General features: G+C 72.4%; 50 protein-coding genes (1 of these 50 only partly in view). 7 read left to right on the forward strand and 43 right to left on the reverse strand.

Features of this window, described 5'->3' with window-relative positions:
• Positions 1–352: 352 nt before the first annotated feature.
• The 9 genes from ACFVUY_RS37405 to ACFVUY_RS37445 all read right to left on the reverse strand — a co-directional run bounded on the left by ACFVUY_RS37405 (position 353) and on the right by ACFVUY_RS37445 (position 10,758).
• On the reverse strand, positions 353–1,876 hold the full coding sequence (locus ACFVUY_RS37405) for a CoA-acylating methylmalonate-semialdehyde dehydrogenase (RefSeq protein WP_359900672.1): 1,524 nt from the start codon (positions 1,874–1,876) through the stop codon (positions 353–355).
• Positions 1,877–2,100: 224 nt separating this feature from the next.
• A complete protein-coding gene (locus tag ACFVUY_RS37410; RefSeq protein ID WP_387736610.1) occupies positions 2,101–2,874 on the reverse strand; it encodes a nucleotidyl transferase AbiEii/AbiGii toxin family protein in 774 nt (257 codons plus the stop codon).
• 116 nt (positions 2,875–2,990) lie between these two features.
• Positions 2,991–3,422, reverse strand: a complete 432-nt coding sequence (locus ACFVUY_RS37415) for a hypothetical protein (RefSeq protein ID WP_387736611.1) — start codon at positions 3,420–3,422, stop codon at positions 2,991–2,993.
• Positions 3,423–3,556: 134 nt separating this feature from the next.
• On the reverse strand, positions 3,557–4,951 hold the full coding sequence (locus ACFVUY_RS37420) for an NAD(P)/FAD-dependent oxidoreductase (RefSeq protein ID WP_387693719.1): 1,395 nt from the start codon (positions 4,949–4,951) through the stop codon (positions 3,557–3,559).
• Positions 4,952–5,013: 62 nt separating this feature from the next.
• On the reverse strand, positions 5,014–5,817 hold the full coding sequence (locus tag ACFVUY_RS37425) for an ABC transporter permease (protein WP_359900660.1): 804 nt from the start codon (positions 5,815–5,817) through the stop codon (positions 5,014–5,016).
• Positions 5,817–6,761, reverse strand: coding sequence for an ABC transporter permease (locus ACFVUY_RS37430; RefSeq protein WP_380552081.1), 945 nt, complete (start codon positions 6,759–6,761; stop codon positions 5,817–5,819). The genes ACFVUY_RS37425 and ACFVUY_RS37430 overlap by 1 nt, the downstream gene beginning before the upstream one ends.
• Positions 6,758–7,900, reverse strand: a complete 1,143-nt coding sequence (locus tag ACFVUY_RS37435) for an ABC transporter ATP-binding protein (protein ID WP_387693718.1) — start codon at positions 7,898–7,900, stop codon at positions 6,758–6,760. The genes ACFVUY_RS37430 and ACFVUY_RS37435 overlap by 4 nt, the downstream gene beginning before the upstream one ends.
• A gap of 40 nt (positions 7,901–7,940) precedes the next feature.
• Positions 7,941–9,191: a spermidine/putrescine ABC transporter substrate-binding protein gene (locus ACFVUY_RS37440; RefSeq protein WP_387693716.1), complete on the reverse strand. Its 1,251-nt coding sequence runs from the start codon at positions 9,189–9,191 to the stop codon at positions 7,941–7,943.
• A 55-nt stretch (positions 9,192–9,246) separates the two neighbouring features.
• Positions 9,247–10,758 carry a gamma-aminobutyraldehyde dehydrogenase gene (locus ACFVUY_RS37445; protein ID WP_387736612.1) on the reverse strand — a complete coding sequence of 504 codons (1,512 nt, stop codon included), beginning with the start codon at positions 10,756–10,758 and terminating at the stop codon, positions 9,247–9,249.
• 253 nt (positions 10,759–11,011) lie between these two features.
• Here ACFVUY_RS37445 and ACFVUY_RS37450 point away from each other — a divergent pair, with 253 nt between their 5' ends.
• Positions 11,012–12,664, forward strand: coding sequence for a PucR family transcriptional regulator (locus ACFVUY_RS37450; RefSeq protein WP_387693714.1), 1,653 nt, complete (start codon positions 11,012–11,014; stop codon positions 12,662–12,664).
• Between the two features lie 39 nt (positions 12,665–12,703).
• Here the strand turns inward: ACFVUY_RS37450 and ACFVUY_RS37455 are convergent, their stop codons facing one another.
• From ACFVUY_RS37455 to ACFVUY_RS37465, 3 genes are all read right to left on the reverse strand, one after another.
• Positions 12,704–13,921: a spermidine/putrescine ABC transporter substrate-binding protein gene (locus tag ACFVUY_RS37455; protein ID WP_387693713.1), complete on the reverse strand. Its 1,218-nt coding sequence runs from the start codon at positions 13,919–13,921 to the stop codon at positions 12,704–12,706.
• Between the two features lie 67 nt (positions 13,922–13,988).
• Entirely contained in the window at positions 13,989–15,347 is a 1,359-nt protein-coding gene (locus tag ACFVUY_RS37460) for an aspartate aminotransferase family protein (RefSeq protein WP_387736613.1), read from the reverse strand.
• 186 nt (positions 15,348–15,533) lie between these two features.
• The gene (locus ACFVUY_RS37465; RefSeq protein WP_387736614.1) at positions 15,534–16,979 is read right to left on the reverse strand and encodes a gamma-aminobutyraldehyde dehydrogenase; all 1,446 of its coding nucleotides are present in this window, start codon (positions 16,977–16,979) and stop codon (positions 15,534–15,536) included.
• A gap of 298 nt (positions 16,980–17,277) precedes the next feature.
• Here ACFVUY_RS37465 and ACFVUY_RS37470 point away from each other — a divergent pair, with 298 nt between their 5' ends.
• The 4 genes from ACFVUY_RS37470 (at position 17,278) to ACFVUY_RS37485 (ending at position 21,295) form a co-directional block, all read left to right on the forward strand.
• Entirely contained in the window at positions 17,278–17,751 is a 474-nt protein-coding gene (locus ACFVUY_RS37470) for an Lrp/AsnC family transcriptional regulator (protein WP_030243538.1), read from the forward strand.
• Complete coding sequence (locus tag ACFVUY_RS37475; RefSeq protein WP_359900638.1) at positions 17,748–19,142, forward strand: aspartate aminotransferase family protein; 1,395 nt, start codon at positions 17,748–17,750, stop codon at positions 19,140–19,142. The genes ACFVUY_RS37470 and ACFVUY_RS37475 overlap by 4 nt, the downstream gene beginning before the upstream one ends.
• A gap of 235 nt (positions 19,143–19,377) precedes the next feature.
• Positions 19,378–20,133, forward strand: coding sequence for an ABC transporter ATP-binding protein (locus ACFVUY_RS37480; protein ID WP_387736615.1), 756 nt, complete (start codon positions 19,378–19,380; stop codon positions 20,131–20,133).
• Between the two features lie 10 nt (positions 20,134–20,143).
• Positions 20,144–21,295: a hypothetical protein gene (locus ACFVUY_RS37485; protein WP_387693709.1), complete on the forward strand. Its 1,152-nt coding sequence runs from the start codon at positions 20,144–20,146 to the stop codon at positions 21,293–21,295.
• Positions 21,296–21,314: 19 nt separating this feature from the next.
• Here the strand turns inward: ACFVUY_RS37485 and rlmN are convergent, their stop codons facing one another.
• From rlmN to rpsB, 6 genes are all read right to left on the reverse strand, one after another.
• Positions 21,315–22,415, reverse strand: a complete 1,101-nt coding sequence (gene rlmN, locus ACFVUY_RS37490) for a 23S rRNA (adenine(2503)-C(2))-methyltransferase RlmN (RefSeq protein ID WP_359900630.1) — start codon at positions 22,413–22,415, stop codon at positions 21,315–21,317.
• Between the two features lie 82 nt (positions 22,416–22,497).
• Positions 22,498–23,721, reverse strand: coding sequence for a phosphatidate cytidylyltransferase (locus ACFVUY_RS37495; protein WP_387736637.1), 1,224 nt, complete (start codon positions 23,719–23,721; stop codon positions 22,498–22,500).
• 281 nt (positions 23,722–24,002) lie between these two features.
• Positions 24,003–24,560 carry a ribosome recycling factor gene (frr, locus tag ACFVUY_RS37500; protein ID WP_359900627.1) on the reverse strand — a complete coding sequence of 186 codons (558 nt, stop codon included), beginning with the start codon at positions 24,558–24,560 and terminating at the stop codon, positions 24,003–24,005.
• 98 nt (positions 24,561–24,658) lie between these two features.
• Positions 24,659–25,423 carry a UMP kinase gene (pyrH, locus tag ACFVUY_RS37505; protein ID WP_329929692.1) on the reverse strand — a complete coding sequence of 255 codons (765 nt, stop codon included), beginning with the start codon at positions 25,421–25,423 and terminating at the stop codon, positions 24,659–24,661.
• 261 nt (positions 25,424–25,684) lie between these two features.
• Positions 25,685–26,524: a translation elongation factor Ts gene (gene tsf / locus ACFVUY_RS37510; RefSeq protein WP_387693683.1), complete on the reverse strand. Its 840-nt coding sequence runs from the start codon at positions 26,522–26,524 to the stop codon at positions 25,685–25,687.
• Between the two features lie 129 nt (positions 26,525–26,653).
• Positions 26,654–27,526, reverse strand: a complete 873-nt coding sequence (rpsB, locus tag ACFVUY_RS37515) for a 30S ribosomal protein S2 (protein WP_359900624.1) — start codon at positions 27,524–27,526, stop codon at positions 26,654–26,656.
• A 783-nt stretch (positions 27,527–28,309) separates the two neighbouring features.
• Here rpsB and ACFVUY_RS37520 point away from each other — a divergent pair.
• Positions 28,310–28,942 carry a peptidoglycan DD-metalloendopeptidase family protein gene (locus ACFVUY_RS37520; RefSeq protein ID WP_387736616.1) on the forward strand — a complete coding sequence of 211 codons (633 nt, stop codon included), beginning with the start codon at positions 28,310–28,312 and terminating at the stop codon, positions 28,940–28,942.
• A 79-nt stretch (positions 28,943–29,021) separates the two neighbouring features.
• Here the strand turns inward: ACFVUY_RS37520 and ACFVUY_RS37525 are convergent, their stop codons facing one another.
• From ACFVUY_RS37525 to proS, 18 genes are all read right to left on the reverse strand, one after another.
• Entirely contained in the window at positions 29,022–29,612 is a 591-nt protein-coding gene (locus tag ACFVUY_RS37525; protein WP_387736638.1) for a TetR/AcrR family transcriptional regulator, read from the reverse strand.
• A gap of 139 nt (positions 29,613–29,751) precedes the next feature.
• Positions 29,752–30,585 carry an RNA polymerase sigma factor WhiG gene (whiG, locus tag ACFVUY_RS37530; RefSeq protein WP_387693680.1) on the reverse strand — a complete coding sequence of 278 codons (834 nt, stop codon included), beginning with the start codon at positions 30,583–30,585 and terminating at the stop codon, positions 29,752–29,754.
• 548 nt (positions 30,586–31,133) lie between these two features.
• Positions 31,134–32,330 carry a DNA-processing protein DprA gene (gene dprA, locus ACFVUY_RS37535; protein ID WP_387736617.1) on the reverse strand — a complete coding sequence of 399 codons (1,197 nt, stop codon included), beginning with the start codon at positions 32,328–32,330 and terminating at the stop codon, positions 31,134–31,136.
• The gene (locus ACFVUY_RS37540) at positions 32,327–34,114 is read right to left on the reverse strand and encodes a YifB family Mg chelatase-like AAA ATPase (protein ID WP_387736618.1); all 1,788 of its coding nucleotides are present in this window, start codon (positions 34,112–34,114) and stop codon (positions 32,327–32,329) included. Before ACFVUY_RS37540 ends, dprA begins: the two co-directional genes overlap by 4 nt.
• Position 34,115: 1 nt before the next feature.
• Positions 34,116–34,619, reverse strand: a complete 504-nt coding sequence (locus tag ACFVUY_RS37545; RefSeq protein WP_387693677.1) for a YraN family protein — start codon at positions 34,617–34,619, stop codon at positions 34,116–34,118.
• Positions 34,620–34,787: 168 nt separating this feature from the next.
• Positions 34,788–35,114: a DUF2469 domain-containing protein gene (locus tag ACFVUY_RS37550; RefSeq protein ID WP_030306725.1), complete on the reverse strand. Its 327-nt coding sequence runs from the start codon at positions 35,112–35,114 to the stop codon at positions 34,788–34,790.
• Positions 35,115–35,169: 55 nt separating this feature from the next.
• A complete protein-coding gene (locus ACFVUY_RS37555) occupies positions 35,170–35,643 on the reverse strand; it encodes an NUDIX hydrolase (RefSeq protein WP_387693676.1) in 474 nt (157 codons plus the stop codon).
• 112 nt (positions 35,644–35,755) lie between these two features.
• Positions 35,756–36,508 (reverse strand): signal peptidase I, encoded by a 753-nt coding sequence (lepB, locus tag ACFVUY_RS37560; RefSeq protein ID WP_387736619.1) that lies wholly within the window; start codon positions 36,506–36,508, stop codon positions 35,756–35,758.
• Between the two features lie 160 nt (positions 36,509–36,668).
• Positions 36,669–37,673 (reverse strand): signal peptidase I, encoded by a 1,005-nt coding sequence (gene lepB / locus ACFVUY_RS37565; RefSeq protein WP_387693674.1) that lies wholly within the window; start codon positions 37,671–37,673, stop codon positions 36,669–36,671.
• A 242-nt stretch (positions 37,674–37,915) separates the two neighbouring features.
• On the reverse strand, positions 37,916–38,686 hold the full coding sequence (gene lepB, locus ACFVUY_RS37570; RefSeq protein WP_387736620.1) for a signal peptidase I: 771 nt from the start codon (positions 38,684–38,686) through the stop codon (positions 37,916–37,918).
• A 190-nt stretch (positions 38,687–38,876) separates the two neighbouring features.
• A complete protein-coding gene (gene lepB, locus ACFVUY_RS37575) occupies positions 38,877–39,872 on the reverse strand; it encodes a signal peptidase I (RefSeq protein WP_387736621.1) in 996 nt (331 codons plus the stop codon).
• Positions 39,873–39,949: 77 nt separating this feature from the next.
• On the reverse strand, positions 39,950–40,300 hold the full coding sequence (gene rplS, locus ACFVUY_RS37580) for a 50S ribosomal protein L19 (protein ID WP_030306736.1): 351 nt from the start codon (positions 40,298–40,300) through the stop codon (positions 39,950–39,952).
• A gap of 154 nt (positions 40,301–40,454) precedes the next feature.
• Positions 40,455–41,273 carry a tRNA (guanosine(37)-N1)-methyltransferase TrmD gene (gene trmD, locus ACFVUY_RS37585; protein ID WP_387693723.1) on the reverse strand — a complete coding sequence of 273 codons (819 nt, stop codon included), beginning with the start codon at positions 41,271–41,273 and terminating at the stop codon, positions 40,455–40,457.
• Positions 41,274–41,344: 71 nt separating this feature from the next.
• Entirely contained in the window at positions 41,345–41,971 is a 627-nt protein-coding gene (rimM, locus tag ACFVUY_RS37590) for a ribosome maturation factor RimM (RefSeq protein ID WP_387736622.1), read from the reverse strand.
• Between the two features lie 164 nt (positions 41,972–42,135).
• Entirely contained in the window at positions 42,136–42,375 is a 240-nt protein-coding gene (locus tag ACFVUY_RS37595) for an RNA-binding protein (protein ID WP_030056773.1), read from the reverse strand.
• Between the two features lie 2 nt (positions 42,376–42,377).
• On the reverse strand, positions 42,378–42,806 hold the full coding sequence (gene rpsP, locus ACFVUY_RS37600) for a 30S ribosomal protein S16 (RefSeq protein WP_387693669.1): 429 nt from the start codon (positions 42,804–42,806) through the stop codon (positions 42,378–42,380).
• 361 nt (positions 42,807–43,167) lie between these two features.
• Positions 43,168–43,746 carry a hypothetical protein gene (locus tag ACFVUY_RS37605; protein ID WP_049650398.1) on the reverse strand — a complete coding sequence of 193 codons (579 nt, stop codon included), beginning with the start codon at positions 43,744–43,746 and terminating at the stop codon, positions 43,168–43,170.
• Between the two features lie 580 nt (positions 43,747–44,326).
• On the reverse strand, positions 44,327–45,739 hold the full coding sequence (gene proS / locus ACFVUY_RS37610; protein ID WP_359900597.1) for a proline--tRNA ligase: 1,413 nt from the start codon (positions 45,737–45,739) through the stop codon (positions 44,327–44,329).
• A 189-nt stretch (positions 45,740–45,928) separates the two neighbouring features.
• On the opposite strand from proS, the gene ACFVUY_RS37615 reads away from it, so the two are divergent.
• Entirely contained in the window at positions 45,929–46,753 is an 825-nt protein-coding gene (locus tag ACFVUY_RS37615) for a class I SAM-dependent methyltransferase (protein WP_387736623.1), read from the forward strand.
• Positions 46,754–46,818: 65 nt separating this feature from the next.
• Here the strand turns inward: ACFVUY_RS37615 and ftsH are convergent, their stop codons facing one another.
• The 7 genes from ftsH to ACFVUY_RS37650 form a co-directional block, all read right to left on the reverse strand.
• On the reverse strand, positions 46,819–48,846 hold the full coding sequence (gene ftsH, locus ACFVUY_RS37620; RefSeq protein ID WP_387736624.1) for an ATP-dependent zinc metalloprotease FtsH: 2,028 nt from the start codon (positions 48,844–48,846) through the stop codon (positions 46,819–46,821).
• A 92-nt stretch (positions 48,847–48,938) separates the two neighbouring features.
• Positions 48,939–49,463: a GNAT family protein gene (locus ACFVUY_RS37625; RefSeq protein WP_359900590.1), complete on the reverse strand. Its 525-nt coding sequence runs from the start codon at positions 49,461–49,463 to the stop codon at positions 48,939–48,941.
• A gap of 125 nt (positions 49,464–49,588) precedes the next feature.
• Positions 49,589–51,154, reverse strand: a complete 1,566-nt coding sequence (ffh, locus tag ACFVUY_RS37630) for a signal recognition particle protein (protein WP_387736639.1) — start codon at positions 51,152–51,154, stop codon at positions 49,589–49,591.
• A gap of 196 nt (positions 51,155–51,350) precedes the next feature.
• Positions 51,351–53,855: a [protein-PII] uridylyltransferase gene (locus tag ACFVUY_RS37635; RefSeq protein ID WP_387736625.1), complete on the reverse strand. Its 2,505-nt coding sequence runs from the start codon at positions 53,853–53,855 to the stop codon at positions 51,351–51,353.
• A gap of 232 nt (positions 53,856–54,087) precedes the next feature.
• On the reverse strand, positions 54,088–54,426 hold the full coding sequence (locus tag ACFVUY_RS37640) for a P-II family nitrogen regulator (RefSeq protein WP_387736626.1): 339 nt from the start codon (positions 54,424–54,426) through the stop codon (positions 54,088–54,090).
• Complete coding sequence (locus ACFVUY_RS37645; protein WP_387736627.1) at positions 54,423–55,799, reverse strand: ammonium transporter; 1,377 nt, start codon at positions 55,797–55,799, stop codon at positions 54,423–54,425. The genes ACFVUY_RS37640 and ACFVUY_RS37645 overlap by 4 nt, the downstream gene beginning before the upstream one ends.
• 347 nt (positions 55,800–56,146) lie before the next feature.
• Positions 56,147–57,471 carry the 3' portion of a hypothetical protein gene (locus tag ACFVUY_RS37650; protein WP_380354225.1) on the reverse strand. Its footprint extends 130 nt past the window's final position, so only the last 1,325 of its 1,455 coding nucleotides appear in the window; its start codon lies off the right edge, out of view; its stop codon occupies positions 56,147–56,149.

Consider the following 57,471-nt stretch of genomic DNA (forward strand, 5'->3'; position numbering starts at 1 on the left):
CCGGTGTCTTCCGGGGCTTGACGCCCTGTCCGACGTTTCAAACTCTAGCCGATCCCCGCTCCGAAAAGCGAATCCGACCGCAACCCAATAAAACGCGCACGCCGAATAAGCACCAGGCCGAGACGCGAAAAGCGAAAACGACCGGCACGAACCGAGAAGTGGTGTTTCAAAGGATTGGCTGCCCCGGGACCGTCCGCGCAGACGCGTGTCCGGTGCTCCCAGCCAGGCAGCTCGAAGAACTGTACGCGCTTCGGCGACGGGATGCAAACGTCGTGCAAAGACCGCTGGCCGGACCCCGGGGGGAGGGGTCCGGCCGGCGGAGCTGTGCGGCTCGGCTGTTGGAGCGGGCGGCTCAGCTGTTGGTGGGGAAGCCCAGGTTGATGCCGCCGTGCGACGGGTCCAGCCAGCGCTGGGTCACGGCCTTGCCCCGGGTGAAGAACTGCACGCCGTCCGGGCCGTACGCGTGGGTGTCGCCGAACAGCGAGGCCTTCCAGCCGCCGAAGGAGTAGTAGGCGACCGGCACCGGGATCGGCACGTTGATGCCGACCATGCCGACCTCCACCTCGAACTGGAAGCGCCGGGCCGCGCCGCCGTCGTTGGTGAAGAGGGCGGTGCCGTTGCCGTACGGGTTGGCGTTGATCAGCGCCAGGCCCTCTTCGTACGAGTCGACGCGCACGACCGAGAGGACCGGGCCGAAGATCTCGTCGTTGTAGACGGACATGCCGGGCTTCACGTGGTCGAACAGCGTGGGGCCGAGCCAGAAGCCGTCGGCCGTCGGGGAGCCGTTGCGGTCCTCGGCGGTGACCGGGTGCTTGCGGCCGTCCACGGCGAGCTCGGCGCCGTCGGCGACGCCGGACTCCACGTAGGAGGTGACCTTGTCCCGGTGCTGGCCGGTGACCAGCGGGCCCATCTCGGAGTCGCCGTTGCAGCCGGGGCCGACCTTCAGGGTGGCGATCCGCTGCTTGATCTTCTCGACCAGTTCGTCGCCGATCGGGTCGACCGCGACCAGCACGGACACCGCCATGCAGCGCTCGCCGGCCGCGCCGAAGCCGGCGTTGACGGCGGCGTCGGCGGCGAGGTCGAGGTCGGCGTCCGGCAGGACCAGCATGTGGTTCTTGGCGCCGCCCAGGGCCTGCACGCGCTTGCCGTAGCGGGTGCCGGTCTCGTAGACGTAGCGGGCGATCGGGGTGGAGCCGACGAAGCTGACGGACTTGACGTCCGGGTGCTCCAGCAGGCGGTCGACGGCCACCTTGTCGCCGTGCACGACGTTGAAGACGCCGTCCGGCAGGCCGGCCTCCTTCCACAGCTCGGCGAGGAAGTTGGCGGCGGACGGGTCCTTCTCCGAGGGCTTCACCACGACGGTGTTGCCGGCCGCGATGGCGATCGGGAAGAACCACATCGGCACCATGGCCGGGAAGTTGAACGGCGAGATGATCGCGACCGGGCCGAGCGGCTGGCGGATCGAGTAGACGTCGACACCGGTCGAGGCCTGCTCGGTGAAGCCGCCCTTGATCAGCTGCGGGATGCCGCAGGCGTACTCCACGACCTCCAGGCCGCGGGCGATCTCGCCCAGCGCGTCGGAGTGCACCTTGCCGTGCTCCGCCACGATGATCGAGGCCAGCTCGTCGCGGCGGGCGTTCAGCAGCTCGCGGAAGGCGAAGAGCACCGTCGTCCGCTTCGCGATCGAGGCGTTGCGCCACTCGGTGAAGGCCGCGGCGGCGGCGGCCACCGCCTGGTCGACCTCGGCGATCCCGGCGAAGTCGACCTGGCCGGCGACCTGGCCGGTGGCCGGGTCGAAGATCTCACCCCGGCGGGGGGCCGCACCGGCGGTGGCGACCGGCTTGCCGCTGATCCAGTGAATGATGTGCTTGCTCAAGGTCCGTCTGCCTCCGAAGTCCCGGGCGGCGTCCTGCCACCGGTCCGGTCTGGCGCCGCCCGCATGGGCCGGGCGCCGGGAAATCACGGGGCTACCGCGTTCGCCTTCCAGTCTGGTGGCCGTTTCCGCCCTGCTCAACGAACAGGCTGACGGGGATCCTGGATTCAGCCTTACAGGTCGTCCGGTCGCTCGGCCGAACGGGCGGCTCCGCCGGGCCGGGAGCCTCAGAGCTCCCCGTCCTCCGGCTCCTCCAGGTACGGGTCGTGCAGGCCGTCCGCCGCTTCCCGGGTCTCCAGCAGGTCCAGCCGCAGGTCCTGGGCCCAGGCGAGCGCCCATCGTTTCCGCCCGCCGACCTCTGCGGCCGGAACGCCCCGGGCGCGGAACCGGCCGTCCGCCGCGTCGGCGAGCGTCTCCAGTCGGTCGGCCAGTGCCGTGGGCTGGAAGTCCGGGTCCAGCTCCCCTGCCAGTGCGATCAGTGCGCCCTCGCGGTAGCAACGGGTGAGGGCGTGGACGTCGATCAGGTCGCGCGGCATGCCCCGGTCCACGAGGAGCGCGGTGGTCAGCGCGGCCGCGTCCTCCAGGGCGACGACCGGCAGCACCACGGGCGGCTCGTCCGGCCCGGGCGCACCGAGGTCGAGGCGGACGGGGCGGTGGCCCAGCGGCTCCTTGCGCAGTTCCACCGAGTGCGAGCGCCCGCCGAGCGCCAGCCGGACGGTGAGCTGCTCCAGCCGCGGTGTGCCCGGCCGCTCGACGGCCTCCCCGCCCGCCGCCCGGTACGCCTCGCGCAGCGCGGCGGCCACCTCCGGCAGGTCGGCGCCGCCGGTGGCCAGGGTCAGCCCGTCCTGCGGGCAGGCCGCGACGCCGTGGGCGCGCAGCGCGTGCCCGCCGGCCAGCGCGAGGCCGTACCGGTCGCAGACGGGTGCGGCCGCGGCGGCCAGGCGCAGCTGGGCGGGGCCCGGGCGGAGGGACGCGTCGACGGCGTGCGGGACGGTGGTCACGCCTCCAGTCTGACGCGGCCGACCGCGCGGCGCGCCACCACCGCCGGGCGCCCCCGCGCACCGCGGGGCGCCGGGGCTCCTCCGGGTGCGCCACCACAGCCGGGCCCCCGGAGGGCTCACCAGCCGCTGAGCCTCGCCGCCGCCTCGTGCAGGGCGAGCTCCAGCAGCATCGGGTCGTTGAGCCGCCCGGAGCCGTCGGGCGGGACCAGCCAGCGCACGCCCCGGCTGCTGCGCCCGGGGTGCGGCACGACGATCCAGGTGCCCTCCCCCGCACCGCGCACACCGGTGCCGATCCAGCGGGCCGCCGTGCCGACGGGCACCAGGAAGCTGACCTGCTCGCCCCCGAAGTCGGTGAGGACCGGGCCGCGGGTGCGCGGGTCCGTGATCTCCAGGGCCGGGTGCCCGAGCCGCCCGGGGACGGAGAGGACGTCCCAGCGTCGGCCGGCCGGCAGCAGCACCAGGCCCAGCCCGGTGCGCTCCCACTGCTCCCGGAAGGACTCCGGGTCCGGTGCCGCCTGGGCGAGCCAGTGCAGTCCGGTGGTCTCCATGTCGTGTCCCCGCTTCTTGCCGTTCGTACTGTTCGGAGACGGCGGGAGGAACGGGACCCGCCGTCACCAAGGAGAGGCGGACGGCGGGTCCCGATTACACGACTATGGGGTGCCCGGTTGGCGGCGGTCGCACTTCAGCTGTCGAAGCCGAGCCCCAGCCGGTCGAGGGTGCGCAGCCAGAGGTTGCGGTGGCCGCCGGTGCGGTCCGCCCGCTCCAGCGACCGGGTGGTGAGTTCGATCCCGGCCCAGCGCACCGGCTCGGGCGGGAACGGCAGCGGCTTGCTGCGCACCATGTCCAGGGAGGTGCGCTCGGTGCGCTCGCCGGCGAGCAGGTCGAGCATCACCTCGGCGCCGAAGCGGGTCGCGCCGACGCCGAGCCCGGTGTAGCCGACCGCGTACGCGACCTTGCCGCGGTACCCGGTGTCGAAGAACGCCGAGAACCGGCTGCAGGTGTCGATGGCGCCGCCCCAGGCGTTGGTGAAGCGCAGGCCCTCCAGCTGCGGGAAGCAGCGGAAGAAGTTGTTGGCCAGGGTGCGGAAGGTCTCCGGCCGCTGGTCGTACTCGTGCCGGACGTGGCCGCCGAAGTGGTAGACCGCGTCGTAGCCGCCCCAGAGGATCCGGTTGTCGGCGGAGAGCCGGAAGTAGTGGAACTTGTTGGCGCTGTCGCCGAGGCCCTGCCGCCCGCGCCAGCCGATCGAGGCGAGCTGCTCGTCGTCGAGCGGCTCGGTCATCAGGGCGTAGTCGTACACCGGGACGATGTACGGGCGGACCCGCTTGAGCAGCGACGGGAAGACGTTGGTGCCGAGGGCGACCTTGCGGGCGAAGACCCGGCCGTACGGGGTGCGGACGGCCATGCCGCTGCCGTGCTCCCGCAGGTCGGTGGCCCGGGTGTGCTCGAAGATCCGCACGCCCTGGCCCAGGCAGGCGTCCTTGAGGCCCCAGGCGAGCTTGGCGGGGTGGACCATCGCCACGCCCTCCTTGTCCCAGAGGCCGCCGAGGAAGGTCGGCGAGTTCACCTCGGCGCGCAGCTGGTCGGCGTCCAGGACGGTGATGTCGAAGCCGTACCGGGCGACCGCCTCGGCGATCTCGTGGAGCTCCTCGACCTGGTGGGGCTGGGTGGCGACGTCGATCTCGCCGGTGCGCTCCCATTCGGCGTCGATGCCGTAGCGCTTGAGGGTGGCCTCGATGCCGTCGAGGTTGGCGGCACCGAGGCGTTCCAGCTGGGCCAGTTCGGACGGCCAGCGGTCCAGGCCGTTGCCGAAGCCGTGGGTGAGGCTGGCCGCGCAGAATCCGCCGTTGCGCCCGGACGCGGCCCACCCGACCTCGTTGCCCTCGACCAGTACGACGTCCAGCGAGGGGTCGCGTTCCTTGGCGATGAGGGCGGTCCACAGGCCGGAGTAGCCGCCGCCGACGACCAGCAGGTCGCAGGTGGTGTCGCCGACCAGGGCGGGCAGCGCCGCCGGCCGGCCGGGATCCTCCAGCCAGAAGGGGGTGGGCCTGGCGTCACTGAGTGCGCGGGCGGAATCCATGCATTATCAGCCACTTTCTACGAATAGATGACGTATGACGTGCCACCGCTGCCGACCGTACGTCAGGCGGTGGCCTTCCGGCGGTTGCCCAGCCACTGGCCGACGACGGTCAGCACCACGGCGGCGAGGAACATCGCGGTGCCGATGACGTTCACCTGCACCGGGATGCCGCGCTGCGAGGCGCCCCAGACGAACATCGGGAAGGTGACCGTGGTCGGCCCCGAGTTGAACTGGGTGATGATGAAGTCGTCGAAGGAGAGCGCGAAGCTGAGCAGCGCGCCCGCCGCGATGCCGGGCGCCGCCAGCGGCAGGGTGACCCGCAGGAAGGTCTGGGTGGGGGTCGCGTAGAGGTCCTGGGCGGCCTGTTCGAGCCTCGGGTCCATGCTCATCACGCGCGCCTTGACCGCCGTCACCACGAAGCTGAGGCAGAACATGATGTGCGCGATGAGGATGGTGGTGAAGCCGAACGGGATGCGCATGTTGAGGAAGAGCGTCCCGAGCGAGGCGGCCATGACCACCTCGGGCATGGCCATCGGCAGGAAGATCATCGCGGTGGTGGCCGAGCGGCCGCGGAAGCGGTAGCGGGCCAGGGCGAAGGCGACCATGGTGCCGAGCACGGTGGCGCCGATGGTGGCGAGCACCGCGATCTGCAGGCTGAGCGAGAGCGACTGGCACATGTCGGCCACGCCGCAGGGGTTGGTCCAGGCGTCGGTGGAGAACTCGTTCCACTCGTAGTTGAACTTGCCCACCGGCTTGTTGAACGAGAAGGCGAGCACGACCAGGTTGGGCAGCACCAGGTAGGCGAGGGCCAGCAGGCCGGCCAGCACCACCAGGCGGGCGCGGATCCATGTGAATATCCGGGACATCAGACCAGATCCTCCGTCCCGGCCTTGCGCATGTAGACCGTCACCATGCCCAGGATCAGGGCCATCAGGATGAAGCTCAGCGCGGCCGCCGTGGGGTAGTCGAGCACGTTCAGGAACTGCTTCTGGATGCCGTTGCCGACCATCTGCTCGCTCGGCGAGCCCAGCAGCTGGGCGTTGATGTAGTCGCCGGAGGCCGGGATGAAGGTCAGCAGGGTGCCCGCGACCACGCCCGGCAGCGAGATCGGGAAGGTGACCTTGCGGAAGGTGGTGAACGGCCGGGCGTAGAGGTCGCCGGCCGCCTCGTGCAGGCGCGGGTCGATCCGCTCCAGCGAGGTGTACAGCGGCAGGATCATGAACGGCAGGAAGTTGTAGGTCAGGCCGCAGACCACCGCGAGCGGCGTGGCCAGCACCCGGTCGCCGTCGGTGAGGCCGAGCAGGTTGGTGACGTCCAGGACGTGCAGCGCGTTCAGCGCGCCGACCACCGGGCCGCCGTCGGACAGGATGGTCTTCCAGGCCAGCGTGCGGATCAGGAAGCTGGTGAAGAACGGCGCGATGACCAGGATCAGGATGACGTTGCGCCAGCGCTTGCTCGCCTTGAAGGCGATCGTGTACGCGAGCGGGTAGCCGACGGCCAGGCAGAGCACGGTAGCGACGGCGGCGTAGGAGAACGAGCGCAGGAAGTGCCACTTGTACTCGACCAGGGCGTCCCAGTAGGTCGAGAAGTGCCAGGTGACCTTGAAGCCCTCTTCGAGGGAGCCGGTCTGCAGCGAGGTCGACCCCTGGTAGAGCATCGGGACGGCGAAGAAGATCACCAGCCAGGCGATGCCGGGCAGCAGCAGCCAGTACGGGGTGAGCTTGCGCTTCGGCCGGCGCTCCGCCGGTTGCGGGGAGCCGCCGTCGGGGGGTATCGCCCGGGACGGCGCGGCCGGGGTGGTGGCGGTCATGCGGCCTCCTCCCCGGTGCCCGCGTCGATCGCCTGTGCGGCGTCCAGGGCGAAGGAGTGCGCCGGGTTCCAGTGCAGCTGGACGGCGGCGCCGGGGACGATGCGGGCGTCGCGCTCCATGTTCTGCTCGAAGACGGTGACCTCCTGGCCGCCGTCGGTGCGCACCACGTACTGGGTGGAGACGCCGATGAAGCTGGAGTCGAGCACCGTGCCGGTCAGCCGGTTGCGGCCGTCGGCGACCTGCTCGGAGGCGTGGGTGATGGTGATCTTCTCCGGGCGCACGCCCAGGTGGACGCGCTTGGCGTCGGTGGTGCAGCGCGCCTTCGGCACGGCGAGGCGGGCTCCGGCCGCGCTGAGCAGCAGGTCACCGCCCTCGGTGCCGGTGACCTCGGCGGGCAGCAGGTTGGACTGGCCGAGGAAGTTGGCCACGAAGGTGGTGGCGGGGTTCTCGTACAGCTCGGCGGGGGCGCCCAGCTGCTCGACCCGGCCGCCGTTCATCACCGCGATGGTGTCGGCCATGGTCATGGCCTCCTCCTGGTCGTGGGTGACGTGCACGAAGGTGATGCCGACCTCGGTCTGGATCCGCTTGAGCTCCAGCTGCATCTGGCGGCGGAGCTTGAGGTCGAGCGCGCCGAGCGGCTCGTCCAGGAGCAGCACCTGCGGGTGGTTGATCAGCGCGCGGGCGACCGCGACGCGCTGCTGCTGGCCGCCGGAGAGCTGGTGCGGCTTGCGCCGGGCGTACTGGCCGAGCTCGACCAGCTCCAGCATGTCGTCGACCTGCTTCCTGACGTCCTTCCTGCCGCGCCGGCGCAGGCCGAAGGCGACGTTCTCGAAGATGTCCAGGTGCGGGAAGAGCGCGTAGCTCTGGAAGACGGTGTTCACCGGCCGCTTGTACGGGGGCAGGGCGGTGACGTCCTGGCCGCCGATCAGGACGGTGCCGCTGGTGGGCTCCTCCAGGCCGGCGATCATGCGCAGGGTGGTGGTCTTGCCGCAGCCGGAGGCGCCGAGCAGGGCGAAGAAGGAGCCCTGGGGGACGGTCAGGTCGAGCGGGTGGACGGCGGTGAAGGAGCCGTAGGTCTTGCCGATTCCGGTGAGCCGGACGTCGCCGCCGACGGCCGCGTCGCGCTGCTGGTCTGTCATGGGGTGGTGTCTTCCTGGGATTCTCTGCCGGGAGGTGGGGTCAGGCGCCGATGAGCTTCGAGAACTTCTGCTCGAAGTCGCTCTCCTCGCTCTCGGAGAGCGTGCGGAACACGTGCGCCTTGACCGCCATCTCGGGGGTGGGTACGACCAGCGGGTTGGCCGCGGTGTCCGGGGCGATGCCGGCGAGCTCGTCCTTCATCCCGGTGACGGCGGAGACGAAGCCGATGCCCGCGACCAGCTGCGCCGCGATCTTCGGCTGATAGTAGAAGTCGATCAGCTTCTCCGCGTTCGCCTTGTGCCGGGCCTTCGCCGGAACCAGCATGTTGTCGGTCGAGGCGATGTAGCCCTTCTCCGGGATGACGAACCCGATGTCCGGGTTGTCGGCCTGCAGCTGGATCAGGTCGCCGCCCCAGGCGATGCAGGCCGCGATGTCGCCGGCGGAGAGCTCCTGGCCGTAGTCGTTGCCGGTGAAGCGGCGGATCTGCTTGCTGTCGACGGCCTTCTGCAGCCGGGCGACCGCGCCGTCGTAGTCGTCGGCGGTGAACCTCGCGGTGTCCTTGCCCTGGTCCAGCAGGACCATCCCGATGCTGTCGCGCATCTCGGACAGGAAGGTCACCCGGCCCTTGAGGTCGGGGTCGTCCAGCAGCTGGGAGACGCTGGTGACCTCCTTGCCCCTGGTCGCCTTCCGGTTGTACGCGACGACGGTCTGGATGCCGGCCCACGGGTAGGAGTAGAGCCGCCCCGGGTCCCAGTCGGGGGCGCGGAAGCGCGCCTCGATGTTGGTGATCGCGGTGGTGACGTTCGCCGGGTTGAGCTTCTGCGCCCAGCCGAGCCGGATCAGCCGGGCCGCCATCCAGTCGGTGAGCACCATCAGGTCGCGGCCGGTGTCCTGGCCCGAGGCGAGCTGCGGCTTGACCTTGCCGAAGAACTCGACGTTGTCGTTGACGTCCTCGTTGTACTTGACCTTGATCCCGGTGGCCTCGGTGAAGGCGTCCAGGGTGCCGTGCTTCTCCTTGTCCTTCTCGTCCGTGTCCACGTACAGCGGCCAGTTGGAGAAGGCGACCTCCTTCTGCGACCCCGAGAGGTCCTCGGCGGCGTTCGCGGTCGAGTCGCCGGTCGCCCGGGGGGCCGCCGGGATGCCGCAGGCCGCCAGGGTGCCCGCCCCGGCGGTCAGCGCGGCGGCGCGCAGCAGGGTGCGGCGGCCGAGCGCGGCCCGGCCGCTGGTCAGACTGCGTTCCCAGGCCCTGCGGACCGGTTCGGGCAGACCGTCGGTGAGCTCGTTGAACGCCATGGAACGGGCCTCCTGGGGGAGATGGGGTGTGGGGGGCACCCGCTTGGGCCGGGGGTTATCTGTCTCCGAAGACGGTGCGGTGCCAGTCCTTGCGGGCCACCGCGGTGGTGTCGAACATGACGTGCTTCACCTGGGTGTACTCGTCCAGCGAGTACTGGGACATGTCCTTGCCGTAGCCGGACGCCTTGTAGCCGCCGTGCGGCATCTCGCTGATGATCGGGATGTGGTCGTTGACCCAGACGCAGCCGGCCGCGATCTCCCGGGTGGCGCGCAGCGAGCGGTGCACGTTGCTCGTCCAGGCGGAGGCGGCCAGCCCGTACGGGGTGTCATTGGCCAGCCGCAGGCCCTCGTCGTCGCCGTCGAAGGGCAGCACGACCAGCACCGGGCCGAAGACCTCGCCCTGCACGACCTCGCTGTCCTGGGCCGCGCCGGTGATCAGGGTGGGCGGGTAGTACGCGCCCCGGGTGAGGTCGTGGCCGTCGTGGCCCCGCTCCGGGACCCGGCCGCCGGTGACCACGGTGGCGTACGAGCGGGCGCGCTCCACGAAGCCGGCCACCCGGTCCCGGTGAGCGAACGAGACCAGCGGGCCGAGGTCGGTGCGCGGGTTCAGCGGGTCACCGATCCGGATCGCCGCGAACAGCTCGGCCACCCCGGCCGTGAAGGCGTCGTACAGCGGGCGCTGGACGTAGGCGCGGGTGGCCGCCGTGCAGTCCTGGCCGGCGTTGATCAGCGAGGCCGCGACCGCTCCGTGCACCGCGGCGTCCAGGTCCGCGTCGTCGAAGACCACGAACGGGGCCTTGCCGCCGAGCTCCAGGTGGGTGCGCTTGACGCTCGCGGTGGCGATCTCGGCGACCCTCCTGCCGACGCCGGTGGAGCCGGTGAAGGAGACCATCGCGACGTCCGGGTGCCCGACCAGGTGCTCGCCCGCGGTGCGCCCGGCGCCGGTGACCACGTTGACCACGCCGTCCGGGATGCCCGCCTCGGTGCAGGCCCGGGCGAACATCAGCGAGGTCAGCGGGGTCAGCTCGGCCGGCTTGAGCACGATGGTGTTGCCCGCGGCGATCGCCGGGAGGATCTTCCAGGCGGCCATCTGCAGCGGGTAGTTCCACGGCGAGATCGAGCCGACCACGCCGACCGCCTCGCGCCGCACGTAGGAGGTGTGGTCGCCGGAGTACTCACCGGCCGCCTTGCCCTCCAGGTTGCGGGCGGCGCCGGCGAAGAAGGCGGCGTTGTCGACGGTGCCGGGCACGTCGAACTCGGTGGCCAGCTTGACCGGCTTGCCGGTCTGCGCCGTCTCCACCCGGGCCAGGTCGTCGGCCGCCCCGGCCAGGACGGCGGCCAGCCGGGTGAGCGCCTCGGAGCGCGCGCCCGGGGTGGCCGAGGACCAGCCGGGCAGGGCGGCCCTGGCGGCGGCGACCGCGGTGTCCACGTCCTTGGCGGTGGCCAGCGCGACCTGCTCGACCACGCTGCCGTCGGCGGGGTTGACGACCTGGAAGGGGTCTCCGCTCCCCCGGGTCAGGCGGCCCGCGATGTACTGCGCGCCCGGGCCGAAGTCGGTCAGGTCCATCTGGTTCCTCCAAGTGCCGTGGTTCGACCGCTGCGGGGTCACGCGTCCGCGGTGGGGGTCTGCGGTCCCGCTGACCTTGCCTGCTGCGGGGTTGGGGTGACAAGGGTCACTTCGACAACCTCGGCACGAAGGGCCTTACAGGGTGCAAGGGTGCGGGCAGGGCAACACCTCGTCGGGGGGATGGATGATTTACCTGACACTCTGATCACCCGGAGCCCCCGCTCCGGCCCCCCACCGGCCCCGGAGGCCCGCGATGCTCCCCACCGTCGCCCGAGTCCTCGACCTGGACGTGATGCGGCGCGGCCTGCCCCAGGTGGTGGCCGGCGCCGACCACCTGGAGCGGCCGGTCCGCTGGGTCCACGTCAGCGAGCTGCCCGACGTCGCCGGGATGCTCCGCGGCGGCGAGCTGGTGCTGACCACCGGCATCGCCCTGCCCGAGGACCGCGAGGGCCTGGCCCGCTACGTGCGCGAACTGGACGAGGTCGGGGTGGCCGGCCTGGTCGTCGAGTTCGGGCGGCGCTACTTCGACTCGCTCCCCCGCGCCCTGGTCAACGCCGCCGAACAGCGCGGCCTGCCACTGATCACGCTCCGCCGCGAGCTGCGCTTCGTCGCCGTCACCGAGGCCGTGCACGCCCTGGTGGTCAACGCCCAGCTGGAGCAGCTGAGGATCTCCGAGTCCGTCCACCAGGTCTTCAACGAGCTCGTGGTGGAGGGCGCCGAAGCGCCCGAGGTGATCCGCCAGGTGGCCCGGATGGCCGGCGCCCCGGTCGTCCTGGAGAACCTGGCCCACCAGGTGCTCGCCCACGACACCGCCGGGCGCCCGGAGGCCGAGGTGCTGGAGGACTGGGAGCGCCGCTCGCGTGGGGTCCGCCCCGCCGGACGCACCGGCCACGACCCGCGCAGCGGCTGGCTGGTCACCGCCGTCGGCGCCCGCGGCCAGGACTGGGGCCGGCTGGTGCTGGTGCAGGAGCCCGGCCCGCTGCCCGAGGGCGAGGCCCACCCGCACGCCATGCTGCTGGAGCGCGGCGCCTCCGCGCTGGCACTCAACCGGCTGGTGGTGCGCGACCGGGAGAGCCTGGAACGGCAGACCCATCGCACCCTGCTGTCCGGCATCCTCACCCACGCCCTGACCGTCTCCGAGGCGGCGCTGCGCGCCCAGGCCCTCGGCGTTCCGCTGGAGGGCCGCCGGCTGGTCGGCGTGGTGCTGCGGCAGCGGCGCGGACCGATCCCGGCCGCGCTGGAGGCCCAGGCCCGGCTGCGCGACTTCACCGAGCTGGCCGCCGGCGCAGTCCGGGCCTGCCGGCTGACCGCCCTGGTCGGCGCGCTGGACGACGAGGCCGTCGGCCTGCTGGTCGCGCTCGGCACCCAGCAGGACGAGCACGCCGCGCTGGACGCCCTGTCGGCCGCGCTGCGCCGGATGTCCGCCGAGGCCGGACGGGACGGCGGCGACCCGGCGGGCCCGGTGGTCGCCGTCGGCTCCTCGGTCGGCTCGGTGCGCGACGCCCGGCGCACCCTGCTGGAAGCCACCCAGGTCGCCGACGCCGCCCTGCACGACGCGCCCGGCGGCCGCAGCTCCTCCTACTACCGGCTGCCGGACGTCCGGCTGCGCGGCCTGCTCCACCTGCTGCGCGACGACGCCCGGCTGCAGACGTACGTGGAGCGGGAGCTGGGCCCGCTACTGGCCCACGACGCCGAGCACAACGGCCAGTTGGTGCAGATGCTGCGGATCTACCTGGAGCAGGGCCGCAACAAGTCGGCCGCGGCGGACGCGGCGCACCTGTCCCGGCCGTCCTTCTACGACCGGCTGCACAAGGTCGAGCGGATCCTCGGCGTCGACCTCGACCAGGTGGAGTCCTGCCTCTCCCTGCACGTGGCGCTGCTCGCGCTGGACGCCGTCCGGCGCTGAGCGGGGCGCGCGCCCCGGGGCGGCGCCGGGCCCCGCGCGTCACACCCCGGTGATGCGCCCCCAGACCTTGTGCAGCTCGGGCCGCTCGGCCGAGGTGACGTCGCGCATGGTGTGCAGCCGGGCCCGCATCTCCTCGGTCGGGAACACCAGCGGGTTCTCGGCGAGTTCCGCCTTCTCCTTGTCGCCGCTGGCCGCCAGCACCTCGCGGGCGGCCGGCACCGGGCAGATGTACTGGACGAACGCGGCGAGTTCGGCCGCCACCTCGGGCTGGTAGTAGTAGTCGATCAGCAGCTCGGCGTTGCGCTTGTGGGCGGCCCGGTTGGGGATCATCAGGCTCTCCGCCCACAGCTCGCCGCCCTCCTCCGGCACCACGAACTCGATGTCCGGGTTCTCGGCGGTCAGCTGGACGGCGTCGCCGGAGTAGGCCTGGCAGGCGAGCGCCGCACCCGAGGCGAGGTCGCTGGTGTAGTCGTTGCCGGTGAAGCGCCGGACGTGGCCGCTGTCGACCACCTTCTGCACCAGGTCCATCGCCTTGCGCGCGTCGTCGTCGCCGAACTTCGCGATGTCCGCGCCCTGGGAGAGCATCAGCAGCCCGAGTGCCTCGTCCAGCCCGGCGAACAGCGTGACCCGGCCCTTGAGGTCGGGCGCCCACAGGTCGGCGGTGGACCTGATCTCCCGGCCGAGCGCCTTGCGGTTGTAGGCGATGCCGGTGATCCCGGACTGCCAGGGCACGCTGCGCCTGCGCCCGGGGTCGAAGGCCGGGTCGGCGAGCTGCGGGTCCAGGTTGGCCGTGACGTTGGGCAGGTTGGCCCGGTCCATCGCCTGCACCCAGCCCAGCGAGACGTACCGCCCGGCCATCCAGTCGCTGATCACCATCAGGTCCCGGCCGGGGGCGGCGCCCTGGGTGAGCACCGGGCTGATCTTGCCGAAGAACTCGTCGTTGTCGTTGATGTCCTCGGTGTAGCCGACCTCGATCCCGGTCCTCTCGACGAAGGCGTCCAGGGTCGGGCGCCCGCCCGCGTCGTCGGTGTCGATGTACTGGGTCCAGTTGGAGAAGGCGAGCCGCTTGTCGCTCTCCGAGCGGTCCGGTGCCGAGCGGCGGTCCTCGGCCACGTACGCGGACGGGATGCCGCAGCCGGTCAGGGTGCCGGCGCCGAGCAGCGCGGCCCCGCCGAGCACGGAACGCCGGCGGATGCGTGCCGGCCCCTGCGGGCGGTCGGCGACGGAGCGACGGGTCGGGGTGGTGCTGCTGGACATGAGCGGCCTTCCGGAGCGTGGGACGGCCCCGGGCACACGGGTGCTCGGGGCCGTCCTGGTAGGTACGTCAGACAGTGTGCGCGTCGGTGAGCGTCAGCACCTCGTCCAGCACCGCGAGGCCGGTCTTGGCCTCCTCCTCGGTGACGGTGCACGGCGGGACGACGTGGAAGCGGTTCATGTTGACGAACGGCCAGAGCCCGCGCTGCTTGCAGGCGGCGGCCAGCTCGGCCATCGGCGCGTTGCCGGCGCCGGCCGCGTTGTAGGGCACCAGCGGCTCGCGGGTCTCCCGGTCCTTCACCAGGTCGAGCGCCCAGAACACGCCGAGGCCGCGGACCTCGCCGATCGACGGGTGCCGCTCGGCCAGCTCGCGCAGGCCGGGGCCGAGCACGTTCTCGCCGATGTGCCTGGCGTTCTCGACGATGCCCTCCTCCGCCATCGTGTTGATGGTCGCCACCGCCGAGGCGCAGGCCAGCGGGTGGCCGGAATAGGTGAGCCCGCCGGGGAAGGCCCGCTCGGCGAAGGTGGCCGCGATCTCGGCGCTGATCGCCACGCCGCCCAGCGGCACGTAGCCCGAGTTGACGCCCTTGGCGAAGGTGAGCAGGTCCGGGGTGACGCCCCAGTGGTCGGCGGCGAACCACTCGCCGGTGCGGCCGAAGCCGGCCATCACCTCGTCCAGGATGAACACGATCCCGTAGCGGTCGCAGATCTCCCGCACCCCGGCCAGGTAGCCCGCCGGCGGGACCAGGACGCCCGCGGTGCCGACCACGGTCTCCAGGATGACCGCCGCGACGGTGCCGGGCCCCTCGAACGCGATCACCTGCTCCAGGTGCTCCAGCGCGCGCTCGCACTCCTGCGCCTCGTTCTCGGCGTGGAAGTTGGAGCGGTACGGGTACGGCCCCCAGAAGTGCACCACGCCGGAGACGCCGCCCTCGTTGGGCCAGCGCCGCGGGTCGCCGGTGAGGGCGATCGCGTTGGCGGTGGCGCCGTGGTACGAGCGGTAGGTGGACAGCACCTTCTGCCGGCCGGTGTGCAGCCGGGCCAGCCGGATGGCGTTCTCGTTGGCCTCGGCGCCGCCGTTGGTGAAGAAGATCTTGTCCAGGTCACCGGGGGTGCGCTCGGCGATCAGCCGGGCGGCCTCGCTGCGCGACTCGACCGCGAAGCCGGGGGCGATGGTGCAGAGCTTCGCCGCCTGCTCCTGGATCGCGGCGACCACCCTCGGGTGCTGGTGACCGATGTTGGTGTTGACCAGCTGCGAGGAGAAGTCGAGGTAGCGGTTGCCGTCGTAGTCCCAGAAGTACGAGCCCTCGGCGCCGGCCACCGCGAGGGGGTCGATCAGTGCCTGGGCGGACCACGAGTGGAAGACGTGCGCGCGGTCGGCCGCCTTGACGGCCTGGCCGGCGGCTGAGTCAGCGGTGGGAATGCTCATGCCGGTAAGGCTAGGGCGGCCCGTCCCCGAAGGGCAGTTCCATCGTGTCAGCCGGTCACGCCAACCGCCGACAGGATGCAAAGACACAGGGCCCGGGTCGAGAAGACCCGGGCCCATGGTCGGTTCAGCCGACTATTGGCGATCAGATCAGATCGCGGTCATACAGCACCGACCGTCACGACCCGCTCAGATCGCGGTCATGACGTGCTTCACGCGGGTGTAGTCCTCGAAGCCGTACGCCGACAGGTCCTTGCCGTAGCCGGACTTCTTGAAGCCACCGTGCGGCATCTCGGCGACCAGCGGGATGTGGGTGTTGATCCAGACGCAGCCGAAGTCGAGACGGCGCGACATCCGCATGGCGCGGGCGTGGTCCTTGGTCCACACCGAGGAGGCCAGCGCGAACTCGACGCCGTTGGCGTACGCGACGGCCTGGTCCTCGTCGGTGAACTTCTGCACGGTGATGACCGGGCCGAAGACCTCGTTCTGGATGATCTCGTCGTCCTGGCTCAGGCCGGAGACGACGGTCGGGGCGTAGAAGTAGCCCTTGTCGCCGACCCGGTGGCCACCGGCCTCGACCTTGGCGTGGGCGGGCAGCCGCTCGATGAAGCCGGAGACCTGCTTCAGCTGGTTGGCGTTGTTCAGCGGGCCGTACAGCACGTCCTCGTCGTCCACGCCGCCGGTCTTGGTCTCGGCCGCGGCCTTGGCCAGCGCCTCGACGAAGGCGTCGTGGATCGACTCGTGCACCAGCACGCGGGTGGCGGCGGTACAGTCCTGGCCGGCGTTGAAGTAGCCCGCGACCGAGATGCCCTCGACGGCCTCGGCGATGTCGGCGTCCTCGAAGACCACGACCGGGGCCTTGCCGCCCAGCTCCAGGTGGACGCGCTTGACGTCCTTGGAGGCGGACTCGGCGACCGAGATGCCGGCGCGCACCGAGCCGGTGATGGAGGCCATCGCCGGGGTCTTGTGCTCGACCATCAGCCTGCCGGTCTCGCGGTCGCCGCAGATGACGTTGAAGATGCCGGCCGGCAGCTCCAGCTCCTTGAGCACGCCGCCGATGATCTCGGCCAGCAGCACGGTGGAGGCCGGGGTGGTGTCGGAGGGCTTCAGCACGACGGTGTTGCCCGCGGCGATGGCCGGGGCGAACTTCCAGACGGCCATCATCATCGGGTAGTTCCACGGCGCGACCTGGGCGCAGACGCCGACCGGCTCGCGGCGGATGATCGAGGTCATCCCGTCCATGTACTCACCCGCGGCCTTGCCCTCCAGCATGCGGGCGGCGCCGGCGAAGAACCGGATCTGGTCCACCATCGGGCCGATCTCCTCGGAGAGGGTCAGCGCGCGGGGCTTGCCGGTGTTGCGCACCTCGGTGTCGACGATCTCGTCGGCGCGGGCCTCGACCGCGTCGGCGATCTTGAGCAGCAGCTTCTGGCGGGTGCTGGGGGTGGCGTCGCGCCAGATCGGGAACGCGGCGTCGGCGGAGGCCATGGCGGCGTCGACGTCAGCGGCACCGGACAGCGGCGACGTCGCGTACACCTCGCCGGTGGTCGGGTCGACGATGTCGAGCGTGCGGCCGTCGGCCGCGTCGACGAACTCACCGTTGATGTAGTTGCGCAGCGCGCGAAGGTCGCTCACGGATCTCTCCTCGGTCTGGGCCTGCGGCATTGCAGATTCCGGCGCAATGGTACGTCGGCGGATCCGGCGTACGAAGGGTTCCGAGTGGCCGCGACCGGAGCGGCGCGGTCCACTGGTGGCGGTACGCGCAGCGGCCCTCGGGGTCGCGCGCGTACCGTGCCAGGGTAGCCGCACGACTGCCGGTATCGACAGGGCGAGCTCGCTTCAGCGATGAAATCCGCATGCGTTTTCCAAGATCACGACGAAATCAGCAGCTTCCACGCTTGCGAACACGGGAACGATCAGGCACAGTGGCCGCGTGGCCAACCGCGACCGGAACGCCAGCGTTCCCCTCGACGCCGCCTCCAAGGCGATCATCGAGCAACTCCAGGAGGACGGGCGCCGCCCGTACGCCGCCATCGGCAAGGCCGTCGGCCTGTCCGAGGCGGCCGTGCGGCAGCGCGTCCAGAAGCTGCTCGACCAGGGCGTGATGCAGATCGTCGCCGTCACGGACCCGCTCACCGTCGGCTTCACCCGCCAGGCGATGGTCGGAATCCGGGTCGAGGGCGACATCGAGCCCGTCGCCGACGCGTTGGCCGCCCTCGACGAGGTCGACTACGTCGTCTGCACCGCAGGCTCGTTCGACCTCCTGGCCGAACTGGTCTGCGAGGACGACGAGCACCTGCTCGAACTGATCAACAAGCGCATCCGCGCCCTTCCCGGCGTGCGGAGCACCGAGAGCTTCGTTTACCTGAAGCTCCGGAAACAGACCTACACCTGGGGCACCCGATGACAGCCGACCCGGCGCAGAAGGACCTTTCCAAGACCGCCTACGACCACCTGTGGATGCACTTCACCCGCATGTCGTCGTACGAGAACTCCCCCGTGCCGACGATCGTCAAGGGCGAGGGCACCTACGTCTGGGACGACAAGGGACGCAAGTACCTCGACGGCCTCGCCGGCCTGTTCGTCGTCCAGGCCGGCCACGGCCGTGAGGAGCTCGCCGAGGCCGCCGCCAAGCAGGCCAAGGAGCTCGCCTTCTTCCCGGTGTGGAGCTACGCCCACCCGAAGGCCGTCGAGCTGGCCGAGCGCCTGGCCAACTACGCCCCGGGCGACCTGAACAAGGTCTTCTTCTCCACCGGTGGCGGCGAGGCCGTCGAGACCGCCTGGAAGCTCGCCAAGCAGTACTTCAAGCTGACCGGCAAGCCGACCAAGTACAAGGTCATCTCGCGCGCCGTCGCCTACCACGGCACCCCGCAGGGCGCCCTGTCCATCACCGGCCTGCCGGGCCTGAAGGCCCCGTTCGAGCCGCTGGTGCCGGGCACCCACAAGGCCCCGAACACCAACATCTACCGCGCCCCGGCCTTCCTCGAGGGCCCCGACGGCACGGTCGACCCCGAGGCCTACGGCCGCTGGTGCGCCGACGAGATCGAGGTGGCCATCCTCAACGAGGGCGCCGAGACCGTCGCCGCCGTCTTCGTCGAGCCGGTGCAGAACGCCGGTGGCTGCTTCCCGCCGCCGCCCGGGTACTTCCAGCGCCTGCGCGAGATCTGCGACCGCCACGACGTGCTGCTGGTCTCGGACGAGGTCATCTGCGCCTTCGGCCGCCTGGGCACCATGTTCGGCGCCGACAAGTTCGGCTACCAGCCCGACATGATCACCTGCGCCAAGGGCATGACCTCGGGCTACTCCCCGATCGGCGCCACGATCATCTCGGACCGCCTCGCCGAGCCGTTCTACAAGGGTGACAACACCTTCCTGCACGGCTACACCTTCGGTGGTCACCCGGTCTCCTCCGCGGTGGCGCTGGCCAACCTCGACATCTTCGAGCGCGAGGGCCTGAACCAGCGCGTCCTCGACAACGAGGCCGCCTTCCTGGGCACCCTGAACAAGCTGCGCGACCTGCCGATCGTCGGCGACGTCCGCGGCAACGGGTACTTCTACGGCATCGAGCTCGTCAAGGACAAGGTCACCAAGGAGTCGTTCAACGACGACGAGGTGGAGCGCGTGCTCTACGGCTTCCTGTCGAAGGCCCTCTTCGACAACGGCCTGTACTGCCGCGCCGACGACCGTGGCGACCCGGTCATCCAGCTGGCCCCGCCGCTGATCTCCGACCAGTCGACCTTCGACGAGATCGAGCAGATCCTGCGGACCAGCCTCACCGACGCGTGGGCGAAGATCTGATCCCCTGAGCCTTCTTCCCCACCCTCCGCCGAAGGGCGGCCCCGCTCCCCGCGGGGCCGCCCTTCGGCGTGCCCGGCCCGGTTTCCCACCCCCGGAACATCACAGTCGTACGACCAAACATGCCTGAATGCGGGTGATTTGCCCGTGATGGACCAGAGCGCCGCCACCGCGACCAGCCCCCGTCGTTCTAATCTGACGACTGTCATATCCCTGCGGCCACCCAGGATGGATCCTCATGTCAGCGGCACCGCCTGACAACGACGTGCTGTGGGCCCGAGGGATCGTCAAGTCCCATGACGGCACCCCCGCCCTGCGCGGCATCTCGATCGGCGTCCGCGAGGGCGAGGTGCTCGCCGTCACCGGCCCGCGCGGCTCCGGCAAGAGCACCCTGCTCGGCTGCCTCTCCGCGCAGCTCCCGGTCGACGAGGGGGAGGTCTGGTTCAACAGCGCCCCCGTGCACACCCTCGCCCGGGCCGGCCGCGAACGGCTGCGCCGCGACCGCTTCGGCTTCGTCGGCTCCGAGCCCCACCTGGTGCCCGAACTGACCGCCCGGGAGAACGTCGCGCTGCCGCTGCTGCTCGCCGGGGCCGGCAACAAGGCCGCCTACACCGCCGCCGACGAGTGGCTGGAACGCCTCGACGTCGGCGACTGCGCCCGGCTGCGGCCCGAGCGCCTGCTCCAGAGCCAGCGCCAGCGGGTCGCCGTCGCCCGCGCCCTGGCCCCGCTGCCGCCCGTCGTCTTCGCCGACGACCCCACCGCCCCGCTGCACCGCGAGGCCGCCGACCAGGTCATGCGGATACTGACCAGCGCGGCCCGGTCCCACCAGCTCACCCTCGTCCTGGCCACCCACGACCCCGAGCCCGTCCGGTTCGCGGACCGCGCCGTCGCCCTCGTCGACGGACGGCTCACCGCCCCCGCCGCGCCCGTCCCCCGCGGCATCACCGCCCCCGGGGCCGCCGGAGCGCCCGCCGTCACGGCCACCCGCCGCTGAAAGGGTCGACGTGTTCTATCTCCGTCTGGCCCGGGGCTACCGGGTGCCCGACCTCGGCCGCTGGCTGCTCACCGCAGCGGCCGCCGCCGTGGTCGCCGCCTTCCTGCTGCGCTCCCTCGGCCGGGCGATGAGCGAGCAGACCGGCGGCGCCGACCCGCTGGTCCGGCTGCTCTGGTGCCTGCCCCCGCTCGCCGCCCTCGCCTGGTTCGCGGCCGTCGCCGCCCGCGCGGTGCCCGCCCGCCGGCCCGAGCGGATCGCCGGCCTCACCGCCGCCGGGGCCGGCTCCCGCCGCATCCGGACGCTGATCGCCGGCGAGGTCGCACTCGCCTGCACCCTCGGCAGCGTGCTGACCCTGCTGCTCTTCCTGGTGCTGCGCAACGACGTCGCCGGACCCGCGCTCGCCGCCGACCTCGGCATGGGCGTGCCGCTGCCGCCCGCCGCGCCCCTCGCCCTGCTCGCCCTGGTCCCGCTCACCGCCGCCGGCGCCGCCGCCTGCGCGGTCTCCGTCACCGACACCCTGCCCGGCGGCCGTACCCCCGCCCCGACCGGCTTCGGCGTCTGGCGGATCGCCCTGGCGACCGGGCTGGGCGTGATCGGCGCCGCGCTCGAACTCATCGCCCTGCGGCCCGGAGCCGCCGTCGACGGCCGTCCGATCCACCTGCCCGCCGGGCTCGGCTCCACCAGCACCGCCGCCCTCTTCGGCTGGGCCGCCAGCGCGCTCGGCCTCGCGCTGCTCACCGGCCCGCTGCTGGCCTGGGCCGGACGGCTGCTCGCCGTCGGGCGGCCCACCCCGCTGCGGCTGCTGGCCGGGCGCGGCCTCACCGCCCAAGCCCGCCGGCTCGGCGCGCCGCTGGCCGTGCTCACCCTCGCCGTCGCGCTGGTGCTGACCACCGTCCGCTACTGGATCGGCACGCCCGACAGCGCCGACGCGCTGCCCGCCGTCGAGGCCTGCCTGGTCCTCGGCTGCGCCGCCGCCGCGGTGGTCAACCGGCTCGCCGAGGTCCGCACCGACCGACGCGGGGTCACCCACGCGCTGCTGCGCCTCGGCACCTCGCCCCGACTGCTGTTCGGCGCGGTCGCGCTGCGCACCCTCGCGGTGGGCAGCACGCTGCTGCTGACCGGCGGGGCGACCGCCGCACTGGCGGCCGCCGGACTCCGCTAGCGGTCTCCCGGAACGGGCCTCAGCCCGCCGCGGCGAGCTGGCCGCAGGCGCCGTCGATCTCCTGGCCACGGGTGTCGCGGACGGTCGTCGGCACGCCGTGCGACTGGAGGCGGCGGACGAACTCGCGCTCGTCCTCCGGCCGGGAGGCCGTCCACTTGGACCCGGGGGTCGGGTTCAGCGGGATCAGGTTGACGTGCACCCGGCGGTTCTTGATCAGCCGGCCGAGCAGGTCCGCCCGCCAGGCCTGGTCGTTGATGTCCTTGATCAGCGCGTACTCGATGGAGATCCGGCGGCCGGACTTCTCCGCGTAGTTCCACGCCGCGTCCAGCACCTCGGCGACCTTCCAGCGGGTGTTCACCGGCACCAGCTCGTCGCGCAGCTCGTCGTCCGGGGCGTGCAGCGACAGCGCCAGACGGCAGCTGAGGCCCTCGTCGGCGAACCGGTGCATCGCCGGGACGAGACCGACGGTGGAGACCGTGATGCCCCGCTGGGACAGGCCGAAGCCGTCCGGCGCCGGGTCGGTCAGCCGGCGGATCGAGGCCAGCACCCGGTTGTAGTTGGCCAGCGGCTCGCCCATGCCCATGAAGACCACGTTGGACAGCCGCGCCTCGCCGCCCGGGATCTCCCCGGTCTTGAGCGCGCGCATCCCGGCGGCGATCTGCTCGACGATCTCGGCGGTGGACAGGTTGCGGGTCAGACCGGCCTGGCCGGTGGCGCAGAACGGGCAGTTCATGCCGCAGCCGGCCTGCGAACTGATGCACATGGTGACCCGGTCCGGGTAGCGCATCAGCACGGACTCCACGAGCGTGCCGTCGAAGAGCTTCCAGAGCGTCTTGCGGGTGGCGTCGTCGTCGCAGGAGACGTGCCGGACCACCGACATCAGCTCGGGCAGCAGGCTCCCGGTGAGCTTCTCCCGGCTGGCGGCGGGGATGTCCGTCCAGCTCGCCGGGTCGTTCGACATCCGGCCGAAGTAGTGGTTGGAGAGCTGCTTGGCGCGGAACGGCTGCTCGCCCAGCTCGGCGACGGCCTCCTTGCGCTCGGCGGGGCTCAGGTCGGCGAGGTGTCGCGGGGGCTTTGCGCCGCGCGGCGCGACAAAGGTGAGTTCTCCGGGCTTAGGCATGGTTGTTCCAGTGTCGCAGACGCGCGAGGGCCCCGGACGCCAGGCGTCCGGGGCCCTCCCTGGTACGTCTCGTACGCGCCGGTCAGCTGCCGACGAACGCGGCCAGCAGCAGCCAGACCACCGGGGCGGTCGGCAGGAGCGAGTCCAGCCGGTCCATGATGCCGCCGTGGCCGGGCAGCAGCGTGCCCATGTCCTTGATCCCGAGGTCCCGCTTGATCATCGACTCGCCCAGGTCGCCCAGGGTCGCGGTGACCGCCGCGCAGCCGCCCAGGATCAGGCCCTGCCACCAGCTGCCGCCGTCGATCATCAGCTGCATCAGCAGGGCGCCCGCCAGCATCGACAGCGCGATGCCGCCGGCCAGGCCCTCGCGGGTCTTGCCCGGGCTGATCGTCGGGGCCAGCTTGGTCTTCCCGAACTTGTAGCCCACCGCGTACGCGCCGGTGTCGCTGCAGATCGTCACGATCAGGAAGAGCACGATCCGCTGGGGGCCGTCGTCGGCCGCCAGCATCATCGCCACGAAGGTGGCCAGGAACGGCACGTAGAAGGCCGTGAACACGCCTGCCGTTATGTCCCGCAGGTAGTCCTCCGGCGGCTCGGCCATCCGCCAGACCATCACCGCCAGCCCGGTCAGCGCCAGCGCGGCGGCCGCCCACTGGATGCCGGACCAGTAACCGGTGGCGACCATGGCGACGCCGCCCACGACCAGCGGGATCAGCGGCGCCTTGATCTGCTTGCGCTCGGAGAGACGGCTGGTCAGCTCCCAGACGCCGACCGCGACCGCGGCCATCACGACGACCAGGAACAGCGCCTTCACCACGAACAGCGAGGCGACGATCACCGCGCCCAGACCGACGCCCACGCCTATGGCGGCCTGGAGGTTACGGCCACCGCGCTGCTTGGGCGGCTGCGGCTGCGGGGCGGACTGGGCGGCCACGGGTGTCTCCTGCCCTGGGTGGGACGACGGCACGAAGTGGGGCTGCCCGACCGCCGAGTGGTTCGCCGGCGGCGCGGGATGCACCGGTGCCCCCGGGTGCGGCGGGGTGCCGCGGCCGGGGGCGGGAGGGACGTCGTCGGATATCGCGCGCAGCACGACCGTCTCCGTCACGCCCGGCGGCGCCGGCTCGGGCCGGTCCTCCCGGAACAGCGGGCCGTTCAGCCGGCCGGACTCCCTGCCCTGCCCCTCGGCGGGCCCGGCCGGGCCACCGGTGGCGGGCCGGCCGTGGGCCGGGGACCGACCGTGGACGGCGGACCGGCCGCGGGCGGGCGCGCCGGGCGGCGGACCGGCCTCGGCCGGCACGGGAGGCATGACCTGAGTCTCCTCCGCGTCGCCGCCCCAGTACACCGGAGGCTGCTGCGACTGATCCGAACGGAGGCCCGGCGCCCCGTGGGCGACGCCCGGCGCGCCCGGGGGCACGGCGTGGCCGCCCGGGTGGCCGGGGTGTCCCTGGGCCGGCGCCGGCTGCGCGCCGTACCCCGGCACCGGATGGGCCGGGGTACGGGCGGCCTGCGGGTGCGGCGCCGGGTGGTGGGGCTGGAACTGCTGGTCGGACGGGCCCCAGTAGCCGGGGGCGTCAGGGGCGTCGTTCATCAGACCTCGAGCAGCTCGGCTTCCTTGTGCTTCAGCAGCTCGTCGACCTGGGCCACGTACTTGGCCGTGGTGTCGTCGAGCTCCTTCTCGGCGCGGCGGCCGTCGTCCTCGCCGACCTCGCCGTCCTTCACCAGCTTGTCGATGGCGTCCTTGGCCTTGCGGCGCACCGCGCGGATCGACACCTTGGCGTCCTCGCCCTTGGTGCGGGCGATCTTGATGAACTCCCGGCGGCGCTCCTCGGTCAGCTCGGGCAGCACCACGCGGATGATCGAACCGTCGTTGGACGGGTTGACGCCCAGGTCGGAGTCGCGGATCGCCTGCTCGATGGCCTTCAGCGCGGTCTTGTCGAACGGCGAGACGACCGCCATCCGCGGCTCCGGCACCGAGAAGGAGGCCAGCTGGTTGATCGGCGTCACGGCGCCGTAGTACTCCGCGACGATCTTGGCGAACATCGCCGGGTGCGCACGGCCGGTGCGGATGGCCGCGAGGTCGTCCTTGGCGACGCCGACGGCCTTCTCCATCTTCTCCTCGGCCTCGAGGAGGGTCTCTTCGATCACTGTGGTCTCCCTGTCCGGTTCATCTGCTGTTGTCCCGACCGGTGTCGGCGCGGTGGCCGGTCCCGGCGTCGGCGCCGTCCAGTACGGCTGGTTGCTGCTCAGGCCCGGACAGAATCCTGGCTGATGAGTGTGCCGATCTTCTCACTCTTCACCGCGCGCGCGATATTGCCCTCCGCCAGCAGTTCGAAGACCAGCATCGGAAGGTTGTTGTCCTTGCACAGCGTGATCGCGGTGAGGTCGGCGACCTTGAGGTCGCGCGCGATGACCTCGGAGTACTCCAGCGCGTCGAACTTGACCGCGTCCGGGTTCGTCCGCGGGTCGGAGTCGTAGACGCCGTCCACGCCGTTCTTGCCCATCAGCAGGACGTCGGCGTGGATCTCCAGGGCGCGCTGGACGGCCGTGGTGTCGGTGGAGAAGTACGGCATGCCCATACCGGCGCCGAAGATCACCACACGGCCCTTCTCCAGGTGCCGGACGGCCCGCAGCGGCAGGTACGGCTCGGCGACCTGGCCCATGGTGATGGCGGTCTGGACCCGGGTCTCGATGCCCTCCTTGACCAGGAAGTCCTGCAGCGCCAGGCAGTTCATGACGGTGCCGAGCATGCCCATGTAGTCGGAGCGGGCCCGGTCCATGCCGCGGACCTGGAGCTCGGCGCCCCGGAAGAAGTTGCCGCCGCCGATGACCACCGCGACCTCGGTACCGGCACGGACGACGGTGGCGATCTCCCGGGCGATCGCGTGCACGACGTCCGGGTCGACGCCGAGCCCGCCGCCACCGGCGAAGGCTTCACCGGACAGCTTGAGCAGCACCCGGCGGCGCGAGCCGTCCCTGGGGTCCTGCGCGGTCTCCTGCGTCTCCTGCATGGACTTCTCCTTTTTGCACCTACTGGTCACAGGCGCGGGTGTGCGGATGCCCCGCCTGCGCGTACACGAGAGGAGGCCACTGCCGCGGGAACCGGTTCGGTGTCCTGCACGGCAATGGCCTCCTCGTCGTTCATGGTGCCGACGCGAGCCCGCCCGTTGGGGATAGGCGCGGGGTGAGCCCGTTCGGCGTTCCTCCCGCCCCGATCAGCGGGCGGGGGCGGTTCCCAGCGTAAAGGGGCCGGGGACCAGGTGGAACGTGGCTCAGGCGCCGACGCGGAAACGCGCGAAGCGCTTGAGGGCGACGCCGTTCTCCTCGAGAACCTTGGCGACGGTCTTCTTGTTGTCCTTCGCGAAGGCCTGCTCCAGGACGGAGAACTCCTTCACGAAGCCGGTGACGCGACCCTCGACGATCTTCGGCAGGGCGGCCTCCGGCTTGCCCTCCTCGCGAGCGGTGGCCTCGGCGACGCGGCGCTCGTTCTCGATGTCCTCGGCCGGGATGTCCTCGCGGGACAGGTACTTCGGGGCGAAGGCGGCGATGTGCTGCGCGACGTCCTTGGCGACCTCGGCGTTCTCCTTGTCCAGCTCGACCAGGACGCCGACGGCCGGCGGCAGGTCGGGGCTGGTCTTGTGCAGGTAGACCGCGACGAAGCCGTCACCGTCGAACTGGGCGAAGCGGCGGAAGACGATCTTCTCGCCCAGGGTCGCGTTGGCCTCGTCCACGAACTGCTGGACGGTCTTGCCGGCCTCGATCTCGGAGGCCAGGGCGGCGTCCAGGTCGGCCGGGGCGGTCTTGGCGACGTGGGCGGCGATGGCGTCGGCGACCTTGACGAAGTTGTCACCCTTGGCGACGAAGTCGGTCTCGCAGTTCAGCTCGACCAGGACGCCGGACTTCTTGTCCTCGGCGATCAGCGCGGCGACGGCGCCGTTGGAGGCGTCGCGGCCCTCGCGCTTGGCGACGCCCTTCTGGCCCTTGATGCGCAGGAGCTCGACGGCCTTCTCGACGTTGCCCTCGGCCTCGTCCAGGGCCTTCTTGCAGTCCATCATGCCGGCGCCGGTGAGCTCACGGAGCTTCTTGACGTCCGCGGCGGTGAAGTTCGCCATGGTGTGAATCTCTTCTCGCGTCTCGCGTGTCTGCGTGGAGTAGCGCCGGGACCGATGGTCCGGTCCCGGCGCGGGAGAGAGGGGCACCCGCCGGCTTCGTACCGGCGGGTGCCCCTCACCCTTGGTACGTCAGGCCTGCTCGGCCGGCGCCTCGGCCGCGGGGGCCTCCTCGGCGGGCGCCTCGGCGGCGGGGGCCTCGGCGGCGGCAGGGGCCTCCTCGGCCTTCTTCTCGCCCTCGATGAGGTCCTTCTCCCAGGCGGCCAGCGGCTGGTCGGCACCCGGCTCGGCCTTGGCGTCGCCCTTGGCGACACCGGCGCGGGACTTGAGGCCCTCGGCCACGGCGTCGGCGATCACGCGGGTCAGCAGGGTGACGGAGCGGATCGCGTCGTCGTTGCCCGGGATCTTGTAGTCGACCTCGTCCGGGTCACAGTTGGTGTCGAGGATGGCGACGACCGGGATGTTGAGCTTCCGGGCCTCGCCGACCGCGATGTGCTCCTTCTTGGTGTCCACGATCCAGACGGCGCTGGGAACGCGCTGCATGTCGCGGATACCGCCGAGGGTCTTCTCCAGCTTGTCGTGCTCGCGCTGGAGGACCAGGAGCTCCTTCTTGGTCAGGCCGGAACCGGCCACGTCCGAGAAGTCCAGCTCGCCGAGCTCCTTCAGGCGCTGGAGGCGCTTGTAGACGGTCGAGAAGTTGGTCAGCATGCCGCCGAGCCAGCGCTGGTTCACGTAGGGCATGCCCACGCGGGTGGCCTGCTCGGCGATGGCCTCCTGGGCCTGCTTCTTCGTGCCGACGAAGAGGACGCTGCCGCCGTGGGCAACGGTCTCCTTGATGAACTCGAAGGCGCGGTCGATGTAGTTCAGCGACTGCAGGAGGTCGATGATGTAGATGCCGTTGCGCTCGGTGATGATGAAGCGCTTCATCTTCGGGTTCCAGCGGCGGGTCTGGTGACCGAAGTGGACGCCGCTCTCCAGCAGCTCCCGCATCGTGACGACGGCCATTGCCGTGCTCCTTGGTGTTACGGCCCGGCGGCGGCACTGCCTCGCAGCGATAGCCCACAGCCGGGTCAGGCTCGGTTTGTCCGTGGCGGCCAGGTGACAGCCACGCCTGACGCCCCGAACGTGCCGAGCCGCTTGAACCCTCCCGGCCCGGGGGCCGGTCGAGCTCGGCGGACCGAGCGGCACTCGCACCTGGCGGGGCTGCGGACGAACCGCGTCCGACCGCCGGTGGCGGGGCGTGCGAAGTCGACCCGGCGGACCGGGTCGCGTGTGAAGTGTACGGGAAGCCCCGAGGCGCGAGCGACTCCACGAGTGGCCGGGGGCCCGCCGAAGACCTGGGGGGAGCCCGGAGAACGGCCGGGGTGGGCGGGTTTCGGCGGGGGTGCGGTGGGGGTCCGGTGGGAGTGCGGCGAGGGTGCGGCGAGGGTTCGGCGAGCTCGGTGCGGGACCGGGCCGGGGTCCACGGGCCGCTGCGGGAGCGGAGCCGGGGGTGGGCGTGCGGCAGGGCGCGGGGGTGGGGTGCGAGCGGGGGGCGGGAGTGCGAGCGGGGAGTGCGAGCGGGGGCGGGCGCGAGCGGGAGCGATGGCGGGTGCGGGCTCGGGGTGTGGGTGCGGGCTCGGGTCCGGCGGCGGCCGGCACGCGGTCCGTCGGCGGCGGGCCGCTTCTACACCGGATGGTGGCGTTCGTACACCCGTCAGGGGGATGGCGGTCGGGCGTGAGGACGGTTTGTCCACAGGAATCCGAATGTGGGTGGCACTGGGGCGACCGGGCGGCGAGCCTGCGGGCATGACTGGTCGCGGGTGGTTCGGCGGGGTGTCCGTGGTGGTGAAGGTGATGACGGTGGTTCTCGTGCTCGCGCTCGCGCTCGGGCCGGCGGGGGCTTCCGGCGCCGTCGGCGCCTCGGGGGCTTCGGGCGCCGTCGGGGCGTCGGGACGCACGGGTGCGGCCGACCTCCCGGGCTCGGGTGGCGGGGCCGGGTGGGGTGGAGCGCGCGCCTGGCCGGTGGGCGGGCCGGGCGGGGTGCTGGGCCGCTTCGAGCCGCCGGCGAAGGTCTGGGCCGCCGGGCACCGGGGCGTGGACCTCGCCGCCGAGCCGGGGGTGGAGGTCCGGACGGCGGCTCCCGGAGTGGTCGCCTTCTCCGGGCTGGTGGCAGGGCGGCCGGTGGTGACCGTCGCCCATCCCGGTTCGGGCTCTCCCCCGCTGCGGACCACCTACCTGCCCGTCACCGGCACTGTCCCGGTCGGCACCCCGGTGGCCGCCGGACAGCCGATCGGGCTGCTCGCTCCGGACGGGCGCCACTGCGCCGGGCGGGACTGCCTGCACTGGGGGCTGCTGCGCGGAAGCCGCTACTTGGACCCGTTGGCCCTGTTCGGCGCGGGCACGGCGCGACTGCTGCCATTGGGAGGCACGGACGGGTAGGACCGGGGCCGAGGTCAGGCTCGGGACCGGGACCGGGACCGGGACCGGGCCAGGTTCAGGTTCAGGTTCTGGTTCTGGTTCAGGTTCCGGGGTGGACGAGTCCGTGCAGCACCATCGCGACGGCGGCGTCGGCGATCTCCTCGGGGCTCTCGGTCGCACAGCCGGTGCGGCCTCCGGCCGTGGCCTGCTCGGCCCTGCGGGTCGCCGCCTCCACGACGCCCTGGACCAGGGCCGCGGCGAGCCGGGGCTGCGCGTGGCCGAGGTCCTCCAGCGTCCGGCCGACCAGACCGGCCAGCCTGCCGTGCGCGGCCCTGATCCGCTCGCGCGCGGCCTCGTCGAGCTCCAGTGCCGAGATCGCCACCACCGCCCGGTGCCGGGGGTCGGCGGCCAGCGCCAGCTGGCCGCGGACGTAGGCCTCGATCCGCTCGACGGCGGTGTCGCAGCTCTCCATCCCGGCCTCGATCTCGGCCGCCCAGAGCGGGAGGTCCACCTCGCAGAGCGCCTCGACCACGGCGGCGCGGGAGCGGAAGTACTCGTAGACCGAGGAGCGCGCCAGCCCGGTGCGCATCGCGAGTGCGGGGAAGGTCAGGGCCTCCATGCCACCCTCGGTGAGCAGGATGCGGGCAGCATCGAGAAGCGCTGCGCGCTGGAGCTGGCGATGCTCGGCCACCGTGGCCGCTCGGATCTTCGGCACGCTCCCACTCTACGGAGCCATACCTCCGGCCGGTACGGCGCCGCGCATCGGGAAGATGCCCGGGCCCCACGAGCGGCTTCCGGCGGCCAGGTGTCGACGCCCGGGCGCCGATGCCCTATCGGATGTCCGACAGCTTGGCCCGCAGCTGGAGGACGGACTTGGTGTGGATCTGGCTCACCCGGCTCTCCGTCACCCCCAGCACCTGTCCGATCTCGGCGAGGGTGAGGCCCTCGTAGTAGTAGAGCGTCACCACGGTCTTCTCCCGCTCGGGGAGGGTGTTGACCGCCTGGGCCAGCAGCCTGCGCAGTTCGCGGTCCTCGGCCACCTCTACCGGGTTGTCCGCGCCGTGGTCCTCCAGGGTGTCCATCAGGCTCAGCCGGTCGCCGCCCTCCCCCACCGGGTGCAGCAGTTCGTCCAGCGCCACCACGTTGGCCAGCGACAGCTGGCTGAAGATGGCGTGCAGGTCCTCGATCGCGATGCCCATCTCGGCCGCGACCTCCGGCTCGTGCGGCGTCCGGCGCAGCCGGGCCTCCAGCGTGGCGTACGTCCGCTCGACCGCCTTCGCCTTCTGCCGTACCGAGCGCGGGATCCAGTCCAGGGCACGCAGTTCGTCGATGATCGCGCCGCGGATGCGGCTGATCGCATAGGTCTCGAACTTGATGGCACGGCCGATGTCGAACTTCTCGATCGCGTCGATCAGCCCGAAGACCCCCGAGGAGACGAAGTCCGCCTGTTCCACGTTGGAGGGCAGACCGACCCCGACCCGCCCCGCCACGTACTTGACGAGCGGTGAGTAGTGCAGGATCAGCTGCTCGCGCAGCCGCTGGTCCCCGCTCTCCTTGTAGGAGCGCCAGAGTTCCTCGAGCGCGGTGCGGCCCTGGGCCGCGGCCTCCCGGGCGCCCTGCCCCTGGCCTCCGTCCGCCGCCCTCTCCCGGCGGGGCGGCGACACCGGCGAGGCGCAGGCCGGGGAGACGGCGCTCCCGCCCGACGCACTGCCGGGCGACCGGGGCGCACTGGCCACTCCCGCGCCGGGGGGCACCCCGGCGGGCGCGCCGGCGGAGCCTGCCGCGTCCGCGCCCTGGAGCGGCTCGGCACCCCGGGCCGCGTCCGTAGGCTGGGGCGCCACCGCCGGCCGCCCGCCCTGGCGCGACAGGCCTCCCATCGTCCCCGCCGACCTGGCCGGGAAGTCGGGTACGGGGCGCCTCTCGCTCCGCGGCCCTCCCGAGGACCGAGCGCCACCGGTCACTCTGTGTCCGGGAATGTGTGTGGGCATGCGTTGGTCTGCGCCGTTCTGCCGAGTCATGTGCTGATAGGGAAGGCATGTGGAGCGTAGCGTGACCAACTCACTGCAAAGCGCTACCGCCACCCGGTCGTCCCCCGATCCGGTGGCGTTCGCACACCGGATCCGGGCGACGAACAGGAGAACCGGATCGGCAGGTCAGCAGGGCGGCTCCGACGTGCGTTCCCTCGACGCGAGCGCGTTCTCCGTGCCGGCGATCACCTCCTGCGCACCACGCGCCAGTGCGCGCCGTGCCGCTCCACGTAGCCGAGCGAGCCCAACTCGTAGAGCCGTTGAAGAACTTCGTCCGGCGGGAGACCGGACTGCCGGGCCAGTCGCTCGACCGGGGCGCCCTCCGGCGTCGCCGGTACGGCTTCCAGCACCCGGGCGACCGCCGGCTCCAGCAGGTCGCGCGGGAGCACTGGACCGCTGCGCTGCGGTGCCAGATCGTCCCCGATCGCCCCGATCAGCTCGGTGATCTCGGCCGCGTCGGTGACCAGAACGGCGGCGCCGCTGCGGATCAGGGCGTGCACCCCGGCGGAGAAGGCCGAGGTCACCGGGCCCGCGACGCCCATGGTGTGACGGTTGAGGTCCCGCGCCCGTCTGGCCGTACTCAGGGCGCCGCTGCGCACCGCCGCCTCGACCACCACCGTTCCCCGGGTGAGCGCCGCGATGACCCTGTTGCGCAGGACGAAGCGGAAGCGGTTCGGGTGCTCCCCGGGCGGGAGTTCACTGACCAGCAGACCCTGGACGCCGATCCGCCGGATCAGCTCGGCGTTGCCCTTGGGATAGGCCACGTCGACGCCGCAGGCGAGCACCGCGGCGGTCATTCCGCCGACCGCGAGTGCCCCGCGGTGTGCGGCCGCGTCGATCCCGTAGGCCGCTCCGGAGACCACCATCCAGCCGCGCTCGGCCAGTTGGGCCGACAGCTCCCCCGCGACGTGGGCGCCGTAGGCGGTGCAGGCGCGGGAGCCCACCAGCGCGACCGAGCGGAGCGCGAGCAGCCGCAGCGAGCCGGTACCCGCCACCCAGAGCCCGACCGGACGTCCGTCACCCAGGTCGTCGAGTTGGCTGGGCCACTCGGTGTCCCCCGGAATGATGAACCGTCCACCGACGTCCCGTACCCGTTTCAGGTCCATCTCCGGGTTCAGGCCCGGGAGCCGCGCCTGGTACCCGGCCAGTCGGGTGGCGTCCAGTCCGGGATGGTCGGGCACCGTCCCGTCCCGGATCGCCTTGACCACGTCGACGGCGGAGAGTTGGCCGAGCCACCGGCCGACCACCGCGTCCCCCGGTTCGCTGAGCCGGCCGATCAGCACCCGGGCGAGGCGCTCGGGCTCGGGCCCGTCGTTGGTTGCGGCACCGGCACCGGCCTCGGCCGCGCCGGGAATTCGAGGTTGCCTCAGCAGCTGGTTCATGCCTCACCCTTCTGGTTCCGCGAACGGTCGTCGAGCGCCCCGGGCGCCCCGGGCGTCTTGGGTGTCCTGGGCGTCCTGGGCGTCGCGGGCGTCTTGGGTGTCCTGGGCGTCCTGGGCGTCGCGGACCAGCCGTCCTCCGGACTGGCGCGCTGCGCCGGGATTCCGCCGAGCCGGCCGAGGACCCGCTCGGCCAGCGGGAGTCCGTGCTCCACCCCGGTGCGCAGGACCAGCGCGGTGCGCACGTCCCGCTGGTCCGGCCGGTCGCGTCCGGCGAGGTCGGCGACCGTCCACGCCACCCGGAGCACCCGGTCCAGGCCCCGGGCGGTCAGCTGCCCCCGCTCCAATTGCCGCGCGGCGTCGTTGAGCGCGCCGGGCCCGAGCTGCCAGCGGGTGCGCAGTTCGTGGCCTGGCACCTCCGCGTTGGTCCGCCACGGGGTGTCCGCCAACCTGGCCGCCGCCCGCTCACGCGCGGCCAGCACTCTGGCCGCGACGGTCTCGGTGGTCTCCGCCGTGGTGTCCCGCTCCATGAGCTCGACCCTGGTCACCGGGGCCACCTGGACCTGGAGGTCGACCCGGTCCAGCAGCGGCCCGGAGAGCCGCCCCTGATAGCGGCTGACCATGGCCGGGGTGCACTCGCAGCCCTCGCCCCGCCGCGAGTACCGGCCGCACGGACAGGGGTTGGCCGCCAGGCAGAGCAGGAAGCGGGCCGGGAGCCGCAACGAGCCGGCCGAGCGGGCGATCACCACCTCGCCCGCTTCCAGCGGCTGGCGCAGCGCGTCGAGTACCCGGACCGGGAACTCCGGCGCCTCGTCCAGGAAGAGCACGCCCCGGTGGGCCAGCGAGACCGCTCCCGGTCTCGGCAGACCGCTGCCGCCGCCGACGATGGCCGGCATCGTCGTGGAGTGGTGCGGAGCGCAGTAGGGCGCGGTGTCGATCAGTGGGCGCCCGGCCGGGAGCAGCCCGGCCACCGAGTGGACGGCGGTGACCTCCAGTGCCTCCTTCTGGGTCAGCGGCGGGAGCAGCGAGGGCAGCCGCTCCGCCAGCATCGTCTTGCCCGCCCCCGGTGGGCCCTTCAAGTAGAGGTGGTGGCCTCCGGCGGCGGCGATCTCCAGGGCCCGCCGGGCCTCGTACTGGCCGGCCACATCGGCCATGTCGAGCCGGGACGCCCGGTCGTCGGGCAGGCCCCGCACCCCCGCGCTGGGCAGCATCAGACCGGCCATCAGCGGATCCGGCCGGCCGCCGATCGGGTCGGGCGGCTCCTCCGGCGCCTCCGCGCCGGTCAGGGTGGCGACGAGCTGGCGCAGGCTGCGGACGCCGATCACCGTCACCCCGGGAACGAGCGAGGCCTCGGGCGCGGTCTGTTCGGCGACCACGACCCGCTCGTACCCAGCGTCGGCGGCGGCCAGCACCGACGGCAGCACCCCCCTGACCGGCCGCACCCGGCCGTCCAGCCCCAGCTCGCCGATGATCAGCAGGTCGGCGATGGCGGCGGGGTCGAGCCGTTCCGCGGCGGCCAGCACGGCGCAGGCGACCGCGAGGTCGAAGCCGCTGCCGCTCTTGGGCACCGAGGCGGGGCTGAGGCCGACCGTCAGCTTGCGCTGCGGCCAGGCCTCGCCGCTGTTCACGACTGCGGCACGGACCCGGTCGCGGGCCTCGGTGAGCGCCTTGTCGGGCAGGCCGACCAGGGTGAACGCCGCCACCCCGGGCTCCAGATCGGCCTGGACCTCGACGATCACTCCGTCGACGCCTACCAGCGCGACGGAACAGGTACGGGCGAAGGCCATCTCAGACCACCCCCCGCAGGTGGTCGACCAGGGCCGCACCCCGCGCCCGGTTGACCACCGCGACCAGGTCGATCCGCACTCCGCCCGGTGGGGCGGGCGGCCATTGCGGATCGGTGGGCCCCGGGTCGTAGCCGGGCCCGGCCAACTCCGCGAAGTGACCGGGCCAGCGCTCGGCCATCCAGCGCTCGGCCAGGCGCTGCAGTCGGGCCGCCTTGGCCCGGTCGATGGCCTCGGTGGGCTGCTGGAACCCCCGCTCGGAGCGGGTCTTCACCTCGCAGACCGCCACGGTGTCGCCGTCGAGGGCGACGATGTCCAGCTCGCCCTCGACGCAACGCCAGTTGCGGTCCAGGATGCGGAGCCCGGCCTCGGTGAGGCGGCGGGCGGCGACCCGCTCCCCGTAGCGGCCGAGCCCGTTCTTGGTGCTGCGCTCCGGGATCGCCCGCGGGGCCTTCCCGGCTGCGGCCGTGTCCGGTACGGCCTGGTCCTGCACGACGGTGTGCTGCATGGTGACCACCTCCGCCGAGGAGGCTGCACCAAGGCGCGCGCCGAGGCCCGGGAATTCCCTGTCCCTGTGGATAACCCGGGCCTGTGGACAACTTTTGTCACCCGCAGGAGTGAGAAGCCCCGTTCCTCCCGAAATCGGCTGGACAACGCGGGACGGAGTCGTTCAACGTCAGTTCCCGAAGCCGGGCTCGTCCGAGGGCAGCTCCAGGTCGCTCTTCGCGAGTTCCTCGATGTTCACGTCCTTGAAGGTCAGCACCCGGACCTTGCGGACGAACCGGGCCGGCCGGTACATGTCCCAGACCCACGCATCCGCCATCGACACCTCGAAGAACACCTCGCCCTGGACCGAGTGCACCTGCAGCTCGTAGTCGTTGGTGAGGTAGAACCGTCGCTCGGTCTCGATCACGTACTTGAACAGGCCGACGACGTCCCGGTACTCCCGGTAGAGCTTGAGCTCCATCTCGGTCTCGTACTTCTCGAGATCTTCGGCACTCATCCAGGCGTCCCCTCAACTTGTCACGTCCACCCATTGTGGACCACCGCACCCACGGTCAGAGCCGTACCGGATCCACCGGCGGGCCCTCGGCCAGCAGCCGCTCCAGGAAGTCCGCCAGACCGGGCGGATAGACCGTCTCGGCGGTCCCCCTCAGTTCCTCGACCGTCCACCAGCGCGCCGCGAGCAACTGGGCGTGCTCGTCGGCGCCCATGCCCGAGTGGTCCAGCCCCGTCTCCGTGGTCCGGGCCAGGTGGAACCACTGCTCCTGCTCGTAGCGCTGTCCCTGAAAGGAGAACGACACCGTGCCGTACGCCACCAAGGGCCCCAGGTCCACACCCCGCAAGCCGGTCTCCTCGGCGAGCTCCCGCTCGGCGGCCTCGCGCACGTCCTCCCCCGGCTCCAAGCCGCCTCCGGGCGTGAACCACCACGTCTCGCCCGGGGTGGCCGGATCGGCCCCCAGGAAGAGGAGGATGCGGTCCAGCCCGTCCAGCAGCAGGATCCGAGCCGCCCTGCGGCGCCGTGCTGTCATGGCAGCGCTCCACGCTCCTTCCGTCCGCATCGGTGGCGCTACCGATCCTGCCACCCGACGTGGTCGTCCGGGGCGATGTTCGGCAGAGCGGCCCGCCGGGCGACGGTCCCGCTCAGGCGCCGCGCCCCCGGAGCCGGCGGGCCAGACCCGCCACCCCACCCACCACCGAGGTCACGAGGATCAGCGCCGCGCCCGCAACGGCGGCGGCGGCGAGGGGGCCCAGCGGCCCCGGCTTCGAGGCCTTCGGGCCCGCGAAGCCGTCGAAGTCCGTGACCCGGTCGAGCAGGCCCATGCGGCCGAAGGGCAGCACCGTGGCCTCGACCCTGGCCTCGACGGCCTCGGCCGGGACGGTCCCGTCGTCGACCTCCAGGTGGGTGCGGGAGTCGAGCGAGCCCATCCGGTTGTCGCCGAGCAGGAACAGCCGGCCCTGCGGCACCGTCACGCTGAACGAAGCGCCCTGGCGGCCCTGCGTCGCGAGGTAGGGCTCGTCCACCGGCTGCCCGTTGACCGTCAGCCGGTAATCGGCCCCGGTGGTGGCGACGGTGTCCCCGCCGACCGCGACCACCCGCTTGACCATGAGCTCACCGCCCCAGGCCTGGTCCCGGAAGACCACCACGTCGCCCCGCCCGATGTCGCCGCCGCCGACCTTGCGGGCGAGCACGGTGTCGCCGGCGCGCAGGGTCGGGTGCATCGAGGCGGTGGGGATCTTGTACGGCCGGTAGTCGATCGCGATCAGGGTGAAGCCGCCGACCATCAGCACCAGCCCCAGCGCCAGGACGACGCCCTGGAGCACCGCGGCGGCCCCGCGGCGCCCACGGGCGGGTACCGGAGGTCGGTCGACCGTCTGCTCCACGACACTGCTCATCGACACCGTCCACCTCTGGCCGACCGGAGAACACCACTGGCACGCCGGAGGCACGGGCGGAAAAGCCGACGGGCCGTGGCACGTCCGAGCAGATTACTCGTCAGTACCACGGCCCGCGCAAGAGCCGGGGCCAACCCGGCGGAACACGATCCGGTGGAGTTCAGGACTCCTTGCGGCGCTCCGCCCGACCCCGCACCCGACGGACCAGCGGGAGCAGGGCGACGGCCCCCACCGCACCGGCCACGGGGGGCGCCATCGGCGCGGCCGCCGCCAGACCCTTCTGGTCGAAGGTGTCCGGCACCGGCAGCGTGGACCAGTGGCTGATCGGCCAGGCCACCACGAACGCGCGCCCGATCACGTTGTCCACCGGGACGGTGCCGCCACCCGGCTGGTCCATGTGGAAACGGGAGTCCAGCGAGTTGGCGCGGTGGTCGCCCATCACCCAGATCCGGTCCTTGGGCACCTTGACCGGGCCGAAGGGGTGGTCACCGCAGGGGGTGTTGCCCTGGTAGACGTACGGCTCGTTGAGGGCGACGCCGTTGACCTTGACCGGCCCCTCACCCTCGCACTCGACGGTGTCCCCGCCGACCGCGATGACCCGCTTGATCAGGTCCTTCTCGTTGGCGGAGGGCATCAGACCGACGAAGCTGAGCACGTCCTGCACGCCCCGGAGGAAGGCGTTGCTGCTCTGCTGGGTCGGCTCGTCGTTCAGCCAGCCGCCCGGGTCGTGGAACACCACGACCTCACCGCGCTCGGGCTCGGCCCCGAACCACGGGGTCAGCTTGTCCACCAGGACGCGGTCGCCGACCTGCAGCGTGTTCTGCATCGATTCCGACGGAATGGAGAACGCCTGGACGAAGAACGTCTTGATCACCAGCGCGAGGATCAGCGCGATGCCGACCAGGATCGGCAGTTCCTTCCAGAACGAGCGCGGCTTGCGCGGCTTGGAGGGGGCCTCCGACTCCGATCCGTCCGCGGGCTCGGCCCCCGCGTGCGAGGAGTCCGGGGAGTCCTCCGAACCGGCACCCTGCCCGTCAGCGGTCTGCGCCGCGGCATCCTCGACCGAGGCCGAGGAGGCCGCGGACTCGGCGGACCGGTCCGCCCGACGACCTGGGCCCTCGGGCTCTCCGGCGCCTGATCGGGCGCCGATCACCAAATCCCCCACAACGTCTCCTCCCTGCTGTGCGGACGCCCGCGCGCCCGCGCTCAGAGTGCCGCACAGCGGGCACCACGCTCACCACGACCATGAACGCCTCAGGGCTGCCCACCGCGGACTCCCCCGACACCAGCACGGCCTCGGCACACGGCCGGAACCACTCCCGGCCGCACCTGCACTTCTCTATCACTCCCAGGCATCCGGCTCGCGGTCCCACACGCGAGGCCCGTCCGGTCGACGGCCGGCGCTGCTCACTCCGGAGGCCGCCCCGACCTGCGCGCGACGAACGGAAGGATGCCCAACACACCCATAACGAGGGGGGGTTCCACAGGAACCGGCCCAACGCCCACCGACTCCGCGGCAGTTCCGCCGGCCTGCGGCATCCGGGCGAGAGAGGAGAGTGAACCTGGCGCATCGAGTTGATGGAACCGGTCCAGCGGCCAAGCGATCACGAACGCGCGGCCGACCACGTCGGTCAACGGGACCGTTCCCTGGCCCGGATTGCCCATGTGGAAACGGGAGTCGGCGGAGACGTCCCGGTGGTCGCCCATGACCCACAACCGTCCCCGTGGCACCTGCACCTTGAAGGTCTGCCGGGACGGCGGGTTGCCGGGCGCGAGGTAGGACTCCTCCACCGGACGACCGTTGACGCTGAGGCGCCCCTGTGCGTCGCAGCACTCGACGGTGTCCCCGCCGACGCCGATCACCCGCTTGATCAGGTCCTGCTCGTTGTCGGAGGGCAGCAGTCCGACGAAGGTCAGCACCTGTTTGGCCCCGCCCAGCACCGGGCCGTCGTCGGACGGCTTCCGGTCGCGCTCCAGCCAGCCGCCCGGGTCCTTGAACACCACGATGTCGCCGCGCTGCGGCTCACTGCCGAACCAGGGGGTCAGCTTGTCGACCAGTACCCGGTCCCCGATCCGGATGGTCTGCTCCATCGAGCCCGAGGGGATCACGAACACCTGGATCAGGAAGGTCTTCATCACGAGCGCCACCAGCAGGGCCACCAGGACGATCAGCGGCACCTCGCGCACCAGCGAGCGCTTGCGCCGACCGGCCGCCTTGCGGGCACTGCGACGGCGCTCGGCCCGGCCGCGTGTCGGCGGGGCCCCGGTCGGCCCCGAGCCGGCCCCGCCGTCCTGCCCCGGTCCCGGTCCCGGTCCCGGTCCCGCGGTCGCCGCTCCCCCGGCGGCCGGACGGTCGGCGAGCCGTCCCCTACCCCTGGTCCCCATGACCACCCGTCCCCGCAGTCGGGGCGAAGGCCGCGGGCCGCTCCAGGCCGGTCCAGCGCGAGAACGGGTAGACCACCCAGTCCGCCCTGCCGATCACCTTCGCCTCGGGCACGAAGCCGCCGCCGGGCTCGCCGAGGTGGTCGCGGGAGTCCCGGGAGGCGCTGCGGTGGTCACCCATCACCCACAGCTTGCCGGCGGGCACGACGATGTCGAAGGCCACGCTCGACGGGTCGTCGCCCGGGGACAGGTAGGAGGTCTCGTCGATCGGCACGCCGTTGACGGTGATCGGCGCGCCCGGGCCGGTGCTGGTCACCCGGTCCCCGCCGACGCCGATCACGCGCTTGACGTAGACGGTGTTCCCGGCCGGGGCCAGACCGAGGTCCTGGGCGAACGAGCGCAGGCCGTCCCAGAAGCCGGGCGGCTTCGCCGTCTCCCGGAGGAAGGAGCCCGTCCCGTCGAAGACCACGACGTCGCCCCGGCTGGGGTGGCCGCCGAAGGCGTAGGCGAGCTGGTTCGCGACCAGCCGGTCGCCCGGGCGCAGGGTCTCCTCCATCGACCCGGAGGGCACCGAGAACGGACGCGCGACGAAGGCGTTCACCAGCAGCAGGGCCGTCAGGCAGATCCCGGCCACCAGCAGCAGGTCGCGCGAACGCGAGTGCCCCGGCTCCTCGTCCTGCTCCGGGCCGTCGTCTCCGCTGCCGCCCGTCCGCTCCCCGACGCCTTCAGGGCCCTCGGCCTGCTCCGGTACCTCAGTGCGCTCCGGTACCTCGGCGTGCTCCGGCCCGCCGGTGGCCGTCGGCCCGTCGGTGGCCACCGGGCCCGCGACAGCCTCCGGGCCGTCGACACCATCCACCGCGGCACCCCCGTCGTCGGCCCCGGCGGAACCGCTCCCGGAAACGACCGCGGACCGCGACAGCGAGTCCGCACCGGTGGGTGCGGGACTGCCGTCGCGGTCCGCGGGTGGTTCGTGCGTGCTCATCGGGGGGTGAGCTTACCTTGCGGCTGTTCGCCCCCCTCGGAGCGTTCCGATCCCCGGCGAGGCCGGGGGCCGGTGGATCAGCGGTCGCGCTTCTCCTTGATCTTCGCGGCCTTGCCGCGGAGGTCACGCAGGTAGTACAGCTTGGCGCGGCGAACCGCACCGCGGGTCACGACCTCGATCTTCTCGACGACCGGGGTGTGCACCGGGAAGGTGCGCTCCACGCCGACGTTGAAGCTGACCTTGCGGACGGTGAAGGTCTCACCGATACCGGCGCCGTGGCGGCGGATGACGACGCCCTGGAAGACCTGGACACGGGAGCGGTTGCCCTCGATGACCCGGACGTGAACCTTCAGGGTGTCACCGGCGCGGAAGGCCGGAATGTCGCTACGCAGCGAGGCCGCGTCGACAGCAGCGAGCTTGTTGCTCATGTTGCTCTCCATCGCAGGCGCCACGGGCCGCCCACGGAAAATCGTCACAATGGGGTTTGCTGCGGGCCGCATCGGCTGACGACGATCCCCCCGTGGCGAGGGCGCCGGTCCACGTGCCCCCTACGGAAGGGAACCAGCGACAGACAACAGCCGCCTATTCTTCCACATCAGCGGCCACGGACCGAAATCGGCCGAGTCGCTCGTCCCAGGCCAGGCCGAGGACGCTCAGCGCCTCCCGCTCCTTCTTGTCGAAGGCTCCGTACTGCCAGCGCTCGACCAGGTCGGGCCGGTTCGCCAGGGTCCGGGCGAAGGCCTGCTCGCGGCGCCAGCGGGCGATCCTGCCGTGGTTGCCGCTGAGCAGCACGTCCGGCACCGTCCGGCCGCGCCACTCGGCGGGCTTGGTGTAGACCGGGCCCTCCAGCAGATCGGCCATCGCGCCCGGCGCGAAGGAGTCGTCGCGGTGGGACTCGGCGTTGCCGAGCACCCCCGGCAGCAGCCGGGCGATCGCCTCGACCATCACCAGCACGGCGACCTCGCCGCCGGCCAGCACGTAGTCGCCGATCGAGGCCTCGACCACCGGCATCCGGGTAGCCGCTTCCTCGATCACCCGGCGGTCGATGCCCTCGTACCGGGCGGGAGTGAAGGCCAGCCACGGGCGCCCGGCCAGTTCCTGGGCGAGCTCCTGGGTGAACGGTCGCCCGCTCGGCGTCGGGACGATCAGGGTGGGCACCTGCCCCTCGGGGCCGCCGGCGATCACCGCGTCCAGCGCCTCGCCCCACGGCTCGGGCTTCATCACCATGCCGGGGCCGCCGCCGTACGGGCTGTCGTCGACCGTGCGGTGCACGTCGTGGGTCCACGCGCGCAGGTCGTGGACGTGCACGTCCAGCTGGCCGCGGGCGCGGGCCTTGCCGACCAGCGAGACGTCCAGCGGCTCCAGGTACTCGGGGAAGATCGTGACGACGTCGATCCGCATGCCGCTCCGCGCGCCGCCGGACCCGGCATCGTCCGCCGCCGGAACGTCCGCCCCGGTGTTCTCCTCCGCGGTCACTGCGACTCCTCCGAGCCCTCGGCGCCGTCGACACCCTCAGCGCTCTCAGCGCTCTCAGCGCCCTCGGCGGTCTCAGCGCCCTCGGCCGAGGAGGTCCCCGCGACGTCGGCCTGCTCCGGGTCGATCAGCCCGGCCGGCGGGGTGATCACGGCGCGCTGGTTCTCCAGATCGATGGTCGGCACGATCTGGCTGACGAAGGGCACCAGCACCTCCGTCCCGTCGGCCTTCTTGACCGTGAGCAGGTCCTGGTAGGGCAGGTGGAGGACCTCGGTCAGCTCGCCGACCAGGGTGCCGTCCAGCAGCACCACGTCCAGGCCGATCAGCTGGTGGTCGTAGTACTCCTCCGGGTCCTCGGGGGTCTCCTCCGGGTCGACCTCGGAGATGAGCACGGTGCCGCGGAGGGCCTCGGCCGCGTTGCGGTCCTTGACGCCGGCGAAGCGCAGCAGCAGCCGGCCGCTGTGCACCCGGCCCGACTCGACGGTCAGCGGCCCGACCGACGCGGGGTCGGTGAGCACGACGGCACCGGGACCGAGCCGGAGTTCCGGCTCGTCGGTGCGGACCTCGACACTGACGTCCCCCCTGATGCCGTGGGCACGGCCGATCCTGCCGACGACGAGCTGCACGGTGATCGTTCTCCTGGAGTTCCTGAGCCGAAACGAAAAGCGACGGCGACGGGCTGCGAAGCGATGATGCGAGGGAAATGCGGAGGGAAATGCGAAAAGGCCGACCGGGACGACATGCGTCCCGGTCGGCCTCACAAGCCCTGACGGCTGAACGAGCAGCAGCGTCAGCGAATGTTGTCCACGTCGACCAGGTCGACCCGGACGTTGCGACCGCCGAGGGCGCCGACCACGGTGCGCAGAGCGCGCGCCGTACGGCCGCCCCGGCCGATCACCTTGCCGAGGTCATCGGGGTGCACTCGCACCTCGATGGTGTTACCCCGACGCAGGTTGCGCGAGCGCACCTGCACCTCGTCGGGGTGCTCGACGATGCCCTTCACCAGGTGGTCGAGGGCGTCCTCGATCACGATCAGGCCTCGGCGGTGACGTCGGCCTCGGCCTCGGCCTTGTCCGACTTCTTGGCCTTCGGGGTGATGGCGACACCGGTGGTGGCGTCCTCGAAGCCGGCAACGGCCTTCGCGAACAGGTGCGAGAAGTCCTCGACCTTCGGCTCGGCGACCAGCAGCGGCGCCGGAGCCGGCAGGCCCTTGAACTTCTGCCAGTCGCCGGTCAGCTTCAGGATGGCGAGCACCGGCTCGGTCGGCTGGGCGCCGACGGACAGCCAGTACTGGGCGCGGTCGCTGTCGACCTCGATCTTCGAGGGGTTGTAGGTCGGCTGGTAGATGCCGATCTCCTCGATCGCGCGGCCGTCACGCTTGGTGCGGGCGTCGGCGACGACGATGCGGTAGTGCGGGGAGCGAATCTTGCCGAGACGCTTGAGCTTGATCTTGACTGCCACGGGAGTGGATTCTCCTGGTGTTGACGTGGGTGAGCGGGCTCGCCATCGCGTGGGGTTGCGCGGCGGACCGTTCAAGGGACACGCCAGCCGTAGGAGAGAGGGGTCCTGCTCGGCTGCCGAGTACTCAGCTGTCCATTCTGCCACATCGGCGAGAACCGCCTGCACGCGGGACCGGGCACCCGGTCAGGGCTCGACCGGGAGCCCCCGCTCCCGGTCCAACCCGAAGACGTCACCGCTGTCCTGCTGTACCGCTCATTCGGTACCGCTCGCTCTGCCTGCTCAGGGCCACCCAGGGCCGCTCAGTGCCGCTCATTCCGGCCGGACCGCTGCCCGCACAGCAGCCCGCCGGGACGTCGAACGACTAAGCGATCTTGAACGGCTGCTGGCACGCGCCGCAGACGATGGACGCCTGCGCGAGCACCGACGGAACGACCCGGACGTTGCGCCCGCAGCCGCAGACCGCCTTGACCCGCACGCCGCCCCCGGAGGAGCCGTGCCGGGCCGCCGGGCCGCGGAAGGCGCGCGTCGCGCCGTCGCCGGCCACCGCCTCCTGGTGCGCCCCGAGGGCACGGTCCAGGCGCTCGATGGTCTCGGCGTACCGCTCCTGCGTCTCCTTGAGCATGGTCACCTGGGAGAAGCCGCTGCTCGCGTGCGGCTCGACCGGGTGCGCCAGGCCCAGCTCGGAAGCGAGCATCAGGAAGCGCCGGTTGTGGTAGCGGCCGGCCCGCGAGGTGTCCCGGATGTCCCGGGCCGCGGCCAGACCGTGGGCGGCCTCGTGCAGGAGTCGCTCGAAACCGAGCCGTGTCCCGCAGGCCGAGGAGGACTCGCCGATCAGCGCCTCGGGCGAGGCGAGGTCGGGGAGGTCCTGGTGGTAGGCCTGGATGTCACTCCAGGCGGCGGCCAGTTCGGCCGCGAGAACGAGGGGCTGTGTCGTGCTCACGCTAGACCAACGATGGAGCGCGAGCCGATGTTCCGCATGTTCTCGTTCCCGGGGAATTCACAGGGAACTCCCAGGAATGCAAGGCCGCGCGCGAATTGCGCGTTCCGGATCTGACGCAAGACCAACCCCCTGCCGGTTTCGGCCCGTCGCGAGGTCGGCGGGCCTGCTGAATTTCCGTCCGGGGAGCGGGCTGTCGCCACCCAGGACGTACGGCCCGTGGGTCTGCCGGATTGACAGGGCCACGGGCCGTACACCGTACCGCTATTCCGTTAATACCGGGAGTTGACCGGCCAGTAGGGATGTCCACCGCGGGGACGCACCGGAGGAGTTACCGGATTCTTACCCTTCCGCATTCCGGGCAAATGTCGCCGCTGTCGGTCATTACCAGCGGGCGACGGACGTCCGGCGGACATCAACAGGACATCCACCGAACACCGAACACCCGTCGGGGCGCACCCGTGACGGCCGCACGCCCCGGAACGGACGCACACCCGGGACGGGCGCGCCCCCGGAGCGGCCCCGGACCCGGACCCGGGACAAGCGGGACCCAGGACGGACGACGGCACGCCCCGGACGGACGTCAGTACGCCCGGGCGACGATCGCGATGTTGCCCTCCTGGTCGTCCGCCGCCGGCACCGAGCCGTCGGCCGCGACGATGCAGCGCACCGTGACACCCTGCTCGGCCAGCTTGGCCTCGCCCTCCGCGCCGAGCTCGGCCCAGGAGATCCGGCCCCAGCCGGTCGCGGCGGCCTCGATGGCCTCGTCGATGGTCTTGACGTCGACCGTGCGGGACTCGCGGCGCTCGCGGGACTGGCGCAGCAGCAGCGCCTGGTCCTCCTCCAGCACGCCCGGGACCAGCGCGACGAGGGAGTCGATGGAGACCGGCTCCTTGCCGCCCGGGATGCGGCGGGCCAGCATCGCGGTGCCGTTCTCCAGGTCGCGCGGGCCGACCTCGATGCGCAGCGGAACGCCCTTGAGCTCCCAGTCGACGGCGCGGCGGCCGAACGGGGTGTCGGTGCGGTCGTCGACCACGACCCGGATGCCGGCGGCCTCCAGCTGGGCGCCGATCTCGCGGACCTTGGCGATGACCGCGTCGTCGCCCTTGATGGCGAGCACGACGGCCTGGACGGCGGCCAGGCGCGGGGGCACCCGCAGGCCGTTGTCGTCGCCGTGGGACATGATCAGGCCGCCGACCATGCGGGTCGAGACGCCCCAGGAGGTCTGCCAGACGTGCTCGCGCTCGGCGCCCTGCAGCTGGTAGGTGGTGTTGAACGCCTTGGCGAAGTTCTGGCCCAGCTCGTGGCTGGTGCCCATCTGCAGGGCCTTGCCGTCGCCCATCATGCCCTCGAGGGTGAGGGTGTTGATGGCGCCGGCGAAGCGCTCCTTGGCGGTCTTGCGGCCGAGCACGACGTCGATGCCGAGCACGTTGGTCATGAAGTCGCCGTAGACCTGGGTGTGGATCATCGACGCGTAGGCGCGGGCGTCCTCGTAGGTGGCGTGGGCGGTGTGGCCCTCCTGCCAGAGGAACTCGGTGGTGCGCAGGAAGACGCGCGGGCGCAGCTCCCAACGGACCACGTTGGCCCACTGGTTGATCAGCAGGGGCAGGTCCCGGTGGCTCTGCACCCACTTCGAGAAGTACTCGTTGATGATCGTCTCGGAGGTCGGCCGGACGACGACCGGCTCCTCCAGCTGCTTGCCGCCGCCGTGGGTGACCACCGCGAGTTCGGGGGCGAAGCCCTCGACGTGCTCGGCTTCCTTGGTCAGGTAGGACTGCGGGATGAACATCGGGAAGTAGGCGTTCTGCGCGCCGGCCTTCTTGATCCGCGCGTCCATCTCCTGCTGCATCCGCTCCCACAGGCCGTAGCCGTACGGTCGGATGACCATGGTGCCGCGCACCGGACCGTTGTCGGCCAGCTCGGCCTTGTTGATGAGGTCCTGGTACCAGCGCGGGAAGTCTTCCGCCTGAGGGGTGAGAACGGGTGCCTTAGCCATGGGGCGAATGGTACGGGGCCCGGGGCCCCGGTTTCGAATCGGTATCACCGGACGGGGGCGCACCACCGCGACACGCGCGCACCACCCTGCACCCCTCTGGACGCCGGGCCCGACCCGCTGTTCGCTGGTGTGGGGCGGGACTTTGGGGGAGCCGTAGCAGCACACCGAAGGACCGGATGGGAGGCCGCCGTGGCTTCAGCTCGGACGACCGGCACGACCGCACGACCGACGGGCGCACGCCCGCACCACCCGCGGACCGGGGCCGCCCGCCCCGCGCGGGCGCGCGACTGGGCGGAGATCCAGGAACGCATGCTGGTGCCGCTCTACGAGGCGGTCTACGACCGGCTGGAGGTCGGCCCTGCGAGCAGTGTGCTGGGCCTGGGCTGCCGGTCCGGACTGGCCCTGCTGCTCGCCGCCGGGCGGGGTGCCCAGGTCGCCGGGCAGGAGCCGCGGGAGGAGCTGCGCGAGCTGGCCCACGACCGTCGGCTGCGGGTGTGCGCGGGGGCTCGGACAGCGTCCGCCGTCCCCCGCTCGGCCCATTCGCTGGTGACGGTTTTCGAGCAGCTGCCCGGTGCCGCCGGGTCCGGCCCGGTGGTCGCCGAGGCCGCCCGGCTCACTCTCCCGGGCGGGCACGTGGTGCTGGCCGCCTGGGGCCCGCCGGAGCGCTGCGAGAGCGCCGCGGTGCTGGACGTGGCCCGGCGGATGGCGGGCCGGACCACCGCGCGGGACCCGTTCGAGCTCAGCGCGCCGGGCGCCCTGGAGGACCTGCTCGCCCCGGCCGGCCTGCGCCCGGCCGGCAGCGGCCGGGTGAGCTGCCCGTTCGCATACGCCGACCTCGACAGCGCCGTTCGCGGCCTGCTCTCCACCGGTCTGTTCGATCCGGCCGAGGAGTTCTCCGGCGCCTCGCTGGTGGCCAAGGAGCTGGAGGAGGCGCTCCAGCCGCATCTGCGCGCGGACGGCACGGTGCGGATGGAGAACCTGTTCCGCTACCTGGTCGCCGAGCGGCCGCGCTAGCAGGGACGGGGAGACGAAAAACCGGGGGCGCTCGCCACTCTGGCGCACGCCCCCGGCATCGGGCGTCACGCCCGGTCGATCGACTTCCCGTCGGAACCCTCGGAACCGTCGGAACCCCCGGGACCTCCGGAGCCTTCGGAACCCCCGGAAGACCCCGCCGAGCCCGCCGAGCCCGCCGAGCCCTCCGAGGCCGCCTCCCGCGGCACCCCCGCCGCCCGGTACGCCGCCTCCTCGTCCAGCGTCTCCGCCTCCAGCAGCGCCGCCGCCAGCGCGTCCAGCCGGTGCCGCTGCTCGTTCAGGATCCGCACCGCGTCGCCGTAGCACTCGGAGACGATCCGCCGGGCCTCCTCGTCCACCGCGTCCAGGGTGGTCGGCGCGGCGGAGAGCCCGTACGCGCCCTGCGGGTCGGAGGGCACCGCGGTGAGCCGCCCGACCCGCTCGCTCATCCCCCAGCGCCCGGCCATCCCGCGGGCGATGTTGGTGACCTGCTCCAGGTCGCTCTCCGCGCCGGTGGTGATCACCCCGTAGACCACCTGCTCGGCCGCCATGCCGCCGAGCGCGCCGATGATCCGGCCGCGCAGGTAGGGCTCGGTGTACGAGTAGCGGTCGTTCTCCGGGGTGGAGAGGGTGACGCCGAGCGCCCGGCCGCGCGGCACGATGGTGATCTTGCGGACCGGGTCCGCGCCGGGCTGGAGCATGCCCAGCAGCGCGTGCCCGCTCTCGTGGTACGCCGTCCGCTCGCGCTCCTCCTGCGGCATCACCAGCGGCCGCACCGCACCGAGCTGGACCTTCTCCAGGGCGTCCGAGAGGTCCCGCTCGTTGACGGCGTCCTGCTCGCGCTTGACGGCCAGCAGCGCTGCCTCGTTGACCAGGTTGGCGAGTTCGGCGCCGGTCATCCCCGGCGTGACCTTGGCCAGCTGGTTGAGGTCGGTGCCGCCGGCCAGCGGGACGCTGCGGCTGTGGATGCGCAGGATCGCGGCACGGCCCTCCCGGTCGGGCGGGCTGACGGTGATCCGCCGGTCGAAGCGGCCGGGGCGCAGCAGCGCCGGGTCGAGCACGTCCGCCCGGTTGGTCGCGGCGATCACGATGACGCCCTCGGAGCCGGTGAAGCCGTCCATCTCGGTGAGGATCTGGTTGAGGGTCTGCTCGCGCTCGTCGTGCCCGCCCATGCCGCCGCCGGCGCCGCGCTGGCGGCCGATGGTGTCGATCTCGTCGATGAAGATGATCGCGGGGGCGACCTTGCGGGCCTCGGCGAACAGCTCGCGGACCCGGCTGGCGCCGACGCCGACGATCATCTCGATGAACTCGGAGGCGGAGGCGGAGAAGAACGGCACGTTCGCCTCGCCGGCCACGGCCCGGGCCAGCAGGGTCTTGCCGGTTCCGGGCGGGCCGCTCAGCAGCACGCCGCGCGGCATCTTGGCACCGAGCCGGCGGTACCGCTCGGGGTTCTTCAAGTAGTCGACGACCTCGGTGAGTTCGGCCTCGACCTCGTCGATGCCGGCCACGTCGGCGAAGGTGGTGCGCTTGCCCTCCTCGGCCATGACCGGCTTGGGCGGGGCCTTGCGGCCGAGCGGTCCGCCACCGAGTCCGCCGGCCATCCGGCGGGCGAGCAGCACCCAGATGAAGATCAGCAGCAGCATCGGGGCGAGCGAGAGCAGCAGGTTGGTGAGGAAGCTGCGCTGCTGGACGGGCGAGGTGGCGGTGACCTCGACGCCCTGCTGCTGCAGGGTGGCCCAGAGGTTGTCGCCCGCGAAGGAGGGCCGCTGGGTGTCGAACTCGGTGTAGTCGCCCTTGCCGCCGTCCGGCTTGGGCTGGGCGCTCTTGAGGGTGCCCTCGATCGCGTCGCCCTTGGCGTAGATCTTGGTGATGTTGCCCTTGTTCAGCTGGTTGTTGAACTCGGTGTACGAGATCGTGGTGGCGCCGGCGGGGCCGAAGAAGGACAGCAGCAGGTCCGAGATCAGGAACACCACGAGGGCGGTGAGGGCGAGGCCCACCCAGCCGCCGGGCATCCGGCGCTTGGGCGGCGGGGGCGGGGCACCCTCCGAACGCCAGGGCTGTTCGGGGGTCTGACGTGGCGGCACGGGTTCGGTCACCCATCGGACAATACGGACAGCTGCTCGGACGAGCCAATCGCAACGCCGCGCCCGGACCGCCGTACGCCCGCGCCACCCCCTCCCACCAGCGGCTATGCCGTTGCGCCCGGCCACTCCTCGGCGGTCAGGGCGAACCGCTCGTGGTCGCGCCAGTCGCCCTGGAGGAACAGCATCCGCGGGGAGAAGCCCTCGTGCCGGAAGCCCAGCCGCTTGGCCATCGCGACCGAGCGCTCGTTGTCCGGCTGGACGTTGATCTCCAGCCGGTGCAGCCCCAGCCCGTCGGCCGACTGCGGGGCGAAGCAGCGGTCCACGACCAGCCGCATGCCCTCGGTCATCCGGCCGGTGCCGTTGAACGGGAGGTAGGAGTCGTAGCCCAGCGTGGCGTTGCAGAAGCGGCTCATCACGATGTTGGCGACGTTCACCTTGCCGACCAGTCCGCCGGTCTCCCGGTCGAGGATCAGGAAGGTGCGCAGCCCGGAGCCCTGGCGCTTCAGCAGGTCGGGCAGTCCGTCCGGCTCGACCGGGTTCCACCGTCCGATGTGCTCGGCAGACCGCCGGACCGCCTCGGCGTACGCGGCCGTGTCGTCGGCCCTCGGGGCCCTGATCATCACTCGCATGCCCCCATCATCGGACACGCGATCGGCCCGCCGCCCGGAAACACCGGGCGACGGGCCGACCAGAATCGATCAGGACCGACCGCCGTTGATCAACGGATGACCGAAGGCGGCGGCACGTCCAAGGACTACAGCATGTCCTTGAACTCCTTGGGCAGCTCGAAGTCGGCCGGACCCTTGCCCGCGCCGAGACCGAACGCGCCGCCGTCCGCCGGACCCTGGCCGACGCCCGGACCGAGCGCGCGGCGCTCGGCGGCCGCGGCCTCGTCCTGCGCCCGCTTCAGCGGGTTGCCGCTCTTGCGCTTGCCCTTGGCCTGCGGGGCCTTCTTGGCGGACTTCTTCCCGCCGCCGCCCATGCCGGGGATCCCCGGCATGCCGGGCATGCCCTTGCCGGAGGCCATCGCGGACATCATCTTGCGGGCGTCGAAGAACCGCTCGACCAGGTTCTTCACCTCGCCGACCTGGACGCCCGAGCCCTTGGCGATGCGGGCCCGGCGGGAGCCGTTGATCAGCTCCGGCTCGGCGCGCTCGGCCGGGGTCATCGACTTGATGATCGCGCCGACCCGGTTGACGTCCTTGTCGTCGATGTTGTTGATCTGGTCCCGGATCTGGCCCATGCCGGGCAGCATGCCGAGCAGCTTGGAGATCGAGCCCATCTTCTGGACCTGCTCCAGCTGGGACAGGAAGTCGTCCAGGGTGAACTGCTTCGGGCCGCCGCGCAGCTTGGCGGCGATCTTCTCCGCCTCGGCCTGCGAGAAGGTCTGCTCGGCCTTCTCGATCAGCGAGAGGACGTCACCCATGCCGAGGATGCGCGAGGCCATCCGGTCCGGGTGGAAGGCGTCGAAGTCGTCGACCTTCTCGCCGTTGGAGGCGAACATGATCTGCCGGCCGGTGACGTGCGCGACGGACAGGGCGGCACCGCCGCGGGCGTCGCCGTCGAGCTTGGAGAGCACCACACCGGTGAAGTCGACGCCGTCGAGGAAGGCCTGGGCGGTGGTGACCGCGTCCTGGCCGATCATCGCGTCGACGACGAACAGGACCTCGTCCGGGTTCACCGCGGCACGGATGTCGGCGGCCTGCCGCATCAGCTCGGCGTCGATGCCCAGGCGGCCGGCGGTGTCGACGACGACGACGTCGTACTGCTTCTGCTTGGCGTACTCGATCGAGTCCTTGGCCACCTGCACCGGGTCGCCGACGCCGTTGCCCGGCTGCGGGCCGTAGAAGGCCACGCCGGCGCGCTCGGCGACCACCTGGAGCTGGTTGACCGCGTTGGGGCGCTGGAGGTCGCAGGCGACCAGCAGCGGGGTGTGCTTCTGCGTCTTCAGCCAGTGGCCGAGCTTGCCCGCGAGGGTGGTCTTACCGGCGCCCTGGAGACCGGCCAGCATGATCACCGTCGGGCCGCTCTTGGCGAACCTCACCCGGCGGGTCTCGCCACCGAGGATCGCGATGAGCTCCTCGTTGACGATCTTGATGATCTGCTGCGCCGGGTTCAGCGCGCCGGAGACCTCGGCGCCGAGGGCCCGCTCCTTGACCTGCTTGATGAAGGCCCGGACGACCGGCAGCGCGACGTCCGCCTCCAGCAGCGCGATGCGGATCTCGCGGGCGGTGGCGTCGATGTCCGCCTCGCTCAGGCGGCCCTTGCCCCGGAGGTTCTTGAACGTCGCTGCGAGGCGATCGGAAAGGGTGTCGAACACGTCGTCGCGGGTCCTCTGCGGCATCGGTATCAGTACGGTCGTCGCCCCCCAGGGTATCCGGCCGCCCCGGGTGAGGTCTCCACCCCCGGTCGGAACTCCTGCTCGTACCCGTGGCCGCACCCCTGCCCGCGCCCTTCCGCGAGCCCGGTCGGCCCGGCCCCGACCGGCCCCGACCAGCCCCGACCGGGCCCGGCGCTCAGCCCAGCGCGGCCCGGACCGCCGCCGCCACCTCGCCGGCCCGCCCGGCGGTCAGCGGCCGCCCCGCCTCGTCGGTCAGGTAGAACGAGTCGACGGCCTCCGCGCCCAGCGTGGACACGTGCGCGGTGCGCACCCGCACGCCCGCCGCGTCCAGCGCCCGGCCGATCCGGTGCAGCAGCCCGGGGGCGTCGTGGGCGCGGACCTCCAGCACGGTCGCGGTCGCCGAGGCCACCGCCGGCGCCACCGCGACCAGCGGCGGCGGGGTGGGGATGCCCCGGCGGCGCGGGGCGGCGGCGTCCCGCTCGGCGAGGCGGCGGGCGACGTCCAGCGAGCCGTCCAGTGCCCGGCGCAGGTCGGCCCGCAGCCGGGCCGCCTCCGGCAGCTCTCCGTACTCGGCCGCCACCCGCCAGGACAGCACCAGCACCGGCCCGGCGCCCACCGGGTCCAGCTCGCGCAGCCCGGCCGAACGGACGGCCAGCCGGTGCAGCGCGAGCACCCCGGCGGCGGTGCCGAGCAGTCCGGGACGGTCCGGGACCGCCAGGTTCAGCTCGACGCCCATCGGCTCGGCGCCCGGCTCCGCCCCCTCCGAGCGGGCCCGCAGCGACAGCGCCGGCTGCCCGGTCCGGGCGGCCTCGACCGCCAGCCGCTCCTGCTCGGCGGTCGGCGCCGCCTCGACCGGCGGGACTCCCGCCCCGGCCAGCCGGTCCGCCACCCGGGCCACCAGCCCGTCCACCAGCGAGGCCCGCCAGCCGCTCCACGCGGCCGGCCCGGTGGCCAGCGCGTCCGCCTCGGTGAGCGCGTGCAGCAGCTCCAGCTCCGGCAGGGTGGTGACCGCCTTGGTGATCGCCTCGACGGTGGCCGGGTCGTCCGGATCGCGCCGGGTCGCGGTGTCCACCAGGGTCAGGTGGTGGCGGACCAGTACCGCCAGGGTCTCGGTGTCCTCGGGGCCGAAGCCCATCCGGGCGCCGAGGTCGCGGACGATCACCTCGCCGGCCGCGCTGTGGTCCCCCGGCCAGCCCTTGCCGATGTCGTGCAGCAGCGCGGCGACCAGCAGCAGGTCCGGCCGGGCCACCCGGCGGGTCATCGCGGCGGCCCGCACCGCCGTCTCCACCAGATGCCGGTCCACCGTCCAGCGGTGCACCGCGTTGCGCTGCGGACGGCAGCGCACCCGCTCCCAGTCCGGCAGCAGCCGGCGGACCAGCCCCTGCGCCTCCAGCGCCTCCCACACCGGGACGGCCGACTCCCCCGCGCCCAGCAGGGTGACCAGCTGCTCGCGCGCCTCGTCCGGCCAGGGCACCGGCAGCGGGCGGCACTCGGCGGCCAGCCTGCGCACCGTGGCGTCCGAGACGGTCAGCCCGTTCTGCGCGGCGGCGGCCGCGGCGCGCAGCGGCAGCACCGGGTCGGCGGCGGGGCGGGCGCCCCGGGCGAGCACCGCCTCGCCGTCCTGCTCGACCACGCCCTCGGCGAGCGGCCGCCGCTCGACCGCGCCCCGGGCCGCCGCTCCGGTGCCGCGTCCGGAGCCGACGAACGGGATGCCCGGCCGGCGCGACCGCCGGCCCCGGCCGCCGCGGGCCGCGAGCACCCGGTCCACCGCCCGCCAGGTGACGTCGCCGGCGTACGCGATGGTGCGGGCGGCCTCGTAGACCTGGCGCAGCAGGGTGTCGGCGTCCAGCACGCCGAGCCGCTCGGCGACCTGGTCCTGGTCCTGGAGGCTGAGCCGTTCGGTGGCCCGGCCGGTGACCAGGTGCAGGGCGTCGCGTACGTCGGCCAGCCGCTGTGCGGCGGCGTCCAGGCCTTCCCGGGGGGCGTCGGCCAGCCAGGTGGCGGCGATCGCGTCCAGCGCCACGACGTCGCGCAGGCCGCCGCGGGCCTCCTTGAGGTCGGGCTCCAGCAGGAAGGACAGCTCACCGTGCCGTTCGGCCCGCTCGCGGCCCAGCTCTCGCAGCTCCGGCAGGCGCGCGGGGGCGCTCGCGCGCCAGTCGGTGAGCACCGCGGCGCGCAGGGCGTCGGTGAGCGCCCGGTCCCCGGCGAGGTGACGGGCGTCCAGCAGGCCGAGCTGGACCTTGAGGTCGGCGGCGGCGACCGAGCGGGCCTGGGCGACGGTGCGCACGGCGTGGTCGAGCCTGGCTCCCGAGTCCCAGACCGGGTACCAGATCCGCTCGGGCAGCTCCCGGGGGATCGGGCCGTCGTGCAGCAGCAGGACGTCCAGGTCGCTGCGCGGGGACAGCTCGCCCCGCCCGTACCCGCCGACCGCGACCAGGGCGACGCGGGGCGGGGCGCCGGCGGCCGCGAGCAGGCCGGCCAGCCAGTCGTCGGCGAGCCGGGCGAGCGCCCGGCGGCGGGGGCGGCCGCCGGGGCCGGGGCCGGCCAGCAGCGCGGCCCGGGCAGCGGCCCTGCCCGCGAGGTCGAAGGGGTCGGCGGGGTCGCGGGCGTCGCGGGCGGCACAGGGGTCGCCCGGGGCGACGGGGCCGGAGGGCTCGGAGGGGTTGGTCTCGGAGGTCATGCGCGTGGTCCCGTCCGTCGTGCTGCTGAGCCGTCGTGCTGGTGAACCGCCGGGGCGTGCGAACCGTCGAGTCGCGGCAGGCCGCCGGGGCGTGCGGACCGTCGTGCCGTGCGGACCGTCGTGCCGCCGCCCCGACCCGCCGGGCGGGCCGTTCGGCCGTCCGGGGGACGCCGTTGCGCCGTCGGGCGGACCCGCGCACCCGGGGGTGGCAGGTCCGCCGTCCCGCGCGGGGCTACAGGGCGTCCGGGCCGCGCTCGCCGGTCCGGACCCGTACGGCGGTGTCGACCGGAATGCTCCACACCTTGCCGTCGCCGATCTTCCCGGTCCGGGCGGCCTTCACCAGGACGTCGATCAGGTCCTCGGCGTCCTCGTCCTCGACCAGGATCTCGATCCTGACCTTCGGCACCAGGTCCACGGTGTACTCGGCCCCCCGGTACACCTCGGTGTGGCCGCGCTGGCGGCCGTAGCCGCTGGCCTCGGTGACGGTCAGGCCGTGCACCCCGAAGGCCTGGAGGGCGGCCTTCACCTCGTCCAGTCGGTACGGCTTGATCACGGCGGTGATGAGCTTCATCGGGCGTCGACCTCGGTCTTCTTCTCGGCGGGCTTCTCGGCGGGAGCCGCGGCGGCGGACCGTTCTGCGGCGGGTTTCGCGGCAGCGACGGCCAGGCCCGGCAGGGCCCGGGCCAGGCCCGCCCCCACGGCGCTGAAATCGTAGGCGGACTCGGCGTGTTCGGCCTGGTCGATGCCGGCCACCTCGACCTCCCCGGCGACCCGGAAGCCGACCAGCCGGTCGACCGCCTTGGCCAGCAGCCAGGACAGCACGAAGGAGTACGCCGCGACCACCGCCACGCCCATCGCCTGCTTGCCCAGCTGCCCGATCCCGCCCCCGTAGAACAGGCCCTTGACGCCCTGGCCGACCCCGCCGGTGGCGAAGAGGCCGACCAGCAGCGAACCGATCGCCCCGCCGACCGCGTGCACGCCCACCACGTCGAGCGAGTCGTCGAAGCCCCAGCGGTACTTGAGCGAGACCGCGGCGCAGCAGACCGCACCCGCCACCAGCCCGATCGCCACCGCGCCGAGCGGGCTCACCGACCCGCAGGCCGGGGTGATCGCGACCAGCCCGGCCACCGCGCCGGAGGCGGCACCCAGCGTGGTGAAGGCGCCGTGCTTGAACCTCTCGTAGACCAGCCAGCCGACCAGCGCCGCGCCGGTGGCGACCTGGGTGTTGACCATCGCCATCGCGGCGACGCCGTTGGCCGCGAGCGCCGAGCCCGCGTTGAAGCCGAACCAGCCGAACCAGAGCAGCCCGGAGCCGAGCATCACCAGCGGCAGGCTGTGCGGGCGCATCGGGTCCTTCTTGAAGCCGATCCGCTTGCCCAGCACCAGGCAGAGCGCGAGGCCGGCGACGCCCGCGTTGATGTGCACGGCCGTCCCGCCGGCGAAGTCGATCACGCCGTTGCGGTCGCCCAGCCAGCCGCCGTGGCCGCCGTCGAAGAAGAAGACCCAGTGCGCCACCGGGAAGTAGACGATCGTCACCCAGAGCGCGATGAACAGGCCCCAGGCCGCGAATCTCGCCCGGTCCGCGACGGCGCCGCTGATCAGCGCCGGGGTGATGACCGCGAACATCAGCTGGAAGAGCGCGAAGGCGGTGACCGGGATGGAGCCGGTCAGCTCGTTGAGGCCGAGGCCGCGCATCCCGAGGTGGTCCAGGTTGCCGATCAGCCCGGCGAAGGAGTCGGACCCGAAGCTGAGCGAGTAGCCGTACAGGACCCACAGCACGCTGACGATGCCGAGCGAGAGGAAGCTCATCGCCAGCATGTTCAGCGTGCTCTTGGCCCTGACCATGCCCCCGTAGAAGAAGGCCAGCCCAGGGGTCATCAGCATGACCAGGGCCGCACTGATGAGCACGAAGGCGGTGTCGCCCGCGCTGAAGCCGTCCGGCATCGGCGTCTCCTCTGCGTCCAGGCCGACCCGCGCCCGGGGACCCGTCCCGTGGTGCCACCCGGGGTGTCGGCGTTGAGGAGGAGCGTGCCGAAGGCTGGTTTCGGCCAGTGCGACCGGTTGTTTCACCGCCGTGACGTGTGCGACGCAGGGGTTACGGCTGCGTGAACCGCGGCCCCGCACCCCCGCGGTCCGGCCGCGCGCCGTGCCGTGCCACCGGGGCGCCGGACATGCCACCGACCGTGACGGCGGCGGCCGTCACGGTCGGTGGAGCACCTCTCGGAAGGCCCTCGGCCGGGCCGGTCGGACCACCGACCGGCGAATCACCGACCGGGCGGACCACCGACCGGTCAGACCACCGAGACGAACTCCGGGATGTCCTGGACCACCCGCTCCTTGAGCCGGCTCACCGCGTCCACGCCCTTGAACCGGGCCGCCGCGGCCTCCGTGGTCTTGCGCACCCGGGAGTTCAGCCGCTCCGAGCGCACCTTGGTGGCGATGTCCACCGCCTGCTCGGCCATCACCGCGGCCTGCTCGGCCTCCCGCTGCAGCAGGTGGACGCTGGCCATGCCGATCAGGTTGAAGGCGTACGAGCGCACGTGGTCGGCGTCCTGGCGGAACAGGTCGACCGCGCGCTCCATCACCGGCGCGGACATCGAGGCGTAGAGCTGCGCGTTGTCCGAGTGGTAGGCGAGGTCGCGGAAGGAGTGCGCGTTCTCGGCGTTCAGCTCGGCCGGCGAGAAGAACTTCAGCCAGTCCGGCTCCTGGTCCCCGTCCCGGATGTCGGTGAAGGTGTCCTCGGCCAGCCGGACCGCCCGGGCGCAGCGGTTGACCTCGCCGATGGTGGCGTAGGCGCGCGCCTCCATCGCGTACAGCAGGGACTGCTGGCGCGGGGTGGCGGTGTCGCGGCTGCCGTACTGGGCCAGGTGGATGAGTTCCAGGGCGTCCTCGCCCCGGTTGAGGTGGATCATCTGGCGGCTCATGTCGGTGAGGATCAGCGCGCCGAACGGGCGGTCGCCCGCTTCCTTGGCCGCGTGCAGGGCGAGCACGTAGTACTTCTGCGCGCTCGGGTGCATCCCGACGTCGTACGACATCCACCCGGCCAGGTGGGCGAGTTCGGCGGTGAGCCGGAACAGCCGCCTGGTGGTGTCCTCGCTGTACGTCTCCTGGAGCAGGTCGGTGACCTCGTGCAGTTGGCCGACGACGGCCTTGCGGCGCAGCCCGCCGCCGTTCTGCGCGTCCCACTGCCGGAACATGACCGTGGTCTGCTCCAGCAGTTCGAGCTCGGGCTCGGAGAGCCGGCCGGTGAACGCCTCGCCGCCGTTGGCCGCGGTGAGGATCGGGGTGGGGACGCCGGTCGGGCCGGGGGTGAGCCAGCGCTGCATCGGCTCGATCAGCGCGGCGCCCGCGGTGAGCGCCAGCGAGGTGCCGAGGAAGCCCCGGCGGTTGAGCATGAGGTCGCTGCGGGAGTAGTCGCTGATCAGCTGGACGGTCTGCGGGCCGCTCCACGGCAGGTCGACGCCGCCGCCCACGGTCGAGACCGGGATCGCGGCGCGCAGGCCGAGGTCCTCGATCGAGACCACCGAGCCGAACCGCTCGGAGAAGAGTTCCGACATGATCTTGGGAATCGGCTCGCGGGGCTGTTCGCCGTCGAGCCAGCGGCGCACCCGCGAGG

The sequence above is a fragment of the Kitasatospora sp. NPDC058063 genome (genome assembly GCF_042885395.1).
In the GTDB taxonomy this organism is placed as follows: Bacteria; Actinomycetota; Actinomycetes; order Streptomycetales; family Streptomycetaceae; genus Kitasatospora; species Kitasatospora lactacystinica.

Coding starts and splice junctions, on each gene's coding strand:
- ACFVUY_RS37415 (WP_387736611.1), bottom strand. CDS start 3,422: ATGGAGACCACCGGACTGCACTGGCTCGCCCAGGCGGCACCGGACCCG.
- ACFVUY_RS37420 (WP_387693719.1), bottom strand. CDS start 4,951: ATGGATTCCGCCCGCGCACTCAGTGACGCCAGGCCCACCCCCTTCTGG.
- ACFVUY_RS37425 (WP_359900660.1), bottom strand. CDS start 5,817: ATGTCCCGGATATTCACATGGATCCGCGCCCGCCTGGTGGTGCTGGCC.
- ACFVUY_RS37430 (WP_380552081.1), bottom strand. CDS start 6,761: ATGACCGCCACCACCCCGGCCGCGCCGTCCCGGGCGATACCCCCCGAC.
- ACFVUY_RS37435 (WP_387693718.1), bottom strand. CDS start 7,900: ATGACAGACCAGCAGCGCGACGCGGCCGTCGGCGGCGACGTCCGGCTC.
- ACFVUY_RS37440 (WP_387693716.1), bottom strand. CDS start 9,191: ATGGCGTTCAACGAGCTCACCGACGGTCTGCCCGAACCGGTCCGCAGG.
- ACFVUY_RS37445 (WP_387736612.1), bottom strand. CDS start 10,758: ATGGACCTGACCGACTTCGGCCCGGGCGCGCAGTACATCGCGGGCCGC.
- ACFVUY_RS37450 (WP_387693714.1), top strand. CDS start 11,012: ATGCTCCCCACCGTCGCCCGAGTCCTCGACCTGGACGTGATGCGGCGC.
- ACFVUY_RS37455 (WP_387693713.1), bottom strand. CDS start 13,921: ATGTCCAGCAGCACCACCCCGACCCGTCGCTCCGTCGCCGACCGCCCG.
- ACFVUY_RS37460 (WP_387736613.1), bottom strand. CDS start 15,347: ATGAGCATTCCCACCGCTGACTCAGCCGCCGGCCAGGCCGTCAAGGCG.
- ACFVUY_RS37475 (WP_359900638.1), top strand. CDS start 17,748: ATGACAGCCGACCCGGCGCAGAAGGACCTTTCCAAGACCGCCTACGAC.
- ACFVUY_RS37480 (WP_387736615.1), top strand. CDS start 19,378: ATGTCAGCGGCACCGCCTGACAACGACGTGCTGTGGGCCCGAGGGATC.
- rlmN (WP_359900630.1), bottom strand. CDS start 22,415: ATGCCTAAGCCCGGAGAACTCACCTTTGTCGCGCCGCGCGGCGCAAAG.
- ACFVUY_RS37495 (WP_387736637.1), bottom strand. CDS start 23,721: ATGCCTCCCGTGCCGGCCGAGGCCGGTCCGCCGCCCGGCGCGCCCGCC.
- pyrH (WP_329929692.1), bottom strand. CDS start 25,423: ATGCAGGAGACGCAGGAGACCGCGCAGGACCCCAGGGACGGCTCGCGC.
- tsf (WP_387693683.1), bottom strand. CDS start 26,524: ATGGCGAACTTCACCGCCGCGGACGTCAAGAAGCTCCGTGAGCTCACC.
- rpsB (WP_359900624.1), bottom strand. CDS start 27,526: ATGGCCGTCGTCACGATGCGGGAGCTGCTGGAGAGCGGCGTCCACTTC.
- ACFVUY_RS37520 (WP_387736616.1), top strand. CDS start 28,310: ATGACTGGTCGCGGGTGGTTCGGCGGGGTGTCCGTGGTGGTGAAGGTG.
- dprA (WP_387736617.1), bottom strand. CDS start 32,330: ATGAACCAGCTGCTGAGGCAACCTCGAATTCCCGGCGCGGCCGAGGCC.
- ACFVUY_RS37540 (WP_387736618.1), bottom strand. CDS start 34,114: ATGGCCTTCGCCCGTACCTGTTCCGTCGCGCTGGTAGGCGTCGACGGA.
- ACFVUY_RS37545 (WP_387693677.1), bottom strand. CDS start 34,619: ATGCAGCACACCGTCGTGCAGGACCAGGCCGTACCGGACACGGCCGCA.
- ACFVUY_RS37550 (WP_030306725.1), bottom strand. CDS start 35,114: ATGAGTGCCGAAGATCTCGAGAAGTACGAGACCGAGATGGAGCTCAAG.
- ACFVUY_RS37555 (WP_387693676.1), bottom strand. CDS start 35,643: ATGACAGCACGGCGCCGCAGGGCGGCTCGGATCCTGCTGCTGGACGGG.
- lepB (WP_387736619.1), bottom strand. CDS start 36,508: ATGAGCAGTGTCGTGGAGCAGACGGTCGACCGACCTCCGGTACCCGCC.
- lepB (WP_387736621.1), bottom strand. CDS start 39,872: ATGAGCACGCACGAACCACCCGCGGACCGCGACGGCAGTCCCGCACCC.
- rplS (WP_030306736.1), bottom strand. CDS start 40,300: ATGAGCAACAAGCTCGCTGCTGTCGACGCGGCCTCGCTGCGTAGCGAC.
- trmD (WP_387693723.1), bottom strand. CDS start 41,273: ATGCGGATCGACGTCGTCACGATCTTCCCCGAGTACCTGGAGCCGCTG.
- proS (WP_359900597.1), bottom strand. CDS start 45,739: ATGGCTAAGGCACCCGTTCTCACCCCTCAGGCGGAAGACTTCCCGCGC.
- ACFVUY_RS37625 (WP_359900590.1), bottom strand. CDS start 49,463: ATGCGAGTGATGATCAGGGCCCCGAGGGCCGACGACACGGCCGCGTAC.
- ACFVUY_RS37635 (WP_387736625.1), bottom strand. CDS start 53,855: ATGACCTCCGAGACCAACCCCTCCGAGCCCTCCGGCCCCGTCGCCCCG.
- ACFVUY_RS37640 (WP_387736626.1), bottom strand. CDS start 54,426: ATGAAGCTCATCACCGCCGTGATCAAGCCGTACCGACTGGACGAGGTG.
- ACFVUY_RS37645 (WP_387736627.1), bottom strand. CDS start 55,799: ATGCCGGACGGCTTCAGCGCGGGCGACACCGCCTTCGTGCTCATCAGT.